The following is a 55,063-nucleotide window of genomic DNA, read 5'->3' as shown; positions in this document are numbered from 1 at the left end:
CGTAGCTGACGTAGTTCAAGCCGCTACCACCGTACTGCTCAGGAATGGTCGCCCCCAACAGGCCGACTTCGCCCATTTCGCGGAAGATTGCCGGGTCGGTTTTCTCATGGCGGAAAGCTTCTAGCACGCGGGGCGCCAGGCTCTGCTGAGCGAATTGGGCGGCGGTGTCGCGGATCATGCGCTCCTCTTCGGTGAGCTGTTGATCCAGCAGCAGGGGATCGATCCAGTTGAAGCTAGCTTTACCGCCCATGAGTGCGTCCTCGCAAATCGGTGAATTAACGTGGCATTGATCCTAGGCCCGGTTCGCCAGCGCGGCAAACGAGGATTTCGCATCCTGTTGTGCTAATTTCTCACTCCGAAACGTCGCTGAATGCCTTTTATGCGGCGCATTAGTGAGGTTGCAGTACATGCGCAGGAAGATCCCCAGTACCACGGCCCTGATCAGCTTCGAAGCCGCCGCCCGGCACGAGAGCTTTACCAAGGCTGCCGAAGAACTTTCCCTCACCCAGGGCGCCATTTGCCGACAGATCGCCAGCCTTGAGGAGTTCCTCAGTGTGGAACTGTTCCGACGCTCGCGACGCGGAGTGAAGCTGACGGAAGCAGGCCTTTCCTACAGTCGTCGGGTGGCCACGCAACTCGACGCCGTCGAGCGCGACACGCTTTCGGTGATGGGCCAGCAGGGCACAAATGTGATCGAACTGGCGGTGGTGCCCACCTTCGGCACGCAATGGCTGCTGCCACGGCTCAAGGACTTCCAGCTCAAACACCCGGAAGTAACGGTCAACCTGACCAACCGCACCCGCCCGTTCCTGTTTGCCGACACTGAGTTCGATGCGGCGATCTACTTTGGCGACGCCGATTGGTCGGGTACCGAATCCCACAGACTGATGGGCGAAAATCCGATGCCGGTATGCAGCCTCGCTCTCCTCGGCAGCAAGAAACATCTGACACCCAACGAGATTGCCGAGCTGCCTCTGTTGCAGCAAACCACCCGTCCCTACGCCTGGCGGCAGTGGTTCAACTCCCTGAACCTGAACATCCCACGCGACATGACAGGCCCGCGCTACGAGCTATTCTCCATGCTGGCCCAAGCGGCCATGCACGACATGGGCATCGCGCTGATTCCACCGTTCCTGATTCAGCGCGAACTGGCCGAGAAACGCTTGGTGATCGCCAACCCGAGTGCGCTCTCCAGCATCAAGGCGTATTACCTGATGATTCCGGAGCGAAAGGTCGAATCGGCATCACTCAAGGCTTTTCGCGATTGGCTGGTCAACCAGGCAAACAGCTACAACCTAGAAGGATAAGGCCTTACAGCGATTACTAACCCGGTAGTCAGGAAAATCAAAGCCCTACAGATATAAGTATTTGTCGCAAAATCGCAGACTGTGTCCGAAAGTCGTACAGACGTCCCACAAGCGCCTGCGGACGTGGCTTTGAGCCTCTATTCACGACTCATTACGGCCTATTCACGCCGCCGATGAGAAATTTTTTCAAATTCAGCCAGAATCCTTACAAGGCACGGCCTGCAAGGGATTCAGCTGGCCATCTGCGACATTCGGTCACGGGATGACTTGTAGTTAATTTTCCGTCACCCGTCATAATCCCTTGAAGGGCATAAAGTTCGCCTGCAAAATGCCGCGCCCCGCCCTGATTTGGCGGGATCGTGCTGATCGGCCGCCCCAGTCGCACCATCCGCAGTGCCTGGGTTTACTCAATAAGATCACGCAGGAGATTTGACGTGCACATTGGTGTTCCTCTCGAAACCCAGACCGGTGAAACACGGGTTGCTGCAACCCCGGAAACCATTAAAAAGCTGATCAGCCAAGGTCATAAGGTCACTGTGCAAACCGGCGCCGGCGTCAAAGCCAGCGTTGTCGACAGTGCCTATGAAGCGGCGGGCGCAACCATTGGCAGTGCCAACGATGCGTTCGCTGCCGAGCTGATTCTCAAAGTGGTCGCCCCCAGCGACGCCGAACTGGCGCTGATCAAGCGCGGCACGGTGCTGGTGGGCATGCTCAACCCCTTCAATAACGACACCATCGCCAAAATGGCCGAGTGCGGGATTACTGCGTTCGCCCTGGAGGCGGCGCCGCGTACCTCTCGGGCGCAGAGTCTCGATGTGCTGTCGTCGCAGGCGAACATTGCCGGCTACAAGGCTGTGTTGTTGGCCGCGCACTACTATCCGCGCTTCATGCCGATGCTGATGACCGCTGCGGGCACCGTGAAAGCGGCGCGCGTGCTGATTCTCGGCGCCGGCGTGGCCGGGTTGCAGGCGATTGCCACGGCGAAACGTCTGGGTGCGGTGATCGAAGCGTCTGACGTGCGTCCGGCAGTGAAGGAACAGATCGAATCCCTCGGTGCGAAGTTCGTCGATGTGCCTTACGAGACTGACGAAGAACGTGAATGCGCGGTCGGTGTCGGCGGTTACGCCCGCCCGATGCCGGCGAGCTGGATGCAACGTCAGGCCCAGGCTGTGCACGAACGCGCCAAGCAGGCCGACATCGTCATCACCACCGCACTGATCCCGGGCCGCAAGGCACCCGTATTGCTGAGCGCGGAAACCGTGGCGCAGATGAAGCCAGGCTCGGTGGTCATCGACCTCGCAGCAGCTCAGGGCGGCAACTGCCCGCTGACCGTGGCTGATCAGGTCGTGGTGGAGAACGGCGTGACCATCGTCGGCCCGACCAACCTGGCGGGTGAAGTCGCTGCAGACGCCTCGGCGCTGTACGCACGCAATCTGCTGGACTTCCTCAAGCTGGTGTTCACCAAAGAAGGCCAGTTCGACGTCAACCTCGAAGACGACATCGTCGCCGCGTGCCTGATGTGCCGCGACGGCCAAGTCATCCGCAAAAACGCCTAAGCAGGGATTCAGACGATGGAAGAGCTTATCTCCCCCGGTATCTACAACCTGATCATCTTCGTGCTGGCGATTTATGTCGGTTACCACGTGGTCTGGAACGTTACACCTGCGCTGCACACGCCGTTGATGGCAGTGACCAACGCCATTTCGGCGATCGTGATCGTCGGCGCCATGCTGGCCGCCGCGCTCACCGTCACGCCGCTGGGCAAGACCATGGGCACCCTCGCCGTAGCGCTGGCTGCGGTCAATGTGTTCGGTGGCTTCCTGGTCACCCGCCGCATGCTTGAGATGTTCAAGAAGAAAGCCCCGAAAGCAAAAGAAGAGGCGCCGAAGTAATGAGCATGAATCTCGTCACGACGCTCTACCTGATCGCGTCGATCTGTTTCATCCAGGCCCTCAAAGGCCTGTCGCACCCGACCACCTCGCGGCGCGGCAATCTGTTCGGCATGCTCGGCATGGCGCTGGCCATCCTCACCACCATCGGCCTCATCTATAAGCTCGGTGCTGAGCTGGCAACTGCCGGCATCGGTTACGTGATCGTCGGCCTGCTGATCGGCGGTACTGCCGGTTCGATCATGGCCAAGCGCGTTGAAATGACCAAGATGCCGGAACTGGTCGCGTTCATGCACAGCATGATCGGTCTGGCGGCGGTGTTCATCGCCATTGCCGCCGTCGTCGAGCCGCAATCGCTGGGCATCGTCAAGCAACTGGGCGACTCGATCCCGGCGGGCAACCGTCTGGAGCTGTTCCTCGGTGCGGCGATTGGGGCAATCACCTTCTCCGGCTCGGTGATCGCCTTCGGCAAGCTCTCGGGCAAGTACAAGTTCCGCCTGTTCCAAGGTGCGCCGGTACAGTTCGCCGGTCAGCACAAGCTGAACGCGGTACTCGGTCTGACGACACTGGTGCTCGGCGTGACCTTCATGCTCACCGGCAACCTCGCAGCGTTCGCACTGATGCTGGCCCTGGCGTTCGTGATGGGCGTGCTGATCATCATCCCCATCGGCGGCGCCGACATGCCGGTGGTGGTGTCGATGCTCAACAGCTATTCGGGTTGGGCGGCGGCGGGTATCGGCTTTTCGCTGAACAACTCGATGCTGATCATTGCCGGTTCGCTGGTGGGTTCGAGCGGCGCGATCCTCTCGTACATCATGTGCAAGGCGATGAACCGTTCTTTCTTTAATGTACTGCTCGGCGGTTTCGGCAACACGGCCGACGCTGGCCCGGCCGGTGCGAAAGAAGCCCGTCCGGTGAAGTCCGGTTCGGCCGACGACGCAACGTTCCTACTGACCAACGCCGACACCGTGATCATCGTCCCGGGTTACGGTCTGGCGGTGGCCCGCGCACAGCACGCGCTGAAAGAACTGACCGAGAAGCTGACCCACCGTGGCGTCACCGTGAAGTACGCGATCCACCCGGTGGCCGGTCGCATGCCAGGTCACATGAACGTACTGCTCGCCGAGGCCGAAGTGCCTTACGACCAAGTGTTCGAGATGGAAGACATCAACTCCGAGTTCGGCCAGGCCGACGTGGTGCTGGTGCTCGGCGCCAACGACGTGGTCAACCCGGCCGCCAAGAACGATCCGAAATCGCCGATTGCCGGCATGCCGATTCTCGAAGCGTTCAAGGCCAAGACCATCATCGTCAACAAGCGCTCGATGGCCAGCGGCTATGCCGGCCTGGACAACGAACTGTTCTACCTGGACAAGACCATGATGGTGTTCGGCGACGCGAAAAAAGTCATCGAAGACATGGTCAAAGCGGTCGAGTAATCCTCCGTGACGGCACCCAACGCCCCGACTTGTCGGGGCGTTTTTGTTTGCGCAAAACGTCGGACAATTTGCCACGTTGTTGCAGATCCAGTAACGGTGTTTTACTTCAAACCCGCTAAATAGACGCCTCGTTTGCGACCTTGGTAGCGGGACAGGCGCCCGTGAAATTCACTAGACTGCGCATCCTGCTACTCGCTTCCCGAGAAAATAATCCATGTACCGTGACCGTATTCGCCTGCCTTCGTTGTTGGATAAAGTGATGAGCGCCGCCGACGCCGCCGCGCTGATTGAAGACGGCATGACCGTCGGCATGAGCGGCTTCACCCGCGCTGGCGAAGCCAAAGCCGTCCCTCACGCACTGGCCGAGCGAGCCAAGGTCACGCCGCTGAAGATCAGCCTGATGACCGGCGCCAGCCTGGGCAACGACCTCGACAAGCAACTGACCGAGGCTGGCGTGCTGTCGCGCCGCATGCCGTTCCAGGTCGACAGTACCTTGCGCAAGGCGATCAACGCCGGTGAAGTGATGTTCATCGACCAGCACCTGTCGGAAACCGTCGAGCAACTGCGCAACCAGCAACTGAAGCTGCCGGACATCGCAGTGATCGAAGCCGTGGCTATCACCGAGCAAGGCCACATCGTGCCGACCACCTCGGTGGGCAACTCGGCGAGCTTCGCGATTTTCGCCAAGCAGGTGATTGTCGAGATCAACCTGGCGCACAACGCCAACCTCGAAGGCCTGCATGACATCTATATCCCCACCTATCGCCCGACGCGCACGCCGATCCCGCTGGTGAAAGTCGACGATCGCATCGGCAGCACCGCGATCCCGATCCCGCCGGAGAAAATTGTCGCCATCGTCATCACCCAGCAGGCGGACTCGCCGTCCACGGTGTCGACACCGGATGTCGACACCAACGCCATCGCCGAGCACCTGATCACCTTCTTCAAGCAGGAAGTCGACGCCGGGCGCATGACCAACAAGCTCGGCCCGTTGCAGGCCGGGATCGGCAACATCGCCAACGCGGTGATGTGCGGCCTGATCGACTCGCCGTTCGAAGACCTGACCATGTACTCCGAAGTGCTGCAGGACTCGACCTTCGACCTGATCGACGCCGGCAAGCTGAGCTTCGCCTCGGGCAGCTCGATCACTTTGTCGGAACGGCGCAACAGCGACGTGTTCGGCAACCTGGAGAAGTACAAGGACAAACTGGTGCTGCGTCCGCAGGAGATCTCCAACCATCCGGAAGTCGTACGTCGCCTGGGCATTATCGGCATCAATACCGCGCTGGAATTCGACATCTACGGCAACGTCAACTCCACCCACGTCTGCGGCACGCGGATGATGAACGGTATCGGCGGTTCGGGGGACTTTGCGCGCAACGCGCACCTGGCGGTGTTCGTGACCAAATCGATCGCCAAGGGCGGCGCGATTTCCAGCGTGGTGCCGATGGTCAGCCACGTTGACCACACGGAGCATGACGTCGACATTCTGGTGACCGAAGTCGGTCTGGCAGACCTGCGCGGCCTGGCCCCACGCGAACGCGCTCGGGTGATCATCGACAACTGTGTGCACCCGGACTATCGCCAGGCGCTGAACGACTACTTCACCGCAGCCTGCGCCATCGGTGGCCACAGCCCGCACATTCTGCGTGACGCCTTGAGCTGGCACATGAACCTGGAAGAAACCGGGCACATGCTGGCGGTGTAATTCACACAGTCAAACCGCCGATGCAAACACAGTTTGTGTCGGCGGTTTTTTCATCAGCCTCTTCTGGAAAAAACTGTACTACTGTACCGGTGTTTTCCTACAGCTTTTTCCTACCGCCTCCCCCGATTCGAGCAAAAATGCACCAGTTAAGTGCAGACAGGTACAGTTTGCTCAATTTTGACCCGTACACCCCCTATAAACAGTTAACTGGTCACTCACAATACAGTTGAACTGTATCTAGAGAGACTAGTCAAACGAGAGGATCATGGGCACCAGTCAAACCACTACCTGATCCCGCCACAAGCGGAAGGATGTCAACCATGGAACGTACACTCAGTTCCGAACTGTTCTTCGAAGACAAAGCTGCAAAAACCCAGGCTTCCCTGCCTCTGCGCGTTATCGCCAACCTGATGTTGTGGCAGCGCCGCATCTCCAGCCGCCACCAACTGGCTCGTCTGGATTCGCGTCTGCTGGCTGACGCCGGTATCAGCGAAGCACAACGCTACGAAGAGCTGAGCAAGCCGTTCTGGCGCTAAGTAGCGTCGCTGGCTCTGGTCGTTAGACCCACCGCCAGCAACCCGAATCGAACACACAAGACCCGTCGCGGGAAACCGCGACGGGTCTTGTCGTTTCAGGGTTCGAAAACGCCCGTACAGCTTGGTTTTGGAAGTACAAGTACAGTTTCCAACAATCAACATCTGAACCAGTACAATTTTCCATTGGTGTATCTGCCTGCCAAACTGCATCGGGCGCAGCATGTCCTTAACCCATCTCGGCTTAAGGGAAACGCCATGAAAAACTTACAGGATGTTTCGGAAATTTCGGCTCAACCTCTCCGTAACCCGCACCCGCTGCGGCGCCTGTTTCGAAGCCTGTGGCAAGGGCTGGAGCGCGCCAGGACGCGGCGCTTGCTGGCTCAACTGGATAACCGAGATCTGGCGGATCTGGGCTTAAGCCACGCCGATCGACTGAATGAACTGGAGAAACCCTTCTGGCGCTAGCATTTTGCCCACTGTGCGAACCCGGCGCGCAGGCCTAATATCGCCGCCAGAACGTGGCGAATCTTCTGTAACCCGCGTCTGACTCATCAGACACAAGCCACCTCTCTATACGGTTTACTTTCAGGAGATCCACCATGTCCCGTCTTCGCCTGCTCAGCGCTGCCGCCTTGCTGGCCGTGGCTGCCAATGCCAGCGCATCCAGCTTCATCGTGACCACCGACGCAGTGGTTGGCGCATTGAAGTCCTCTTCCGACGCCACCTCCGATGCCACCTCGTCCCTGCGCGACAACAAGGTTGTAATCGCCGCTCGGGACGACGCTGCCAGCTTCGTCGCCAGCGAAGGCCAGATCCGCGGCGTGAAACTGGAAAGCGCTCTGGACCTTATTCGCCATCAGGCACCGCAATTGAACGCGACTGATGCTCAGCTGGCGCAAGCCATCCTGGCAATCTGATCCTGCATTGCTTGAAGGGACACGCCAGTCGTGTCCCGATGTTTCGCCGCTGGCTCTGGCCCGGGCGTTTGCGCTAGCCTTGGGGCTCGTTAACAGTTATCGAGCCCCATGCGTCTACTCAAACTGCTTTTCCCTTCTGTCCTGATCAGCGCCTGCTGGGCGACGTCGGTCGATGCCTTTGATGTCTCCACGCAAAACACCGTGGTCAGCCTTTGGGCGACCGGCATGGTGTCTTCCGCGCCGTTCGACCGTAAACTGATCATCGCTGCTCACGATGATGCGGCTGCGTTTGTTGCCAGTGACGGTGAATTGCGAGGCGCGCAGCTCGAATCCGCACTGCATTACCTACGCAAGAGCCGACCAAAACTTCATGCTGGCGACCTTGAACTGGCGCAGGCAATTCTCGTCCAATAGCTATCCTGATCCCTCGTTAACATTGCCCCTCCGGAGTCGTTCCATGCGTAGCCCGCTGATTGCTGCCGCCCTTGGCCTGTTGTTGTTGGCCGATGTGGCCCAGGCGCACACCCTGGTAGCCACCAGTAACATCATCGTTCGCGCCTCCCAGCGCACCGTTGATTTCACCTCAGACACCACCACCTCGATTCGCGACTCGAAAATCATCCGTGAAGCCCACGACGATGCCGCCAGCTTCGTCGCCAGCAATGGCGACATTCGTGGCGCCAACCTCGAAGCGGCCTTCAATACCTTGCGCAGCCGCGTGCCGGAAGCCCGCGACGCCAGCGACCAGGTATTGGCCGAAGCCATTCTCGCCCTGTGAAGTCACTCAGCGCCTGGCTGCTGGCCAGCGCGTTGTTGCTCTTGGGCAACAGCGCCCACGCCAGCCTGCAATTGCGGCTCAAGACCGACGGCCTGAGCCCAGCCGAACAACAGGCCAGCCAGGCGCTGCTCGATGAAGCGATGCAGAAATTGCCGCCGCGCTTCATCGAGCAACTGGACCGGCGCATTGATGTCGGCTGGACCGACGAAATGCCCGACAACGCCTATGGCGAAGCGGCGCTGGTCTCCGAACTCGATCTGAACCGCAAACTGCTCGCCGGCCTCACCGACGGTAGCGCGGCCAAAGAGAAAACCAACCGCCCCCACGGCACCGTACGCCAGGAACTGCTGGCAACCGTGCTGCACGAACTCACCCACATTTATGACCGCGCACGCCTGTGGCCCGCCGCCGAACGCACGCTGATCCAGCGCTGCACTCGGCGCAGCAACAGCGCGGGCCTGATCGGCATTCCCGATGAATGTCGCGGCCAGAACGGTCGCCGCTTCACCCTCAGCGATGACCCACGCCTGCTCGACCTCGCCGGCTGGCAGCAATACGTCGGGCGCCGCGGCGAGCGCGAACAGCACAACCGGCAGATCGCCCGCAGCCCGGACCTTTACGAGATCTCCAGCCCCAAGGAGTTCGTCGCGGTCAACATGGAGTATTTCCTCCTCGACCCGAGCTACGCCTGTCGACGTCCGGCGCTCTATCGCTACTACCAGGAACGCTTTGGCTGGACCCCGCCCGCCAAGGACACCTGCAGCAAGACCTTTGCGTTTCTCAACGCCGGTAACGACTTTGCCAAACAGCCGCTGGGCCAGGTCGATCCGGAACGGGTTTACGCCGTCGATTACCTGCTGGCGGAGGCCAACCAGAACTGGGTCAGCCGCTGGGGCCACAGCATGTTGCGCCTGGTGATCTGTGCACCCGGCCGACCACGGGGTCCGGATTGCCGGCTCGATCTGGATCAACATCTGGTGCTGTCCTACCGTGCTTTCGTCGGTGATGTGCAGCTGTCGAGCTGGGATGGACTGGTCGGCAAGTACCCGTCGCGGCTGTTCGTTCTGCCACTGGCGCAAGTGATCGACGAGTACACCAAGACCGAAATGCGCAGCCTCGCTTCGGTGCCGCTGAACCTGTCGCGTACCGAGATTGAAGAGGTGGTCGAACACGCCGCCGAGATGCATTGGAGCTACGACGGCAACTACTTCTTCCTGTCCAACAACTGCGCCGTGGAAAGCCTGAAACTGCTGCGCAGCGGCAGCAACAACAAGCAACTCGTCGGTCTGGACAGCATCATGCCCAACGGTTTGCTCGAAGTGCTCAAAGGCCGTGGCCTGGCCGACACCAGCGTGCTGGACGATCCGAAAGAGGCCTTGCGGCTGGGCTACCGATTCGACTCGTTCCGTGATCGCTATCAGGCGATGTTCGATGTGTTGAAGAAGCAGTTGCCGATCAAACAGACCAGTGTCGAAGAGTGGCTCTCACTTTCCGCCGAAGAACGTCGTCAGTGGTTCGAGCGTGCAGACCTGCGCACCAGTGCCGCGTTGTTGCTGCTGGAACAGGCGAGTTACCGCCGCCAGTTATTGCTGGCCCAGGATGAGGTCAAGCAGCGCTACCTTGGCGCTCGGGAGCTGGAAAACGGTGGCATGGACAAAGCCAACGCGACCTTGCAGGAGATTCTTGCCAACAGCGGCTTCCTCAGCCGTCCGGCGGAGTTGCTCGACTCCCATGGCTACGGCCTGCCGCAGCCAAGCGAATTCGGTCGACTGGAAGCTGAAAGCAGCCAGCGCCAGAAACAACTGCTGGCGCTGAGCGGCGACCTGGACAAAGAAGTACGGGCACTGCTGGAGCCCAAGCGCGCTGCGGAAATTGCGGCCTGCGAGGCCAACGTGAAGCAGGTTGGCGAGCATTTGCGCAAATTGCACAAGGCATCCGGCGGACTTGAGCTGCCCTGAAAAAAAGATCGCAGCCATAGGGCTGCGATCTTTTTAGGGTCTGTCGATCAGTTCAAAACACCGTCCAGAATTTCGTAGACGATCCCGGTACCTACCGCGATCAGCACAATGTCACCGCCGGCACGGCGCCATTCATACCCCGGGTACACCGGCAAGCGACTCAAAGCCCGACCGTCCAGCCGTTCCCCATAGTAGCCATGAGGAAGCGGCCGGCCTCGTTCCAGGCGAATGCCTGGAGGTGGTGGGGCACCGCGAACGAAGTAGCCGTGATTATCACGAATGGTCTGACGGATCGGGCCGAAGTCGTGCGGTGGACCACCTCGGTGGTCGTTCTGTGGGCCGCGATTATCGTAATGGCCCTGTGGCGGGCCGCCGTGGCCATAATCGTCACGCTGATCGGCGCTGGCGAGCAGCGGTGTCGCGCTGATCATCAGCACGCCCAGACTGGCAATCAGACGTTTCGGCATTTTCATGGGGGTTTTTCCTCACTGCACTAACAGCAAAAAGGGATTCAGAACGTGGTTCTGAATCCCTCGGTCTTGCTCATTAGGTTGCGCAGCGAGACGCTAATTCCTCTGTATCAGGAACTTTACTTTCAGCTGACGCGGGCCTGACGCACGCCTTCGGACAGCGCCTTGCACAGACCCAGCACACCATCGACAGCCTGGGCCGACGTGGTCGCATTGGCGATATGATCGATCAGTGCCGAACCCACCACCACACCGTCGGCCAAACGAGCGATGGACGCCGCCTGCTCCGGAGTACGGATACCGAAACCGATGCTGATCGGCAGGTCAGTGTGTCGACGCAGACGAGTCACCGCTTCCTCGACGTGTTCCAGGGTTGCCGCACCGGCACCGGTCACGCCGGCCACCGACACGTAGTAAACGAAGCCCGAGCTGCCATTGAGCACCTTCGGCAGACGCGCATCGTCGGTGGTCGGGGTGGTCAGGCGGATGAAGTCCAGGCCCGCAGCTTGCGCCGGATCGCACAGTTCATTGTTGTGCTCCGGCGGCATGTCGACCACGATCAGACCGTCGACGCCAGCGTCTTTGGCGTCAGCGATGAAACGTTCAACGCCATACATGTGGATCGGGTTGAAGTAGCCCATCAGCACCAGCGGCGTGTCGCTGTTGCCGTCGCGGAATTCGCGAACCATTTGCAGGGTTTTCGCCAGATTCTGCTTGGCACCCAACGCACGGATGTTGGCCAGTTGAATCGCCGGTCCGTCGGCCATCGGGTCAGTGAACGGCATGCCCAGCTCGATCACGTCGGCGCCAGCACCCGGCAAACCTTTGAGAATCGCCAGCGAGGTGTCGTAGTCCGGATCACCGGCGGTGACGAAGGTCACCAGCGCGGCGCGATTCTGTTCTTTTAGATCGGCAAAACGGGTTTGCAGGCGGCTCATCAGTGTTTCTCCTGCTTCGACTGTTCCATGTGATGCATGACGGTCTGCATGTCTTTGTCGCCACGGCCGGACAGGTTGACCACCATCAGGTGATCCTTCGGCAGTTTTGGCGCGCGTTTGAATACTTCAGCCAACGCATGAGCGCTTTCCAGCGCCGGGATGATGCCTTCGAGGCGGCAGCACTGGTGGAACGCGGCGAGGGCTTCGTCGTCGGTCACCGAGGTGTACTGGACGCGGCCGATATCATGCAACCAGGCGTGCTCGGGGCCGATGCCCGGGTAGTCGAGGCCGGCGGAAATCGAGTGGGCGTCGATGATCTGGCCATCGTCGTCTTGCAGCAGGAACGTGCGGTTGCCGTGCAGCACACCCGGTACGCCGCCGTTGAGGCTGGCCGCGTGCTTGCCGGTTTCGATGCCGTAACCGGCCGCTTCGACGCCGATGATTTCGACGCTCTGATCATCGAGGAACGGGTGGAACAGGCCCATGGCGTTGGAACCGCCGCCGATGCACGCCACCAGGCTGTCCGGCAGACGACCTTCCTGAGCTTGCAGCTGCTCGCGGGTTTCCTTGCCGATCACCGCCTGGAAGTCGCGCACCATCGCTGGATACGGGTGCGGGCCGGCCACGGTGCCGATCAGGTAGAAGGTGCTGTCGACGTTGGTCACCCAGTCACGCAGCGCTTCGTTCATCGCGTCTTTCAGGGTGCCGGTGCCGGCCACTACCGGGATCACTTCGGCGCCCAGCAGCTTCATGCGGAACACGTTGGCCTGCTGACGCTCGATGTCAGTGGTGCCCATGTAGATCACGCAGTCCAGACCGAAACGTGCGGCCACGGTGGCCGTCGCCACGCCGTGCATGCCAGCGCCGGTCTCGGCGATGATGCGTTTCTTGCCCATGCGCCGCGCCAGCAGGATCTGGCCGATGCAGTTGTTGATCTTGTGCGCGCCGGTGTGGTTCAGCTCTTCGCGCTTGAGGTAGATCTTCGCGCCGCCGCAGAACTCGGTCAGACGCTCGGCGAAGTACAGCGGGCTCGGACGTCCGACGTAGTCACGCTGGAAATAGGCCAGTTCTTCTTTGAACGCCGGATCGTCCTTGGCCGTTTCGTATTCACGGGCCAGATCGAGGATCAACGGCATCAGGGTTTCCGCCACGTAGCGGCCGCCAAACGCGCCGAACAGGCCGTTATCGTCCGGGCCGCTACGCAGGTTGGAGGTGTTCGAAGTCTGGGTCATGATGTGCTCCAGGTGAATTCGGGTTAGAAGACAATGGCGTCCACTCTACCCCTGACCTTCCAGGCTGAAAACCGATAAGATCGCCGCAACCTGTCAGGAAAACTCACAGATACCATGAGCCACGACCTTCCCCCGCTGAACGCCTTGCGCGCGTTCGAAGCCACCGCCCGACTGAACAGCGTCAGTCAGGCGGCCGAACAGCTGCACGTCACCCACGGCGCGGTTAGCCGTCAGCTCAAGGTGCTCGAAGAGCATCTGGGCGTGAGCCTGTTCGTCAAGGATGGTCGCGGCTTGAAACTCACAGATGCCGGAGTGCGTCTGCGGGACGCCAGCGGTGAGGCCTTTGATCGCTTGCGCAGCGTCTGCGCCGAGCTGACGCAGAGCACCGCTGATGCGCCGTTCGTACTCGGCTGCTCCGGCAGTCTGTTGGCGCGCTGGTTTATTCCACGCCTGGGACGACTCAACGCGGACTTGCCGGACTTGCGTCTGCATCTGTCGGCCGGTGAAGGCGATCTCGACCCGCGGCGCCCCGGACTCGATGCCTTGCTGCTGTTCGCCGAGCCGCCATGGCCGGCCGACATGCAGGTGTACGAGCTGGCGGCGGAACGCATCGGGCCGGTGATGAGCCCGCTGTTCAGCGGTTATCAGCGCCTGCAAACCGCGCCGGCATCAGCCTTGCTCAGCGAACCGCTGCTGCACACCACGTCCCGCCCGCAAGCCTGGCCGAGCTGGGCACAGCAAAATCACCTCGACGCCAAGGCGTTGAAGTGGGGGCAAGGTTTTGAGCATTTGTATTATCTGCTGGAAGCCGCAGTGGCCGGACTCGGCGTGGCAATCGCGCCAGAGCCGCTGGTGGCCGAGGACTTGAAGGCCGGTCGCCTGGTTGCGCCGTGGGGCTTTTGCGAAACCCCGGCGCAACTGGCGTTGTGGCTACCCAAGCGCGCCGCAGACGGGCGCGCCCGGCAACTGGCGCAGTGGCTCAAGAATGAGCTGCGCCAGTCAGATCACTCGCCGCGCTTGAACAGCAAGTAGGCGGCCAGCAGACCGATTGCACCGACCGCCACACCGGCGGTGGTCCAAGGATGTTCCTGAGCGTAATCGCGGGTAGCGATGCCGGTCTCGCGAGTTTTTACTTTGACTTCTTCATAGGCATCGCTGAGCAGGCTGCGCGAATGTTTCAGCGCGCTTTCAGCGTTGCTCTTGAGCGCCTTGAGGGTCTTGCGCGACTCGTCCGAAGCGTCGTCTTTCAAGCTTTCCAACGATTTGAGCAGACTCTCGATCTCGGCTTCCATGCTTTGCAACGAGGCTTTACGTAAAGAGGTGTTGGCCATGGTGGCTCTCCTGCATTGGTGATGAGTGGCGTGTGTTGTTTGGGACTTCAACGGTTTGAGAAAGTGCAGAAAATCTGAACTTCACTTGCATCGAACCGCCGAAATCATCAGTGCAGATTCACTGCTAGTCTCAAATCCACACATCCAGGAGATCGCCATGAGTGACCATCACACGTACAAGAAAGTCGAGCTGGTCGGCTCGTCCACCAGCAGCATCGAAGACGCCATCAACAACGCGCTGGCCGAAGCCAACAAGAGCATCAAGCATCTGGAATGGTTTGAAGTGGTCGATACCCGTGGCCACATCAAGGACGGCAAGGCGGCGCATTTCCAGGTAACACTCAAAGTCGGCTTCCGCATTGCCAGCAGCTGAGTTTGGGCTACGCTTCTGAACTTGCGCGCTGGCCGAGTGCCATAGGAATGGCAAAGCGCTACAAGGTGAGCGCATCGGCACCGCCGGTGCCCGCCTCTTTTAATCCGACCAGGGAGTGCGACCGATGAAGAAGTTCATATTGGCAGTAGGTTTGTTGAGCCTTGCGGGTGGCGCGTTTGCTGCTGGCAAGTCGTGTGATCAGTTGGAGAAGGAAATCAAGGACAAGCTGGAAGCCAAAGGCGTACATGGTTACGCGCTGCAGATTGTCGACAAGGGAAGTAATAAGGGCGCTGACGGCAAAACCGTAGGAAGCTGCGACGGTGGCAAAAAAGAAATCGTCTACAAACGCCATTGATCTCACTGAAAATGCAAAAGCCGACGCAAATGCGTCGGCTTTTTTGTGTACAACACATTCCCAATGTGGGAGCGGGCTTGCTCGCCAGAGCGTTATGTCAGCCGACATCCAAGGTGTCTGACACTCCGTCTTCGCGAGCAAGCCCGCTCCCACAAGGGCGGTATTCCAGAGTCAACCCTTCATGACTTGAGCCAGCAGTTCGTAGGAGTGCAGGCGATCGGCATGCTCATACAGGTCGCAGGTGAAGATCAGCTCATCAGCCTGCGTCTGCTCGACCAGCACCTCCAGCTTCGCGCGGATTTTCTGCGGGCTGCCGACCATCGCCAGACCAAGGAAATCGCCCACCGCTTCACGCTCATGGGGCAGCCACAGGCCATCCATGCTCTTCACCGGCGGGCGCTGCACCAGACTTTGCCCACGCATCAACGCGAGAATGCGCTGGTACACCGAGGTCGCCAGATAGTCGGCCTGCTCATCGGTATCGGCCGCCACCAGCGGCACACCGAGCATCACATAAGGCTTGTCGAGTACCGCTGACGGCTTGAAGTGGTTGCGATAGACGCGAATCGCCTCGTGCATGAAACGCGGGGCGAAGTGCGAGGCGAAGGCGTAAGGCAAACCGCGCTCACCGGCCAGTTGCGCGCTGAACAGGCTGGAACCGAGCAACCAGATCGGCACGTTGGTGCCAGTGCCGGGCATGGCGATCACCCGTTGATCCGGGGTGCGCGGGCCGAGGAAGCGCGCCAGCTCGGCGACGTCTTCCGGGAAATCATCGGCACTGCCGGAGCGTTCGCGGCGCAGGGCGCGGGCGGTCATCTGGTCGGAGCCGGGCGCGCGGCCCAGACCCAGATCGATGCGTCCCGGATACAGGCTTTCGAGGGTGCCGAACTGCTCGGCGATCACTAGCGGCGCATGGTTGGGCAGCATCACCCCGCCGGAGCCGACACGAATTGTCGAGGTGCCGCCGGCCAGATACCCCAGCAGCACCGAGGTGGCGGAGCTGGCGATGCCATCCATGTTGTGGTGTTCGGCGACCCAGAAGCGCGTATAGCCGAATTTCTCGACATGCTGCGCCAGATCCAGCGAATTGCGCAGCGATTGCGCCGGGCTGCCGTTCTCGCGCACGGGCACCAGATCGAGGGTGGAAAACTTTACATCGGACAGTTGCTTCATAAACCTGCGTCTCCGAGTGGTCTGCAGGTTTTTTCTTGCGAACGAAAACCTGCCGAATTCATAAGCGTGTTCTGTGCAATGAGGGCATATACCCGAGTTTCAATAGCTGAGGGAAAAATCCTACTAAAAAAGTCAACGATTCACTCGGGCTGAACTTTGTCCCGGCGTCTATCCTCAGAAGCCTTGCAAAGCAAAAACCACGACGGCGCGGCGTTCCGCGCCAGATCTTGAGGAGGCAGACATGGCTATCGTGAAGAAAGCATCCGCGCATTGGGCAGGCGATCTGAAAACCGGCATCGGCTCGATCTCTACCGAGACTGGCGTGCTCAGAGAAGCGCCGTACGGCTTCAAGGCCCGCTTCGAAGGCGGCAAGGGCACCAACCCGGAAGAACTGATCGGCGCGGCGCATGCCGGCTGTTTTTCCATGGCGTTCTCGATGATTCTCGGTGATGCGGGCCTGAAGGCCGAGAGCATCGACACCCAGGCTGAAGTCACCTTGGATCAGGTCGAAGGTGGCTTTGCCATCACCGCGATCAAGTTGATCCTCAAGGCGAAAATCCCGGGCGCTACTCAGGCACAGTTTGAAGAGCTGAGCAACAAGGCCAAGGAAGGATGCCCGGTGTCCAAGGTGTTGAATGCGAAGATTACCCTTGAGGCTTCGCTGGTCAGCTGAGTCAGCGCTGACTGACCTATTCGCGAGCAAGCCCGCTCCCACCTTTGAAATGCATTCCAATGTGGGAGCGGGCTTGCTCGCGAAGGAGATCTGAATAGCACCACAGTCTCTGAAGATGTGAGCGAAGTCAGAACCCGCGCTGCAAAAATATGGTCGAATAAGTGACAGCAGGTTCAGCGCACGCCCGTGCGCGCTGCCCCAGGGAGCTTCAAAATGAAACGTATTGGCTTGGCGATCCTCTGCAGTGCACTGGCCACCTCGGTTCTCGCCGCACCCAAAGACTGCGAAGAACTCAAGAAAGAAATCGAAATCAAGATCCAGGCGAATGCCGTGCCCTCCTACACACTGGAAATCGTCAGCAAGGAAGAGGCCGACAAACACGACGCGGCGATGGTCGTCGGTGCCTGCGAGTACGGCACCAAAGCGGTCATCTATCAGAAAAACAGCATCTGATGCGTCTCAGCTGAGGCAGTCGGTGTCGCGATCCTCAGCGACGATTTCGTGCCTGGCGTTGTATAACCGGGCGCTTGGTGTGAAGCCGAGTGAACGGCCCTCCAGCATGTAACGCTGCCCGGCCTCGAAATGGTCGTAGCGGATGTACAGATAGCACAGTCGCTCGACAGGGCCGGTCATCAGACTGCCGCCGCCGCCAAACACTTCGAAGTCGTAACGCACCCGCAGCTCATGGCTGCCGGGGGTGACCTGGAAGAAACGCCCGTCGCTCAGGCGTTGATTATCCAGGCGCTCGGCCATGAGCAATTTGCCGCCCGGGGTCGGCGTCGAGAAATCGACCCAGGCCATTTGTGGATCGACCGGTGGCAATGGGGTCTGGCAGCCGGCGATGACGCCAAACGCGAGCAACAGCATCAACTTGCGCATGATGGATGTCTCAGGATTCAGACCTTAAGCATAGCCCCGATCAAGTGCGCTGACAGCCTGCCGGTGTGCCCTGGCCGACCACATTGTGTTGCTCGTCATAGAGCTTGGCCCATGGCCGGAAACCGATGCTGCCAGCTTGCAGCTGATAACGCTGACCGGCGTTGAAGTCCTTGAATTTCACATTCAACTGGCAGTCGCGCCACAGCGGTTCGGCATCGGGGCCGATGTTGGTGGCTTCGACCGGGAATTGATAGCGCACCTGCAATTGGTGGCTGCCGGGCTCAACCTCAAAATAACGTTTGTCGACGGTCACCTTGTCATCGACTTTCAGCGCTTGCAGCGCGGTGTCCTGTTGCCGGGCATCGAGATCGATCCAGGCTTGCGAGGGGTCAGGATCGGGCATTCCGAATCCGGCACAACCGGCCAGCGTCAGCAGGCCTCCTGTCAGCATCAACATGCGCATAGCGAAGCTCCAAATGGCGGGATAGTCTTGCGGGCAGACTTTCCAAAGGATTTTTATTTTGAGCAGGCCGCTTCCAAGCCATGGGTTACTTGATCGCGTTTTTCGGATTTTGTTTCCGGGTGTGATGCTTTTGTTGCTCAACGGTTGTTCCAGCGTCAGCTATTACAGCCAGTTGGCTGGCGGCCAGTTGCAGTTGCTGCGGGCGCGTGAGCCGGTGGCGGAGGTGATTGCCGACCCGAGCCGCGACGCAACATTGCGCGCGCACCTGGTCCAGTCGCAAAAGGCCCGAGTCTTCGCCAGCGAGCACTTGCACCTGCCGGACAACCAGAGCTATCGGCTGTACGCTGACATCGGCCGGCCCTATGTGGTGTGGAACGTGTTCGCCACTCCGGAGTTTTCCCTGACGCCCCAGAGCCATTGCTTCCCGATTGCCGGGTGCGTGGCCTACCGCGGCTATTACAGTCAGAGCGCGGCCCGTGGCGAGGCGGCGATCCAGCGCCTGCAGGGCATGGACGTGTCGATTGGCGGCGTCGAGGCCTACTCGACGCTCGGCTGGTTCAATGACCCGATTCTCAATTCGATGATGGGCTGGGGCGACGAACGCGTGGCCACGCTGATCTTTCACGAACTGGCGCACCAGCGCTTCTACGTGAAAGACGACACCGAGTTCAACGAGTCTTACGCCACCTTCGTCGAACAGGAAGGCACCCGCCAGTGGCGCGCGTTTCGCGGCTTGCCGCCGGAGAACAGCTCGTTGATCACCCAGCGCGACCAGTTCACCGTACTGGTGCTCGAGACCCGTTCACGTCTGGAGAAGCTCTATACGCAGCCGCTGCCAGCCGAACAGATGCGAGCCCGCAAAGCGGCGGAGTTCGAGCGGTTTCGCCAGAATTACCGGGTGATGCGCGACAGCCAGTGGGGCGGCGACAAGCGTTATGACACTTGGGTCAATGCGCCGTTGAATAATGCGCGGTTGTTGCCGTTCGGGCTGTATGACCAGTGGGTGCCGGCGTTTGCGGCGTTGTTCAGGCAGGTCGGGGGGGATTGGCTGCGGTTTTATGCTGAGGTCGAGAGGTTGGGTGAGCTGCCGGTGGCTGAGCGTAAGGCGGCACTTAGAGCGCTGGCCGAATCCTGATTGCGCATTGGCTGAACCGGCCCCTTCGCGAGCAAGCCCGCTCCCACAGTTGAAATGCATTCACTTTGTGGGAGCGGGCTTGCTCGCGAAGACTGACTGATCAGCGCCGCAAAAACGCCTGGTGCAACTCCGCCAGCGTTTCAAAATGATAAGCCGGCGCCTCTGCACTCAACTCTTCAAAACTGCCAAACCCATACCCCACCGCCGCCGCATCCACGCCGTTGCTGCGCGCACCGATCAGGTCATGCTTGCGGTCGCCGATCATCAGCGTATTGGCCGGATCCAGCCCTTCTTCGGCGATCAGGTGCGCAATCAGCTCGACCTTGTTGGTTCGCGTGCCATCCAGCTCACTGCCGTAGATCACCTTGAAGTGTTTAGCGAAGTCGAAGTGCCGGGCGATTTCCCGGGCGAACTCCCAAGGTTTGGAGGTCGCGATATACAGCTGTCGCCCTTGCCCGCTGAGAGTTTCCAGCAGCGGCGTGACGCCATCGAACACACGGTTTTCGTACAGGCCGGTGACCTTGAAGCGCTCGCGGTAGAAATTCACCGCTTGCCAGGCCTTGGCCTCGTCGAAGCCATAGAACTGCATGAACGCCTGCAACAGCGGCGGGCCGATGAAGTGTTCGAGTTTGGTCAGGTCCGGCTCGTCGATGCCGAGTTTGCTTAAGGCAAACTGGATGGAACGGGTGATGCCTTCACGCGGGTCGGTCAGGGTGCCATCGAGGTCGAACAGTACGGTCTGGTAATGCATGAGAAATCCTGAGCAGGTGTAAGTCGTTTCAGAGCTGGTCGTAGCCTTCGGCCAGATGCAGGTCCTTGAGCTTCACGTAGTTCGCCGCGCTGTAGGTGAAGAAGGCTTGTTCCTTGTCGGTCAGCGGGCGGATCTGCTTCACCGGGCTGCCCACGTACAGAAAGCCACTTTGCAGGCGCTTGCCCGGCGGCACCAGGCTGCCGGCGCCGATGATCACATCATCCTCGACCACCGCGCCGTCCATGACGATGCTGCCCATGCCGATCAACACGCGACTGCCGACGCTGCAGCCATGCAGCATGACCTTGTGGGCGATGGTCACGTCATCGCCGATCAGCAGCGGGAAACCATCCGGGTTGAACGGGCCGGCGTGGGTGATGTGCAGCACGCAGCCGTCCTGCACGCTGGTGCGCGCACCGATGCGGATGCGGTGCATGTCGCCACGGATCACGGTCAGCGGCCAGACGGAGCTGTCTTCGCCGATTTCGACGTCGCCGATCACCACCGCCGAGGCGTCGACAAACGCGCCTTTGCCGAGTTGCGGGGTGTGATTCTGGTACTTGCGAACGGGCACGATAAGTTCTCTCTCTGTCGCCGATAGCTGCGGTGAGTGTCGATTGTAATTAAGATGGGCGCATGTTTCTTCCAGCCAAGGTGCCAACCGTGAGCGTGAACAACCCTCTTCTGCAGTCCTACGACCTGCCGCCGTTCTCCACGATCCGTGCCGAACACGTGCTGCCAGCCATCGAAACGATCCTGGCCGACAACCGCGCCGCCATCGCCGAAATCCTCAAGACCCAGGGCCAGAATCCGACGTGGGCCGGCCTGGTGCTGGCAATGGACGAACTCAACGATCGCCTCGGCGCTGCCTGGAGTCCGGTCAGCCATCTCAACGCCGTGTGCAACAGCGCTGAACTGCGCGAAGCCTACGAGTCGTGCCTGCCAGCCCTGAGCGCCTACTCCACTGAGATGGGCCAGAACCGCGAACTGTTCCAGGCTTATGAAGCGTTGGCCAACAGCCCGGAAGCCGCCGGTTTCGATGTGGCGCAAAAAACCATTCTGGAACACGCCCTGCGCGATTTCCGTCTGTCGGGTATCGACCTGCCGGAAGCCGAACAGAAGCGTTACGCCGAAGTGCAGAGCAAACTGTCCGAGCTGGGCAGCCGCTTCTCCAACCAGTTGCTCGACGCCACGCAAGCCTGGACCAAGCACGTCACCGACGAAGCCGCCCTCGCCGGCCTGACCGATTCGGCCAAGGCGCAAATGGCCGCCGCCGCGCAGGCCAAAGGCCTTGATGGCTGGCTGATCACCCTGGAATTTCCGAGCTACTACGCGGTGATGACCTACGCGCAAGACCGCGCGCTGCGTGAAGAAGTCTACGCCGCCTACTGCACCCGTGCGTCGGATCAAGGCCCGAACGCCGGTCAGAACGACAACGGCCCGGTGATGGAAGAGATCCTCGACCTGCGTCAGGAGCTGGCCAAGCTGTTGGGCTTCGCCAGTTTCTCCGAGCTGAGCCTGGCGACCAAAATGGCCGAGTCCAGCGATCAGGTGCTGAGCTTCCTGCGCGACCTGGCCAAACGCAGCAAGCCGTTCGCCGCGCAGGATCTGCAGCAGCTGCGCGCCTACGCCGCCGAGCAGGGCTGCGCTGATCTGCAAAGCTGGGACAGCGGTTTCTACGGGGAAAAACTCCGCGAGCAACGCTACAGCGTCGCTCAGGAAACCCTGCGCGCCTACTTCCCGATCGATAAAGTCCTCGGTGGTCTGTTCGCCATCGTCCAGCGCCTGTATGGCATCGAAATCGCTGAACTGAAAGGCTTCGATACCTGGCACCCGGACGTGCGCCTGTTCGAAATCAAGGAAAATGGCCAGCACGTCGGCCGCTTCTTCTTTGACCTGTATGCCCGCGCCAACAAGCGCGGCGGTGCGTGGATGGACGGCGCCCGCGACCGTCGCCGCACCGTCGACGGCGTGCTGCAAAGCCCGGTGGCCAACCTGGTGTGCAACTTCACCCCGGCCGACAGCGGCAAGCCTGCACTGCTGACCCATGATGAAGTGACCACCCTGTTCCATGAATTCGGCCATGGCCTGCATCACCTGCTGACCCGTGTCGATCACGCCGGTGTCTCCGGGATCAACGGCGTGGCGTGGGATGCGGTCGAGCTGCCAAGCCAGTTCATGGAAAACTGGTGCTGGGAGCCGGAAGGCCTGGCGCTGATCTCCGGTCACTACGAAACCGGCGAACCACTGCCGCAGGACCTGCTGGAAAAAATGCTCGCAGCGAAGAACTTCCAGTCCGGGCTGATGATGGTGCGTCAGCTGGAATTCTCGCTGTTCGACTTCGAACTGCACGCCACCCACGGTGACGGTCGCAGCGTGGCCCAGGTGCTGGAGGGCGTGCGCGATGAGGTGTCGGTGATGCGTCCACCGGCGTACAACCGCTTCCCCAACAGCTTCGCGCACATCTTCGCCGGCGGTTACGCGGCGGGTTACTACAGCTACAAGTGGGCGGAAGTGCTGTCAGCCGATGCCTTCTCCAAGTTCGAAGAAGACGGCGTGCTCAACGCCGAGACCGGTCGCGCCTTCCGCGAAGCGATTCTGGCGCGCGGCGGTTCGCAGGCGCCGATGGTGCTGTTCGTCGACTTCCGTGGCCGTGAGCCATCGATTGACGCACTCTTGCGCCATAGCGGCCTGAGTGAGGACGCAGCAGCATGAGTGAGGCACCTGTGATTACCAAGAAGCGCTTTATCGCCGGGGCTGTCTGCCCGGCGTGCAGCGAGCCGGACAAACTGATGATGTGGAACGAGGACAGCGTGCCGCACCGCGAGTGCGTGGCCTGCGGTTACTCGGATACGCTGAACGAGCAGGGGTTGTCGGTTCCCAAGGAACTGGGCACGCGGGTCAATACCAGCGCGCTCAAGCCGGCGGCGGACAAGACGGTCCAGGCCGTGCAGTTTTTCCCGAATCCGAAACTGAAGAAAAAGTCCGAAGACTGAGCCGGCGATTGACCCTCCACGGTGCAATGCCGTGGAGGGTGCGGCTTACTTGAGGTTGACCGACTGGAACCAGCTCTTCATCGAGCAGGTGGCAAAGGCACTGGTGCTGCAATCGCCGTTGGCCAGCGCGGTGCGCAGTTTGTCGACATCAGCCTGCATCACGTAGCGCACGCTATCTTTGAAGTGACCGCTTTCGCCAAAACCACCTTCGGTCATTTCACGCAACGCGTCTTCCTTGCTCCAGCCCTGCACCACAATCCGGTACATCGCCGCCATCAGGCCGGTGCGGTCGGAACCATGCTTGCAATGCATCAGCACCGGGCCGTTGGTTTCGGCAGCCTGAATCGCGCGCAGGGTCTTGAGCACATCGCTGTCATCAACGTGGTTGGTGCGATATGGCAACTGCACCTGATTGATACCCGGCTCGGACAACCAATTGCTGTCAGCTTCCGGCAGGAAGTTGATCACCGTCACCACTTTCAGATTTTTCAACAACGGCACCACGCCGCCATCCGGCAAGGCACTGCGGTAGAGCGTGGGCGACATCTGGAACAGGTTGTATTGCACTTCCACCGGCTGCGCCCACTCCGGCGGGCGCGACGGCGCAGAGGCGTCAGCCTGGGCCGGCATCAAATGCAGCAGGGCAACAAGCGACAAACACAAAGCAGGAAAAAGGCGCACTCGAGACATGCTGGGCTGACCGTATCGGGATTCATCAATGAAAGGTCCCGTAGTTTCCAGGGATGAGGGTCAAAGCCCTGTGAGGCACTTGTCAAAGAATCGTGAATCCGCACGATTTCATTGAGCACTTCAGTAAAAAACTGTGGGTTTTTCCGCTGAATCGGTTCATCCCGATGTGTAGCCTGCTACCATTTGTCACACGATGTTGCAGGCGTCCCCCTTTTCCCGGTCAACCACCGGGCCACGCCGCGACGAAAAAATGCTCAAGCCGTTCGCAGAAACGGACAACCATCAATGCCTGATGAGGTGCACCCCCATGTCTGATGCAGATCGAGACAACCCCCGGCGTGAGTTCCTGCGCAAATCCCTGACCCTGATTCCCGTGGTCACCCTCGCCGGTACCGGTCTGGGCAGCAGCGTGTTGCAAGCTGCGCCTGAGGCTACCCCGGCGGCGCCAGCAGCCACACCGGCCAAGGCGGACGCCAGTGCTTATCAGCCGAGCTATTTCACCGCCGAGGAATGGGCCTTCATCAACGCCGCCGTGGCGCAATTGATCCCCAACGACGAGCAAGGCCCGGGCGCCCTGGAAGCCGGCGTGCCGGAATACATCGACCGCCAGATGAACACCCCGTACGCCGCCGGTGCCCTGTGGTACATGCAAGGCCCGTTCAACGCCGACGCCGCGCCGGAGATGGGCTGGCAGAGCAAACTGGTGCCAAAAGAGATCTATCGCCTGGGCATCGCCGCGACGGATCAGTGGGCAAAATCGCTCAACGGTAAAACATTTGCCGAGCAAGACAGCGCTACCCGAGACGATCTGCTCAAGCAACTTGAAGCCGGAAAACCGCAGTTCGATGCGGTTCCCGCGAAGATTTTCTTCAGCCTGCTGCTGCAAAACACCAAGGAAGGGTTCTTCTGCGACCCGATCCACGGTGGCAATAAAGGCATGGTCGGCTGGACCATGATCGGCTTCCCCGGCGCCCGCGCCGATTTCATGGATTGGGTGGAACGCAACGAGCAATACCCCTTCCCGGCAGTTTCGATTCGCGGCGAGAGGGCTTGAGCATGGCAACGGTAATGAAGAAGGTCGACGCAGTGATCGTCGGTTTCGGCTGGACTGGCGCGATCATGGCCAAGGAGCTGACCGAAGCCGGGCTCAACGTGCTGGCGCTGGAGCGCGGGCCGATGCAGGACACCTATCCCGACGGCAACTATCCGCAGGTGATCGACGAACTCACCTACAGCGTGCGCAAAAAACTCTTTCAGGACATCTCGAAAGAAACCGTCACCATCCGCCACAGCGTCAACGACATTGCCCTGCCGAACCGCCAGTTGGGTGCGTTCCTGCCGGGCAATGGTGTCGGCGGCGCCGGTCTGCACTGGTCGGGCGTGCACTTTCGCGTCGATCCGATCGAACTGCGCATGCGCAGCCATTACGAAGAACGCTACGGCAAGAGTTTCATCCCCAAGGACATGACCATCCAGGACTTCGGCGTCAGCTATGAAGAGCTGGAGCCGTTCTTCGATTTCGCCGAAAAAGTCTTCGGCACCTCCGGCCAGGCCTGGACCGTGAAGGGCCAACTGGTCGGTCAGGGCAAGGGCGGTAACCCGTACGCACCGGATCGCTCCAATCCGTTCCCGCTGGAAGCGCAGAAGAACACCGTTTCCGCACAACTGTTCGGCAAAGCGGCGACAGAGGTCGGTTACAAACCCTACAACCTGCCTTCGGCGAATACTTCAGGCCCTTACACCAATCCCTACGGCGCGCAGATGGGCCCGTGCAACTTCTGCGGATTCTGCAGCGGTTACGTTTGCTACATGTATTCCAAGGCTTCGCCGAACGTGAACATTCTGCCGGCGCTGCGTCCGCTGCCGAATTTCGAGCTGCGCGCCAACGCCCATGTGCTGCGGGTCAACCTCGACAGCACCAAGTCCAAAGCCACCGGCGTGACTTACATCGACGGCCAGGGCCGCGAGATCGAGCAACCGGCGGATCTGGTGATCCTCGGCGCCTTCCAGCTGCACAACGTGCGCCTGATGCTGCTCTCGGGCATCGGCAAACCGTACGACCCGATCAGCGGCGAAGGCGTGGTCGGGCGTAACTTCGCCTACCAGAACATGGCGACCATCAAGGCGTTCTTCGACAAGGACACCCACACCAACAACTTCATCGGCGCCGGCGGCAACGGCGTGGCGCTGGACGATTTCAACGCCGACAACTTCGACCACGGTCCGCACGGCTTCGTCGGCGGTTCACCGATGTGGGTCAACCAAGCGGGCAGCCGTCCGATTGCCGGCACCTCGAACCCGCCCGGCACCCCGGCCTGGGGCAGCCAGTGGAAGCGCGCGACCGCCGATTACTACACCCACCAGGTGTCGATGGACGCCCACGGCGCGCATCAGTCCTACCGTGGCAACTACCTCGATCTGGACCCGGTGTACCGCGACGCCTACGGTTTGCCGCTGCTGCGCATGACCTTCGACTGGCAGGAAAACGACATCAAGATGAACCGCTTCATGGTCGAGAAAATGGGCAAGGTCGCCCAAGCCATGGGCCCGAAAGCCATCGCGGTGATCGGCAAGCAGGTCGGTGATCACTTCAACACCGCGGCCTACCAGACCACCCACCTCAACGGTGGCGCGATCATGGGCACCGATCCGAAGAAGAGTGCTCTGAACCGTTACTTGCAGAGCTGGGACGTGCACAACGTGTTCGTGCCGGGAGCTTCGGCATTCCCGCAGGGCCTGGGTTACAACCCGACCGGGCTGGTGGCGGCGTTGACCTACTGGTCGGCCAAGGCGATTCGCGAGCAATACCTGAAAAACCCCGGCCCGCTGGTTCAGGCTTAAGGAGCGATGACCATGAAAAATCTCGTTATTGCTACCCTGGCCCTGCTCGGCAGTGCTGCCGTGCACGCCGCCGATGTCGATCAAGCGTTGATCAAACAAGGCGAATACCTCGCCCGCGCGGGTGACTGCGTGGCCTGCCACACCGCCAAGGGCGGCAAATCGTTCGCCGGCGGCCTGCCGATGGAAACGCCGATCGGCACGATCTATTCGACCAACATCACCCCGGACAAAACCGGTGTCGGTGATTACAGCTTCGAGGATTTCGACAAAGCGGTGCGCCACGGCGTCGCCAAAAACGGCAGCACGTTGTACCCGGCAATGCCCTATCCGTCCTACGCCCGGGTCAGCGAAACCGACATGCAAGCGCTTTACGCTTACTTCATGCACGGCGTCGAACCGGTGGCCCAGGAGAACAAGGCCAGCGACATTCCATGGCCGCTGAGCATGCGCTGGCCGCTGATGGGCTGGCGCTGGCTGTTCGCGCCGAAGGTCGAGGACTACAAGGCCACCTCGGATGATCCGGTGATCGACCGCGGCGCCTATCTGGTCGAAGGCCTCGGCCATTGCGGCGCCTGCCACACGCCACGGGCCCTGACCATGCAGGAAAAATCCCTGAGCGCCACCGACGGCAAGAACTTCCTCGCCGGCAGTGCGCCGCTGGAAGGCTGGATCGCCAAGAGTTTGCGCGGTGATCACAAGGATGGCCTGGGCAGCTGGAGCGAAGCGCAACTGGTGCAATTCCTCAAAACCGGGCGCAGCGACCGCAGTGCAGTGTTCGGCGGCATGAGCGATGTGGTCACCCACAGCATGCAGTACATGACCGATGCCGACCTGATCGCAATTGCTCGTTACCTCAAGTCGCTGCCGGCAGTTGATCCAAACGATCAGCCGCACCAGTACGACGAGAAAGCGGCCAAAGCCCTGTGGAACGGCGACGACAGCCAGCGCGGCGCGGCGGTGTACATCGACAACTGCGCGGCCTGCCACCGTACCGACGGCCATGGTTACACCCGAGTGTTCCCGGCGCTGGCGGGCAATCCGGTGCTGCAATCGGAAGACCCGACCTCGCTGATCCACATCGTGCTCAAGGGCGGCACCCTGCCGGCCACACACACCGCGCCATCGACCTTCACCATGCCGGCGTACGCCTGGCGGTTGTCGGATCAGGAAGTGGCGGATGTGGTGAGTTTCATTCGTGGCAGCTGGGGCAACAAAGGGGCACCGGTCAAGGCCAGTGATGTGGCCGCGCTGCGCAAGGATGACATGCAGACCACGTCCGGTGATGACCTCGGTCAGGTGACGCAACACAACAACTGAGCAATCGCCCGACGGCACTAGTCAGATGTGCTACGCCCCGATACTGTGTGCATATACAGTATCGGGGCGTTTTCATGTCTACTCCATTGCCACCTCGCGGTCGCGGCACCGCGACCAACCCGCACAACCGCTTTGCGCCGAATCGCTCGGTGGTCGAGGACGACGGCTGGTACCAGGAAGTGCCCGAGACGCAGAACACCGAGGTGATGATCGAGACCGCGAAAACCATCATCACCCGCAACACCTCGCCTGACCTGCCGTTCGACCGCTCGATCAATCCCTACCGCGGCTGCGAGCACGGTTGCATCTATTGCTATGCGCGACCGAGCCACGCCTATTGGGACATGTCGCCGGGGCTGGATTTCGAAACCCGGCTGATCGCCAAGACCAACGCCGCCCAGGTGCTGGAGGAACAGCTTGGGAAAAAGGGCTATCAATGCGCGCCGATCAATCTGGGTTCCAACACCGATCCGTATCAGCCCATCGAACGCGAGCACAAGATCACCCGGCAGACCCTCGAAGTGCTGCTGCGCTACCGGCATCCGGTGACCATTGTCACCAAGGGTTCGCTGATCCTGCGCGACCTCGACCTGCTCACCGAACTGGCGCAGCAACGGCTGGTGGCGGTGATGATCAGCCTGACCACGCTGGACGACGAACTCAAACGCATCCTCGAACCCCGTGCCGCCGCGCCCAAAGCCCGATTACGAGCGATCCGGGTGATGCGCGAAGCAGGCATTCCCGTGGGGGTGCTGTGTTCGCCAATGATTCCGATGATCAACGACAGCGAAATCGAAAGCCTGCTGACCGAAGCCCACGCCGCTGGCGCGCAAAGCGCCGCCTACATGATGTTGCGCCTGCCGCTGGAGGTGGCGCCGTTGTTCGAGGAATGGCTGCAGGCGCACTATCCGCAGCGCGCCGCCCATGTGCTGAGCCTGATCCGCCAGAGCCGTGGCGGCGAGCTCTACGACAGCCGTTTCGGCGCGAGGATGCGCGGCGAGGGGCCGTTTGCCGACCTGCTTGCGCAGCGTTTTGCCAAAGCCATTAAACGTCTCGGTTTGAACCACCGTGAAGGCTACAACCTCGATTGCGCGGCCTTCTGTCCGCCGGGTCGCCAGATGTCATTGATTTAGCGACAATTAGCCTACGGTTGATGGGTTGGAATCCTTCCGTCGAAACACGCCAGTCACGTTTTTTGTGATCTGGAACACACGTTCTAGAGCGCTTGATTCAGTTTGAGTTAAGTTTCGGCGGCTACCTTGTTCATCGAGTGACTGACGGGTCGGGATGGCCCGGATGTTTTAAACAGCCACTGGCTTCATACCGGAATACACGGGAACGACTCCCCGAATCCGCCAAAGAGGATGAATCATGAGTGACAAGGATAAACAGCCGTTGGCTGCGTCGGCGCAAGCCGTCCCTGGGGCGGCATCCGCCGATGCAGCGCTGCGAACGATCGTTGACGGCTTTTTGCATTTTCATCATGAGGTCTTCCCCCAACAGGAAGAACTCTTCAAGAAACTCGCCACGGCGCAATCGCCACGGGCAATGTTCATCACCTGTGCCGACTCGCGCATCGTGCCCGAGCTGATCACCCAGAGCTCCCCCGGGGATCTGTTCGTGACCCGTAACGTCGGCAACGTCGTGCCGCCTTACGGCCAGATGAACGGTGGCGTTTCCACCGCCATCGAATACGCGGTGCTGGCACTGGGCGTGCAGCACATCATCATCTGCGGCCATTCCGATTGCGGCGCCATGCGTGCGGTACTCAACCCGGACAGCCTGGAAAAAATGCCGACGGTCAAAGCCTGGTTGCGCCACGCCGAAGTGGCAAAAACCATGGTGCACGAAAACTGTAATTGCGCCGACGAAAAAGAAAGCATGCCGATCCTCACCGAGGAGAACGTCATCGCCCAACTGCAGCACTTGCGTACCCATCCTTCGGTAGCCTCGCGCATGGCGAACGGTCAACTGTTCATCCATGGCTGGGTCTACAACATCGAAACCAGCGAAATCAAAGCTTACGACGCGGATCAGGGACGCTTCCTGCCGCTCGACGGCAGCCATCCGATTCCGGTGGCGACGCCCAAAGCGCGCTTCTAAATCTTCCTAAAAATCTGTGTGGTTTGACGCCGGCCGCTGTTTCAGCGGTTCGGCGAAGCCATGCCTGAAGAAAACTTCGGGAGAGTCACCATGCGTGCTGCTCAATTGAAAGCGGTTCTGCCACGGGAGCTGCTGGCTTCGGTGGTGGTGTTTCTGGTCGCGCTGCCGCTGTGCATGGGCATTGCGATTGCGTCAGGGTTGCCGCCAGCCAAAGGCCTGATCACCGGGATCATCGGTGGCCTGGTGGTCGGTTGGCTGGCGGGTTCGCCGTTACAGGTCAGCGGGCCGGCGGCGGGTCTGGCGGTGCTGGTATTCGAGCTGGTGCGTCAGCACGGCATCGAGATGCTCGGGCCGATTCTGTTGCTCGCCGGTTTCCTGCAACTGGTGGCCGGGCGCCTGAAGCTCGGTTGCTGGTTTCGGGTGACGGCGCCAGCGGTGGTCTACGGCATGCTGGCGGGGATCGGCGTGTTGATCGTGCTCTCGCAAGTGCACGTGATGCTCGATGCCAAGCCACAACCGTCCGGGCTGGATAACCTCACGGCCTTCCCCGGCGCGGTAGCGCAGGCCTTGCCGTCGTTCGGCTGGCAGGCCGGGTTGCTCGGGTTGGCGACCATTGCGGTGATGTGGCTGTGGGAGAAGTTTCGCCCGCATTCGCTGCGCTTCATTCCCGGTGCGCTGCTCGGTGTCGGTCTGGCCACGGGTGCCAGCCTGCTGCTGGCGCTGCAGGTCAAACGCGTCGAGGTGCCGGAGAATCTGGCCGAAGCCATCGACTGGCTGAAACCGGCGGACCTGCTCAGCCTTGCCGACCCGACGCTGCTGATCGCTGCGTTTGCCGTGGCGTTTATCGCCAGCGCCGAAACGCTGTTGTCCGCCGCCGCGGTGGATCGCATGCACAACGGCGTGCGCTCGGATTTCGACCGTGAACTGTCAGCGCAAGGTGTCGGCAACATGCTCTGCGGTCTGGTCGGTGCGCTGCCGATGACCGGGGTGATCGTGCGCAGTTCGGCCAACGTGCAGGCCGGCGCGACCACCCGTTACTCGACGATCTTCCATGGTCTGTGGCTGCTGGCATTCGTGCTGTTGCTGTCGAGCGTGCTGCAGAGCATTCCGGTGGCGAGCCTGGCGGGGGTGCTTGTGTATACCGGTTTCAAACTGGTGGACTTGAAAGCGTTTCGCGGCCTGGGCCGTTACGGGCGGATGCCGATGTTCACCTACGCCGCCACGGCGCTGGCGATCATCTTCACCGACCTGCTGACCGGTGTGTTGATCGGTTTCGGTTTGACCATGTTGAAACTGGCCTTCAAGGCTTCACGCCTGAAAATCAGCCTGATCGACCTGCCGCAGGACGGCGAGATGGAGTTGCGTCTGGTGGGCGCAGCGACATTCCTCAAGGTGCCGGCACTGACCCAAGTGCTGGGCAGCATTCCAGCGGGCACAACGGTGCATGTGCCGCTCAATAACCTGAGCTACATCGACCATTCGTGTCTGGAGTTACTGGAAGAGTGGGGCCGGGCGAATGCGGCGAAGGGGTCGAAGCTGTTGATCGAGTCGCGCGGGTTGAAGCGACGGCTTGAAGGTAGGGTTCGGACTAATACCGGGATCGGTGCGGCTGGTTAAATCCCCCGCTTGCAAAGAACCCCTGTGGGAGGGGGCTTGCTCCCGAAGGCGATGGATCAGTCGATATTGATATTGACTGACCCACCGCCTTCGGGAGCAAGCCCCCTCCCACAATTGGGATTTGTACCGGGCTTTGAATCAGGCAGCTGGCTGATCCAGCTCCAGGCCCACACCCAGGCGACGGCCCATGCACGGCCAGCGCTTCCACGCGGCACCGGTATCCGGGCTGATCAGTTTGTCGCGGTAGGCATCTACCGATTCCAGCGCAAAACTATCGTCGTCGAGCATCTTGTCGATGGCGTGATGCACCACTTCGTCCAGTTGATTGGCAAATTCCTCACCGAGCAATTGGTGAGCAATCAGATTGGCGACCGTCATGTCCAAGGGGATCAGTGGCTGGCCGAGGTGCTTGATGTACAGGTCGTTGACCTCTTCGACAAAGCGGTGCGCCAGATAGGCTTCGTCCAGCAGGCTGTCCAGGCCGACCGGCGGCTGGAGGAAGTACTGCTCGGCGATTTTCAGCACCGGTTTGATCTGCGACTCGATTCCCGCTTCCCTGGCAACTTCATTGGCTGCGTCCAGCATGTCTGGTACTTCGTCGATATAGGCGGTGACAAAGCTCGTCAACGCTTCTTCGCGGTTAGCGTCCGGCAACTGGATGGCCGAATGCAGATGAGGCAACTTGGCTTCCAGCTGACGCTTGAGGCGTCCGGTTTCATTTTCGGTTTGTCGGGCTTTTTGGATCTGCTCGCGCAATGCGGCGGTGTTCATGAAAACTCCAGGAAACAAGGCAATGAAATAGGGAAGACATAACTTAGCTGGCTTACGAAAAATGCTAAGACGCATTTGTCATAATTATTTCATCCTTGATACACCTGCGTTATATCGGTTTGCCACCACTCGTCTGCATCCTTCTCCATTCGTGCCCTTGAGCGCAAGTCCCGGCTGTTTCAGATCATTTACGCGATCGCGTTGCAATTCTCCGCCGCTGTCTATACTCGCCATTGAATGGAGTTAGCTGATGACGCCCGACTGCACCCGCAGCAAGGCCCGGCGATTCAAGTTCGTAGTCTGATGCAGCCGCTCCCTTGCCGCAGGCCGAAGCCGGCGGGATAACAAGAACGATAAGGGGAACCCGCAATGATGCGACATCCACACGTCTGGATGGGCCTCCTGTTGTGGTCGATTTTCAGCCCGGCCAATGCGGCCTGGACTGTGAATATGGCGCCTGGAGCGACTGAAATCAGTCACGCAGTATTCGACCTGCACATGACCATTTTCTGGATCTGTGTGGTGATCGGGATCATCGTCTTCGGCGCCATGTTCTGGTCGATGATCGTGCATCGCCGCTCTACCGGGCAGGTCGCCGCAAAATTCCACGAAAGTACCACCGTCGAGATTCTCTGGACCGTCGTGCCGTTCCTGATCCTGGTGGCGATGGCCGTGCCGGCGACCGCCACCCTGATCCGCATGTACGACACCAGTGAACCGGATATCGATATCCAGATCACCGGTTACCAGTGGAAGTGGCACTACAAATACCTCGGTCAGGATGTCGAGTTCTTCAGCAACCTGGCCACCCCCGCCGAACAGATCCACAACAAGGAAGCCAAGGGCGAGCACTACCTGCTCGAAGTCGACAAGCCGCTGGTGCTGCCGGTCGGCGCCAAGGTGCGCTTCCTCGTGACTTCCGCCGACGTGATCCACTCGTGGTGGGTGCCGGCCTTTGCGGTCAAGCGCGATGCGATCCCCGGGTTCGTCAACGAAGCCTGGACCCGCATCGACAAGCCCGGCATCTACCGCGGGCAGTGCGCCGAATTGTGCGGCAAGGATCACGGCTTCATGCCGATCGTGGTCGACGTCAAAGAGAAGCCCGATTACGACAAATGGCTGGCCGACCGCAAAGCCGAAGCCGCTCAGCTCAAAGAGCTGACCAGCAAGGAATGGACCCTCGACGAACTCAAGGAACGCGGCGACAAGATCTATCACACCACCTGCGTAGCCTGTCACCAGGCCGAGGGCCAGGGTCTGCCGCCGATGTTCCCGGCGCTCAAGGGCTCGCCGATTGCCACCGGGCCGAAAGCCGACCACCTGCACCGCGTGTACTTTGGCAAGCCCGGCACCGCCATGGCCGCGTTCGGCAAGCAATTGTCGGAAGTCGATATCGCAGCGGTCGTGACCTACGAACGTAACGCCTGGGGCAACAACAAGGGCGACATGGTCACGCCAAAAGAAGTGCTGGAGCTCAAACAGGCGGAAAGCAAATGAGCCGGTCTATCGCGTACTTCGTGAACCGGCCGGGGCAACGCGCCCCGGCCAGCCCCGTCCACTCACGTAAAGGAGACCGGCCATGAGCGCTGTAATCGATGACCACGGTCATGCCGACCACGCCCACGGCCCCGCCAAAGGCCTGATGCGCTGGGTGCTGACCACCAACCACAAGGACATCGGCACGCTGTACCTGTGGTTTGCGTTCTGCATGTTCCTGCTCGGCGGCTCGTTCGCCATGGTGATCCGCGCCGAGCTGTTCCAGCCCGGGCTGCAGATCGTCGAACCGGCGTTCTTCAACCAGATGACCACCATGCACGGCCTGGTGATGGTGTTCGGGGCGGTGATGCCGGCATTCGTCGGCCTCGCCAACTGGATGATCCCGTTGATGATCGGCGCGCCGGACATGGCCCTGCCACGGATGAACAACTTCAGCTTCTGGCTGCTGCCGGCGGCGTTTCTGCTGCTGGTCTCGACCCTGTTCATGCCCGGTGGCGGGCCGAACTTCGGCTGGACGTTCTACGCGCCGCTGTCCACCACCTACGCGCCGGAAAGCGTCACCTACTTCATCTTCGCCATCCACCTGATGGGGATCAGTTCGATCATGGGCGCGATCAACGTGATCGCCACCATCCTCAACCTGCGCGCCCCCGGCATGACCCTGATGAAAATGCCGCTGTTCGTCTGGACCTGGCTGATCACCGCGTTCCTGCTGATCGCGGTGATGCCGGTGCTGGCCGGTTGCGTGACGATGATGCTGATGGACATCCACTTCGGCACCAGTTTCTTCAGCGCCGCCGGTGGCGGTGACCCGGTGCTGTTCCAGCACGTGTTCTGGTTCTTCGGCCATCCCGAGGTGTACATCATGATCCTGCCGGCCTTCGGCGCCGTCAGCCAGATCATCCCGACCTTCTCGCGCAAGCCGCTGTTCGGCTACACCTCGATGGTCTATGCGACGGCGAGCATCGCGTTCCTGTCATTCATCGTCTGGGCGCACCACATGTTCGTGGTCGGCATCCCGCTGGTGGGCGAGTTGTTCTTCATGTACGCGACCATGCTCATCGCCGTGCCGACCGGGGTGAAAGTGTTCAACTGGGCCAGCACCATGTGGCAAGGCTCGCTGACCTTCGAGACACCGATGCTGTTCGCCGTGGCATTCGTGATCCTGTTCTCGATCGGCGGTTTCTCCGGGCTGATGCTGGCCATTGCTCCGGCGGACTTCCAGTATCAGGACACCTACTTCGTGGTCGCGCACTTCCACTATGTGCTGGTGCCGGGGGCGATCTTCGGGATCTTTGCCTCAGCCTATTACTGGCTGCCGAAATGGACCGGGCACATGTACGACGAAACCCTCGGAAAGCTGCACTTCTGGCTGTCGTTCGTCGGCATGAACCTGACTTTCTTCCCGATGCACTTCGTCGGGCTGGCGGGAATGCCGCGACGGATTCCGGACTACAACCTGCAGTTCGCCGACTTCAACATGGTCTCGTCGATCGGCGCATTCATGTTCGGAACCACGCAGATCTTCTTCCTGTTCATCGTGATCAAGACCATCCGTGGCGGCGAACCGGCACCTGCCAAACCGTGGGATGGCGCCGAAGGCCTGGAGTGGAGCGTGCCGTCACCGGCGCCGTATCACACCTTCACCACGCCACCGGAAGTGAAATGAAACGCCTTGCCTTTGTGGGAGGGGGCTTGCTCCCGAATGCGTCAGATCATTCCACTCATGTGTTGAATGATGAACTGCATTCGCGAGCAAGCCCGCTCCCACAGGGGATCTCGGCTGAGGCTGAAAATCATGGCTGACTCGATCTCGCTGAAAAAACTGGTCACCCGCCTGCTCGGCGTGGTGGTGGCAATGTTTGTCTTCGGTTTTGCCCTGGTGCCGATCTACGACGTGATGTGCAAGGCCTTCGGCATCAACGGCAAGACCGCCGGGCAGTACGAGGGTGAGCAGGTGGTGGATAACTCGCGGCAGGTGCGCGTGCAGTTTCTGTCGATGAACAACGCCGACATGCCGTGGGAGTTCTACCCCAAGGGTGAGGAACTGGTGACCCATCCCGGCGGCGTAAACGAGATGATCTTCGTCGCCCGCAACCCCACCGACAAACCGATGAGCGCCCAGGCCGTGCCGAGTATCGCACCCAGCGAAGCGGCGGCGTATTTCCACAAGACCGAATGCTTTTGCTTTACCCAGCAGGTGCTGCAGCCCGGTCAGCAGATCGAGATGCCGATGCGTTTCATCATTGACCGCGACATGCCCAAGGACGTGAAGCACCTGACGCTGTCCTACACGCTGTTCGATATCACCGCCCGTCATCCACCGGTGGCTGCAAACACTGGCGGTTAAGCGTGCCCGATAAGGAGAACAATAAATGGCAACTCATGAGCACTATTACGTTCCGGCACAGAGCAAATGGCCGATCGTCGCCACCATCGGCATGGTTACCACCGTGTACGGCCTGGCGACCTGGTTCAACGATCTGAAGGCAGCGCGCCCGGAATCCCACGGCCCATACATCTTTTTCGTCGGCGGGCTGCTGCTGGCGTACATGCTGTTCGGCTGGTTCGGGGCGGTGATCAAGGAAAGTCGCGCCGGGCTGTACAGCCCGCAGCTCGACCGCTCGTTCCGCTGGGGCATGAGTTGGTTCATCTTCTCCGAGGTGATGTTCTTCGTCGCCTTCTTCGGCGCACTGTTCTATGTGCGGCACATTTCCGGCCCGGCGCTGGGTGGCGAAGGCCCGAAAGGCATCGCGCACATGCTCTGGCCGAACTTCCAGTTCACCTGGCCGCTGCTGCACACCCCGGACCCGAAACTGTTCCCGCCGCCCAAGGAAGTCATCAGCCCGTGGGGCCTGCCGCTGATCAACACGATTCTGCTGGTCAGCTCCAGCGTGACCATCACCATCGCCCACCACGCCTTGAAAAAAGGCCATCGCGGTGCGCTGAAAATCTGGCTGGCGATCACCGTGCTGCTGGGCTGCGGCTTCCTCGCATTGCAGGCCGAGGAGTACATGCACGCCTATCACGAACTGGGTTTGACGCTGGGTTCGGGCATTTACGGCGCGACGTTCTTCATGCTCACCGGTTTCCACGGCGCCCACGTGACCATCGGCACGATCATTCTGTTCGTGATGCTGATGCGCATCATGAAGGGCCATTTCGATGCCGAGCATCAGTTCGGCTTCGAGGCGGCGAGCTGGTACTGGCACTTCGTCGATGTGGTGTGGATCGGCTTGTTCGTCTTCGTTTACGTACTCTGAGCGCTGATCACCAAGGCGCGTGCGACACCAGTTGGCCGCTGTAGAAGCCCCAGGCGATCAGGCCGACGGTGGCCGCGGCCAATGCCACCCGAACACTCAAGGCGATCACCAGGCGATTGGAACTGCTGTCGTCCTTGACCAGGAAAAACAGGCCGCTGAACAGGCTGATCACCGTGGCAATCAGCAGCAGGACGATGGCTGCTTTGAGCATGGGAAGACTCCGGGGGACAGGCGATGCAGTTGAGTATAGCGATCGCGACGACTGACTTTGTGGCACGGCCATGAAGCGCTTCCGGCCGGGCGTGATACCGACCGTGGTGGTGGCGTTGCTGTTGCCGCTGCTGGTGTCGCTGGGTTTCTGGCAACTGGGCCGGGGGGCGGAGAAAACCGCCCTGCTCGCCACTTACGCCGAGCGCCGCGCGGCTGATCCGATGGCCAGCAGCGAATTGCTGCACAGCGCCGACCCGGCCTTTCGCCGCGTGCATCTGTACGGCCAGTTCGATGGCGCCCACAGCCTGCTGCTCGACAACCGCCAGCGCAACGGCAAGGTCGGTATCGAGCTGCTGCAACCGTTTCAGGATCGGGCCACCGGCCAGTGGCTGCTGGTCAATCGCGGCTGGCTGCCATGGCCGGATCGCCGGGTGACGCCGCAATTTGCTACCCCCACCGACGCGGTCAACCTGGATGCCTGGGTCTACGTTGCCCCCGGCGCGACCTTCCAGTTGCACGCCGACCCGGCCAGCAGCAACTGGCCGCAAACGATCACCGCCGTCGAGCCTGCGAAGCTGTGGAAAACCCTCGAACGCGACGGCTTCGCCTACGAACTTCGTGCCGAACCCGGCCCCGCCAGCTATGAGGCCGACTGGCCGGTCGTCGCCATGGGCCCGGAAAAACACCTTGGATACGCCGTGCAGTGGTTCGCCATGGCCACCGCCCTGCTCGGCCTCTACCTCTACCTTGGATTGCACAACGCAAAGGAGAAACACCATGGGAACGGCCATGAATCCACCCAGCATGTCTGAGGCGAAAACTCCGGCCACCCGCCGCCGCGGGCGGATCCAGCTGCTGCTGATTCTGCTCGGCGTGGTCGGCCCGATGGTGCTGGCGACCGGCATGTACAAACTGCAGTTCTGGGTACCGGAAGGTCGCAGCTACCACGGCGAACTGATCGGCAACGGCCAGACCCGCGCCGACCTCGGCGTACAAGCCGATGAACAGCGCTGGCAGATGCTGGTGACCGCGCCGAAGGATTGCGCGGTGGACTGTCAGCAACTGGTGTACCTCGCCCGGCAGATCCAGATCGGCCTCGGTCGCGATGCCGGACGCGCCAGCCACGCCCTCGCCGCTGCACAGCCGCTGAGCGCCGACTACGAAGCCAAGCTGAGCCGCGAATATCCGCAGCTGCAACGCTACCCGCTGGACAGCGCAGCGTTGAGCAAGGCCACCGGCGACAAGGCCACACCGCAACTGTGGATCATCGACCCCCACGGCAACCTGGTGCTGCGCTACGACCCGAGTGTGAAGGGCAAGGATCTGCTCAACGACCTGCGCCATCTGCTGAAACTGTCCAACATCGGATAAGGGCATCGTCATGGCCAAACCTGGATTTCGCCTCGCGTTGTTTGCCACCCTGCTGGCACTGATCGTCGTGCTGCTCGGCGCCTACACCCGCCTGACCCACGCAGGCTTGGGCTGTCCGGACTGGCCGGGCTGTTACGGTTTTATCAGCGTGCCGAAAAGCGAAGCCCAACTGGCGCATGCCGAGCTGCATTACCCCGACTCGCCGGTGGTGGCGCACAAGGGCTGGAACGAGATGATCCACCGCTACTTCGCCGGCACTCTCGGCCTGCTGATTTCGATTCTGGCCGGGCGCGCCTGGGTCAATCGTCGTCATCCGGGGCAGCCGCTGAAGCTGCCACTGTTTCTGCTGGCGGTGGTGTTCGCCCAAGCGGCGTTCGGCATGTGGACGGTGACGCTCAAGCTCTGGCCGCAAGTGGTCACCGGACATCTGCTCGGCGGCTTTGCGACATTGAGTCTGTTGTTCCTGCTGACCTTGCGCCTGTCCGGCGTGCTACCGGCGCTGACCGTGCCCAAGCGCTTGCAGTATTGGGCGACGGCGGGGCTGTTGCTGGTGATCGGCCAGATTGCCCTCGGCGGCTGGGTCAGCTCCAACTACGCGGCGGTGGCCTGCATCGACTTCCCGACCTGCCACGGCCAGTGGCTGCCGCCAGCGGACTTTGCCAACGGCTTTCACCTGACCCAGCACATCGGCCCCAATTATCTCGGCGGCCAACTCGATAGCGATGCGCGCACGGCGATTCACCTGACCCACCGCATCGGCGCGTTGCTGGTAACGATCGTCCTGCTCGGTCTGGCCTGGCAACTGAAAGCCGTCGGCATGACCCGACTCGCCGGGCTGGTGCTGGTCGCCCTCGGCGCACAGATCACCCTCGGTATCAGCAACGTATTGTTCCATCTGCCGCTGCCGGTGGCCGTGGCCCACAACGCCGGTGGCGCAGCGCTGCTGCTGACCATGGTGCTGGTCAATTATCACGCGCGCACCAGTCTGGTTCGGGTCAAACAGCCGGTGCTCGCCCGCTGGCGCCTCAGCCCGCGTAAACACGTGGCGGCGCCCATCACCATTAAAGGAGAAACGCCATGGCGCTTCTGATCAGCGAACGTCCCGCCCAGGCGCTGTGGCGTGACTATCTGGAGCTGACCAAGCCGAAAGTGGTGGTGCTGATGCTGATCACCTCGCTGGTCGGCATGTTCCTCGCGACCCGCGCCGGGGTGCCGTGGACGGTGCTGGTGTTCGGCAATCTGGGGATTGCGTTGTGTGCCGGCGGCGCGGCGGCGGTCAATCATGTGGTGGATCGGCGTATCGACGCGGTAATGGCGCGCACCCACAAACGGCCATTGGCCGAGGGCCGGGTTTCACCCGGAGCGGCGCTGACCTTTGCGCTGGTGCTGGCGCTGCTCGGGCAGGCGATGCTGCTGACCTTCACCAATGCGCTGACCGCGTGGCTGACCCTCGCATCGTTACTCGGCTACGCGGTGATCTACACCGGTTTCCTCAAACGCGCGACGCCACAGAACATCGTCATCGGCGGTCTTGCCGGCGCCGCTCCTCCGCTGCTCGGCTGGACCGCCGCCACCGGCCATGTCAGCGCCGAACCGTTGCTGCTGGTGCTGATCATCTTCGCCTGGACCCCGCCGCACTTCTGGGCGCTGGCGATTCATCGTAAAGAGGAATACGCCAAGGCCGACATCCCGATGCTGCCGGTGACCCACGGCGAGCACTACACCAAGGTGCATATTCTGCTGTACACCTTCGCGCTGCTCGCGGTGAGCCTGCTGCCGTACGTGATCCACATGAGCGGCGTGCTCTACCTGATCTGCGCCCTCGCGCTGGGCGCAAGGTTTCTGCAATGGGCCGTGGTGCTGTACCGTGGCACTCGGCCGCACGCGGCGATCAACACCTTCAAGTACTCTATTTATTACTTGTTCCTGTTGTTCATCGCCCTGCTCGTAGACCACTACTTACTGTTGAACCTATGACTCGAACCCAGAAAACCGTCTTCATCCTCGTCGCCGTGATCGCGCTGATCCTGGGACTGACCGTCAACAAAGTGCTGAGTGGCAAGGGCCAGGGCGACCCCACCGCGCTGATCGACGCCGGCATCATCCTGCTACCGCAGAGCCGCACGTTGCCGGGCGTGACCATGACCAATCAGGACGGCCAGCCGGTCGCCATCGACGAGTTGAAAGGCAAGTGGAGCCTGCTGTTTTTCGGCTACACCTTCTGCCCGGACATCTGCCCGACCACCCTCGCCCAACTGCGCCAGATCAAGAGCGAGTTGCCCAAGGATGCTGTGGATAAACTGCAGATCGTGCTGGTCAGCGTCGACCCGAACCGCGACACCCCGCAGCAGTTGAAGCAGTACCTGGGTTACTTCGATCCACAGTTCGTGGGCCTGACGCCGAAGTCGATCGAAGAACTGCAGAAAGTCGCGAATGCGGTGAGTATTCCGTTCATTCCGGCGGACACCAGCAAGCCGAATTACACCGTGGATCACAGCGGCAACCTGGCGGTGATCGGGCCGGACGGCACGCAGCGCGGCTTTATTCGGGCGCCGCTGAACAACGCCAAACTGGTGGCGCAACTGCCAGTAATGCTCAACCGTAAATAGCCAAGATCAAAAGCCACCCCTCACCCTAACCCTCTCCCGGAGGGAGAGGGGACTGACCGAGGGATGCTGACGAAATACGCCGACCTGTAAGTCCTTTGCCGAATCCATAATCGACCCAATCTTTCAGGTCGATGTACAACGCAAGACACCTCGGTCGGCTCCCTCTCCCTCCGGGAGAGGGCTGGGGTGAGGGGCGAATACACAGCAGGTCCAAAACCGAACACTCGGCCACAAAAAAAGGGGACGCCATTGGCGTCCCCTTTTCATTGCAACTATCTGTATCAGAACGCCGGCAACACCGCGCCTTTGTACTTCTCGGTGATGAATTTCTTCACTTCCGGGCTGTGCAGCGCAGCAGCCAGTTTCTGCATCGCGGCGCTGTCCTTGTTGTCGGCACGGGACACCAGGATGTTGACGTACGGCGAGTCGTTGCCTTCGATCACCAGCGCGTCCATGGACGGATCGAGCTTGGCTTCCAGCGCGTAGTTGGTGTTGATCAGCGCCAGATCGACCTGGGTCAGCACGCGCGGGATGGTCGCGGCTTCCAGCTCACGGATTTTCAGGTCTTTCGGGTTCTGCGCGATGTCTTTCGGGGTCGACAGAATGTTGGTCGGATCCTTCAGGGTGATCAGGCCGGCCTTGGCCAGCAGCAACAGCGCACGGCCGCCGTTGGTGGCGTCGTTCGGGATCACCACGTTGGCGCCGCTTGGCAGGTCTTTCAGATCCTTGATCTTGCTCGAGTAGGCGCCCAGCGGCTCCAGGTGCACGCCGGTCACAGCCACCAGGTTGGTGCCCTTGGCCTTGTTGAACTCATCGAGGTACGGCTGGTGCTGGAAGAAGTTGGCGTCCAGGCGCTTCTCGGCAACCTGTACGTTCGGCTGGATGTAGTCGGTGAAGACCTTGACCTTCAGATCCACGCCTTCTTTGGCCAGGGCCGGCTTCACGAATTCGAGGATTTCCGCGTGCGGCACCGGAGTGGCGGCAACGGTCAGGGTTTCAGCGTGGGCCGAAAAAGCGGCTACGGCAGCGAAAGCAGCGATCAGTTTTTTCATTCAGCTAACTCCTTATAAGGCGCCCGTGTGGCGCCTGCCAGCGAATGGCCGGCTCATCTCTTGATTACAAAAACCGGTTATTTGCGCGAGAAATGCACGACCAGTCGGTCGCCGACCATTTGCAGCACTTGTACCAGAATCAACAGCAACACCACGGTAACGATCATCACGTCAGTCTGGAAACGCTGGTAACCGAAACGGATCGCCAGGTCACCCAGACCACCGGCGCCGACCACACCGGCCATCGCCGTGTAGGACACCAGAGTAATCGCGGTCACCGTAATCGCCGCGAAGATGCCTGGACGGGCTTCCGGCAGCAAGGCGTTCATGATGATTTGACGGGTAGTCGCGCCCATCGACTGGGTGGCTTCGATGATGCCGCGATCGACTTCACGCAGCGCGGTTTCCACCAGACGCGCGAAGAACGGCGTCGCACCCACCACCAGCGGTGGAATCGCACCGGCCACGCCCAGCGAAGTGCCGGTGATCAGCACGGTGAACGGGATCATCACGATCAGCAGAATGATGAACGGCAGCGAGCGCAGAATGTTCACCGCCAGCGACATGAAGGCGTAGAGGCCACGACTTTCCAGCAACTGACGTGGGCTGCAGAGGAACAGCAACACGCCCAACGGCAAGCCGAGCAACACGGTGAACAGCAGCGATCCGCCAAGCATCAGCATGGTGTCGCCGGTGGCCAGCCAGATTTCGTACCAGTCGATATTGGTGAAGAAACTCATCAGGGCTTCCATTAACGCAGCACCTCCATGTGAACGTCAGCGGCGGTGAAGCGGGCGAAAGCCGCTTCCATGTCGCCACCGGTGACGGCGAGGGTCAATTGCCCGTAAGGAATGTCTTTGATGCGGTCGATGCGACCGGCGAGGATGCTGTAGTCGACCCCGGTTTCCCGGGCAACGGTACCGAGCAACGGCGCGTAGGTTGCTTCGCCCTGGAAGGTCAGACGCACGATGCGACCCGGCACGTGAGCGAAGTCATCGCGCTGTTCACTTTCGTCGATCTGCTCGCTTTCCTGGACGAAACGCTTGGTGGTCGGGTGCTGCGGATGCAGGAACACATCGGCCACCGAGCCTTGCTCGACGATCACCCCGGCGTCCATCACTGCCACCTGATCGCAGACGCGACGGATCACGTCCATCTCGTGGGTGATCAGGACGATGGTCAGCTTCAGTTCGCGGTTGATCTCGGCCAGCAGTTGCAGGACCGACGCGGTGGTCTGCGGATCGAGGGCACTGGTGGCCTCGTCGCACAGCAGGATCTTCGGCTTGGTCGCCAGGGCGCGGGCGATGCCGACGCGCTGTTTCTGGCCGCCGGACAATTGTGCCGGGTACTTCTTGGCGTGATCGGACAGACCGACCCGTGCCAGCAACTCAGCGACACGCTGATTGATCTCGCTGCTCGACAGCTCGCCCGCCAGGGTCAGGGGCAGCGCGACGTTGTCGGCCACGGTCTTGGAGGCGAGCAGGTTGAAGTGCTGGAAGATCATCCCGACTTGCTGACGGAAGCGGCGCAGGCCGTTGGCGTCCAGCGCAGTGACTTCTTCGCCGTCGACGATGATCTTGCCGCCGCTGGAATCTTCCAGGCGATTGATCAGACGCAGCAGGGTACTTTTTCCCGCACCGGAATGGCCAATCAGGCCGAAGACCTGACCGTTTTCAATCGAAAGACTGGTCGGGTGCAGGGCGGGGATGTCCTTACCGGCGACGCGGTAAGTTTTGTGGACGTTTTGAAACTCGATCACGTAGCGAACCTTGTGGGGCGCGTTAGAAAAGGATCAGCGGTTAGCCGGGCGCGCATTTTAGCCTGTCCGTATAGAGGTTCTTAGCATTTATTTCGCAATTAACCTTCGATTTGGCAATAACAAGATCAAAGGTCATAAAAAAGGAACGCCCATTCCTGCTCATTGGTCACTAGTTAAGCGACTTGAAACCCTGGGTAACCGTGCCCGGAAACGCTCAAGAGTCCCCGTTGAAACGGGGTCAACCGAGGAGTTTACGTCTGATGAGCAGCAAGAAACCTACGACCGACAAAAGCCAACTGGCCGGAACCGATACCAAGGATCGCGCCAACACCAACGCCAAACTCGACAGTCTGGAGAAGTTTCGCTCCGACGCGACCGGCCAGGCCCTGTGCACCAATCAGGGAGTGAAGGTCGCCGATAACCAGAACACCCTCAAGGCCGGCCCGCGCGGGCCGTCGTTGCTGGAAGACTTCATCATGCGTGAAAAGATCACGCACTTTGACCACGAACGCATTCCGGAGCGCATCGTCCATGCGCGCGGGACTGGCGCGCATGGTTTCTTCCAGGCCTACGAGAACCATTCGACGCTGACCAAGGCCGGTTTCCTGCAAGACCCGGGGAAAAAGACCCCGGTGTTCGTGCGTTTTTCCACGGTGCAGGGGCCGCGCGGTTCCGGCGATACAGTGCGTGACGTACGCGGTTTCGCGGTGAAGTTCTTCACCGACGAGGGCAACTTCGATCTGGTCGGCAACAACATGCCGGTGTTTTTCATTCAGGACGCGATCAAGTTTCCCGACTTCGTCCACGCGGTAAAACCCGAACCGCACAATGAGATCCCGACCGGCGGCTCGGCCCACGATACGTTCTGGGACTTCGTTTCGCTGGTGCCGGAATCGGCGCACATGGTGATCTGGGCGATGTCCGACCGGGCGATCCCGAAAAGCCTGCGCAGCATGCAGGGCTTTGGCGTGCACACCTTCCGCCTGGTCAACGCCGAGGGCAAATCGCGCTTCGTCAAATTCCACTGGCGCCCGACCGCCGGCACCTGCTCGCTGGTGTGGGACGAGGCGCAGAAGCTCGCCGGTAAAGACACCGACTACCATCGTCGCGATCTCTGGGAAGCCATTGAAATGGGCGACTACCCGGAGTGGGAACTGGGCGTTCAGATCATCGAGGAAGAAAACGAGCACGACTTCGATTTCGACATCCTCGACCCGACCAAGCTGATCCCCGAAGAAATTGTGCCGATCACCCCGCTGGGCAAGATGACCCTGAACCGTAACCCGGACAATTTCTTTGCCGAGACCGAACAGGTTGCGTTCTGCCCGGGCCACATCGTGCCGGGGATCGATTTCTCCAACGATCCGCTGCTGCAAGGCCGGCTGTTTTCCTACACCGACACGCAAATCAGCCGACTCGGTGGGCCGAACTTTCATGAGCTGCCGATCAACCGCCCGGTCGCACCCTTCCACAACGGCCAGCGCGATGCCCAACACCGCACGGTGATCGACAAGGGGCGCGCGTCCTACGAGCCGAACTCGATCGACGGTGGCTGGCCTAAAGAGACCCCGCCAGCCGCGCAGGACGGTGGTTTCGAGACTTATCCGGAACGCATTGACGCCGCCAAGATCCGCCAGCGCAGCGAATCGTTCAGCGATCACTTCTCGCAGGCGCGACTGTTCTTCAACAGCATGAGTGACCATGAGAAGGAACACATCATTGCCGCCTACAGCTTCGAGCTGGGCAAGGTTGAGCGCGAGTTCATCCGTGCGCGGCAGGTGAATGAGATTCTCGCCAATATCGACCTGGAACTGGCCAAACGTGTCGCGGCCAACCTCGGGCTGCCGGCGCCAAGCAAAGGTACGGTCGAGGTGCGCAAGACTTCGTTCGATCATTCGCCAGCGCTGAGTCAGGCCAATCTGCTGCCAGAGAACATCAAAACCCGAAAAGTGGCGATTCTTGCGGCGAACGGTGTCGATGGTGCGGCAATTGCTGCCATGAAGAAGGCATTGGCAGCGGAAGGTGCCCACGCCAAGCTGCTCGGCCCGACTTCGGCACCGGTGAAGACGGCCGACGGCAAAGCCCTGCCGGTGGACGCTTCCATGGAAGGCATGCCTTCGGTGATCTTCGATGCGGTGTTCGTGCCCGGTGGCGCGGCGTCGATCAAGGCGTTGAGCGCTGACGGTGTGGCGTTGCACTACCTGCTGGAGGCGTACAAGCACCTGAAGGCGATTGCGCTGCACGGCGAGGCCAAGCAGTTGCAGGATCTGCTGAAGCTTGAGGCGGATGCGGGGTTGCTGCAGGGCAAGGATGTGCCGGGGTTGACCAAGCCGTTCTTCGCGGCGATCGGGCAGCATCGGGTTTGGGATCGCGAGCCTAAGGCCAAAGCCATTCCAGCTTAAGGAAACTGGCTGCCTGAGAGGACGCCTTCGCGAGCAAGCCCGCTCCCACAGGGTTCACGCTGGACCTGTGGGAGCGGGCTTGCTCGCGAAGCTTTTCAGGGTTTAGCTGGAATCAGAACCATCTGCGCCGGCACCGTGCGCAGAATCTGCTTCTCAATGCGCAACTCGAAGTCCGGATTCAGTTTCTTCACCCGCTTGCTCAGCAGAGTCGCCAGCCAAGGGTAATCCTGAGTGCGCGGTGCCTGAATGCTCACGGCACATTCGTAATTCACCACATCGGCGGCGATCGCGTCGAGTTGCCGGCGAAGTTTGCGGCTATCGTTGATGTTCAGCGCCACCGTGGTGCTTTCGGCAGTCGGATCGATGACCTTGGCTTTCGGTTTGGCTTCGGCTGCCAGCAGCGCCGCTTCGGCTTTCTCCAGCTCGGCTTTACGGGCTTCGGTGATCGCGCCGTTGACGCCACCGGTCAGCGCCGGGGCCTTGGGCATCAGGGCGCGGGCACGGCTCAGTGCGGTCGCTGCCGCGTTCACATCACCTTTCTGCAACACGATCTGACTGCGGCGCAGGTAGGCTTCGGCCAACTGGCGCTGGTATTGCTCGAGCGACTGATCGTTGGGGTTCTGTGCCTGCAAGGCGGCCAATTGGTCTTCGGCGGTGGCCAGTTCGCTGCTGGCCAGGCTTTGCTCCAGCTGTGCGATGGCCGTGGCCCGCGCGTCGGGGGCTTCGGCCACCGGCGGCGTGCTTTGGCAGGCGCCCAGCAGCACGGAAAATGCGACAAGGAGCAGATAACGGGAGGCGAACGGCTTCATTCCTGCGACTCTCTATTTGCGCAAAAAGCGAGCAAGTCTACACCCCTCGACGGGGCAGAACAAAACTCAGCAGAAACAGTGCGGCTGCCGTCACAACGATTGACGGCCCCGCCGGGGTGTCCTTGAACCATGACAGCGCCAGCCCGCCACACACGGCGAGCATGCCCAGCAGGCTCGCGCCCAGCGCCATCTGCTCCGGCGAACGGGCGTGACGTTGTGCCGCAGCCGCCGGGATGATCAACAGCGAAGTAATCAGCAACACACCGACGATTTTCATCGCCACCGCGATCACCACCGCGATCAACAGCATCAGCGCCATGCGCAGACCCGCCACCGGCAGGCCTTCGACCCTGGCCAATTCCTCATGCACGGTAATCGCCAGCAGCGGCCGCCACAGCGTCACCAGCAACACCAGCACTGCCGCGCTGCCACCGAGGATCCACGCCAGATCGGTCGGACTGATCGCCAGCAAGTCGCCGAACAGATAGGCCATCAGGTCGATCCGCACTTCATGCATGAAGCTTAGTACCACCAAGCCAAGAGAGAGCGTACTCGGCGCGAGAATCCCCAACAGCGTGTCCGACGCCAGCGGCTGACGCTGCTGCAACGTCACCAGCAGCACCGCCAGCAGCAGGCAGCCGACGGTCACCGCCACCGTCGGACTGACATCCAGCAGAAAGCCCAGGGCCACGCCAAGCAGCGCGGCGTGGGACAGGGTGTCGCCGAAATAGGCCATGCGCCGCCAGACCACGAACGAACCCAACGGCCCGGCAACCAGCGCCAGCGCCAGACCTGCAAGCAGGGCATACAACAGAAAATCAGCCATGCTTGCAGTGGTCTCCGTGAACGTGGGTGTGGCCCGCAGCGGGCGCCTTGACCACCGAACCGTGCAGGTCGTGGGCGTGGTCGTGATGGTGGTGATAGATCGCCAGGCTCGGTGCGTTCTTGCCGAACAGCTCGACGAACGCCGGATCGCCGCTGACCTGCTCGGGGTGCCCGGAACAGCAGACGTGTCGGTTGAGGCAGACCACCTGATCGGTGGTGCTCATCACCAGATGCAAATCGTGCGAGACCATCAGCACCCCGCAACCATGCCGGTCGCGCAGGCGAGTGATCAGGCTGTACAGCTCGGCCTGGCCGGCGACATCCACGCCCTGCACCGGCTCGTCGAGCACCAACAACTCCGGCTCGCGCAACAGCGCCCGGGCCAGCAGCACGCGCTGCATTTCGCCGCCGGAAACGGTCTGCACCGGGCTGTCGATAACGTGCTCGGCGCCGACTTCCCTCAGCGCAGCCAGCGCACGCGGGCGATCAACACCCGGCACCAGACGCAGGAAACGCAGCACCGACAGCGGCAAGGTCGGGTCGACGTGAAGTTTTTGCGGCATGTAGCCGACGCGCAGTTTCGGCTTGCGCCAGACACTGCCGCTGTCAGGCTTCAGCAGGCCAAGCACGGCGCGCACCAGTGTGGTCTTGCCGGCGCCGTTGGGGCCGATCAGGGTGACGATCTGCCCCGGTTCGACGCTCAGCTCGATGTTGTCCAGCACGGTCTGCCCGGCAAACGTGACGGCGACGTGCTCCAGACGGATCAACGGGTTGCTCATCAGGCCCCCTGGCAACCGGAGCACAGGCCGACCACTTCGACGGTCTGTGCTTCGACGATGAAACCGACATCCTTGGCGCTATTGATGATCGCGTCGCTGATAGCTTTCTGTTCCAGCTCAATGGCGGCGTGGCAGTCGCGGCAGATCAGGAACTGGCCCTGATGTGCATGTTCCGGATGCACGCAACCGACAAAGGCGTTGAGCGAAGAAATGCGGTGCACCAAGCCATTTTCCAAGAGGAAATCCAGCGCACGGTACACGGTCGGCGGCGCCGCGCGGCGGCCGTCCTGCTCGCTGAGCACCGCCAGAATGTCGTAGGCGCCCAGCGGCTTGTGGCTCTGCCACACCAGCTCCAGCACCCGCCGGCGCAACGCAGTCAGGCGCAGGCCTTTCTGGGCGCACAAGGTATCGGCCTCGGTCAGTGCGCTGTGCACGCAATGAGAGTGGTCGTGAGGACGGCTGGCAATCGGTGTAATAGGCATGGGCGGCGACGAGTTTTGATAGAGACGTTATTATGTTACCCGTTCTCGCCTCCTTGAGTGGTCATCGTGTCCCGACTTTTTTCTGTTTTTGTGGCGTTTATCGCCAGTTTTCTGCTGATCGGTTCGGCTCAGGCCGAGGTCAAGGTCCTCACCAGCATCAAACCGCTGCAGCTGATTGCCGCGGCCGTGCAGGACGGCGTGGCGATTCCCGAAGTGCTGCTGCCGCCGGGCGCTTCGCCGCATAACTACGCGCTGCGCCCGTCCGACGTGCGCAAGGTGCAATCGGTGGATCTGCTGTACTGGATCGGCCCGGACATGGAAGGTTTCCTGCCACGGGTGCTCAACGGTCGTACGCTGCCAAGCGTGGCCGTGCAGGATCTGCCGGGCATGAAGCTGCGCCGCTTCGCCGAAGACAGCCACTCCCACGCCGAAGACGCCGACGAGCATGATCACGATCATCGCCCAGGCACACTGGACGCGCATTTGTGGCTATCGCCGGTCAACGCGCGGGTCATTGCCGAGAAAATGGCTGCCGACCTCAGCGCAGCCGATCCGGCCAACGCCGAACGCTATCAGAGCAACGCCAAGGCTTTCGATGAGCGCCTCGACGCACTGGATGCACGCTTGAAGAAGCGCATGGCCGATGTCGAGGGCAAACCGTACTTCGTGTTCCACGAAGCGTTCGATTACTTCGAAGACGCTTACGGCCTGAAGCACACTGGCGTGTTCAGCGTGGCCGCCGAAGTCCAGCCGGGCGCGCAGCATGTCGCCGCGATGCGCAAGCGCCTGCAGGAAGTGGGCAAGACCTGTGTGTTCAGTGAACCGCCGCTGCGTCCGCGCCTGGCGGAAACCCTGGTGGCAGGCCTGCCGGTGAAGCTGGCGGAGCTGGATGCACTGGGCGGCTATACGCCGGCGACAGCTCAGGGGTACGAGCAGGTGCTGGAGAAGCTGGGCAACGATTTGGCCGGGTGCCTGGAATCGTTGTAATCCCCAACTTCTGCTCGCGAAAGCGGTGGGGCATTCAACATAGATGCTGAATTTGCCGGCCCATTCGCGAGCAAGCCCGCTCCCACATGGACATTTGTCGTTCGCAAATCCAATGTGGGAGCGGGCTTGCTCGCGAAGCTTTTAAAGGGCGAAAGGTAGCGGTGTATGCACCTGCTGCCGCTGCGCCAAACGCTGCTCGAACTCCTGCGGATCGTGAATCAGCACGTCCTGCCCGGCAAACTGCTCGGCGGCGATCAACCGCGACAACCAGAACCGCACACACGCCACGCGCAGCATGGTCGGCCATAGCTCCGCTTCAGCGGCCGTGAACGGACGCAGCGCCGCATAGGCACCGAGGAATGCGCGGGCACGCGGCCCGTCAATCAGGCCTTCCTCGTCCGAACACCAGTCATTCAAGGCAATCGCCACGTCGTAGAGCATCGGCCCCGAGCAGGCGTTGTAGAAGTCGATCAACCCGGTCAGGCGCGTGCCTTCGAACATCGCGTTGTCGCGGAACAGGTCGGCGTGGATGTTGGCCCGTGGCAGCGCGAGAATTTTGTCTTTCTGCAGGGTGATTTCTTCCAGTGCCTTGTGCAGCAACGCACGCGGCTCGTCACTCAGGTGCGAAAGAAACTCGGTGCCCTCCTCCAGCATCCAGTCCAGGCCACGGTCGGTCTTGCGTTTGATCATGCGCTCGCCCTGGGTCGCCAGGTGCAGATGCGCCTGCAACTCGCCGACCTGCGCGCAATGCTGGGCGTTGGCGACCTTGATGTGCTTGCCGGACAGGCGCGGCTGCAGCAGCGCCGGTTTGCCCTTGAGCTCACGCAGCGCCACGCCGTCAGTGGTGCGCAGCGCGTAGGGCACCGGCAGATCAGCCTCGTGCAGGACGTCGAGCAGGTCGATGAAGAACGGCATTTCCTGCACCGGGCCGCGTTCGACCAGGGTCAGGACGAATTCACCCTGCTCCAGGCTGATAAAGAAATTGGTGTTTTCGCTGCCGGCGGCGATCCCCTGGAAATCAAGCAGACGGCCGAGCCCGTAAGGGGCGAGAAAGGTTTCCAGCTCGGGCCGAGCCAGGGGGGTGAACACAGACATGGTTAAAAACTGCTCAGTTCGGGCGCCGCGATCAAGCGGCGCCGATTAAAAGTCGGGAATCTTACTTCCAGGTAAAGATTTCCCACGACGGAATCAGCATATCCGGCTGGTCGGAACGGATGTAGTTCGCGTCCGAACCATCGGCGCGCACCAGGAAATACGGTTTACCGCCCTTCGGCGTGACCTTGATCGCATACACGAAGCCACTGCGGCTGTATTCCTGAATGACCTTGTCGCCTTCGGTGTGCGTGTTAATGGTAACTTCCGGCTCCTTTGACGGCGCATCATCCGCCGCGATCGCGGCCAGCGGTGAGACAGCAATCAAACTGACCAGCAGCAAGCGATTTAACGTACGCATGATAACCTTGTCCCTTTGTCGTCAACGGTCCCGCTATTCTAGCGCCGGGCCCGCCGAAAAGGTTGATTCTGCTCATGAGCCAAGCCCCCCTCGTCCTGGTGGACGGTTCGTCTTACCTGTACCGCGCGTTCCATGCACTGCCACCACTGACCACCTCCAAAGGCCTGCCGACCGGCGCGGTCAAAGGTGTACTGAACATGCTCAAGAGTCTGCGCAAGCAGTACCCGGACAGCCCGTTCGCCGTGGTCTTCGACGCCAAGGGCGGGACGTTTCGCGATGAGATGTACGCCGAATACAAGGCCAACCGCCCGAGCATGCCCGACGACATGCGCGTGCAGATCGAGCCGCTGCACCAGAGCGTGATCGCCCTCGGCTTCCCGCTGCTGTGCGTGGAAGGCGTCGAGGCTGACGACGTGATCGGCACCCTGGCCCGCAGCAGCGCGGCGGCGGATCGTCCGGTGATCATCTCCACCGGCGACAAGGACATGGCGCAACTGGTCGACGGTCACATTACCTTGGTCAACACCATGTCCGGTAGCTCGATGGACGTGGAGGGCGTGAAGGAGAAATTCGGCGTCGCTCCCGAGCAGATCATCGATTATCTGGCGCTGATGGGCGATTCTTCCGACAACATCCCGGGCGTACCGGGCATCGGCCCGAAGACCGCTTCCGGCCTGCTGGTCGGGGTCAACGGTGGCCTCACCGAGCTTTACGCGAATCTCGACATTGTGCCGACCCTGCCGATCCGTGGGGCCAAGACCCTGCCGGCCAAGCTCGAAGAGCACAAGGAGATGGCCTTCCTCTCCTACCAACTGGCGACCATCAAGGTCGATGTGCCGCTGGACATCGGCCTCGACGACCTGCAAATGGGCGCGGAAGACCCGGCCAAGCTCTACGAGCTCTACACCCTGCTGGAATTCAAGAGCTGGCTGAATGATCTGGATCGCGACGCCAAGCGCCAGGAACTGAACGCGGCCGCCGAGCCTGCGCCGGCTGGCGATCTGTTCAGCGCGCCGGCAATCGAAGCGCCAGCCGCCCCTGCCGAAGCCGCCTACGGAACCATTCTCGATCAGGCGCGTTTCGACGTCTGGCTGGAGAAACTGAACAACGCCAAGCTGTTCGCCTTCGACACCGAAACCACCGGCATCGACGCGCAACAGGCGCAACTGGTCGGCCTGTCGTTCGCGGTGCAGGCCAACGAAGCGGCGTACATTCCGCTGACCCACTCCTACATCGGCGTGCCGGAGCAGCTGGATCGCGACACTGTGCTGCGCGCGCTGAAGCCGATTCTGGAAGACCCGAACAAACTCAAGGTCGGTCAGCACGCCAAGTTCGACATGAACATCCTGGCCAACTGCGCCATCGGCGGCGATCAGAGCCAAGGCATCAACGTGCGCGGGATCGCCTTCGATACCATGCTTGAGTCCTACGTGCTCAACTCCACCGCGACCCGCCACGACATGGACAGCCTCGCGCAGAAGTACCTGGATCACACCACCGTGAGCTTCCAGGACATCGCCGGCAAAGGCGCCAAGCAGCTGACCTTCGACCAGATCGCCCTGGAACAGGCCGGCCCGTACGCCGCCGAAGACGCCGACATCACCTTGCGCCTGCACCAGACCCTGTTTGAAAAACTCAGCGCAATCCCGAGTCTGGCCAGTGTGCTGACCGACATCGAAATCCCGCTGGTGCCGGTGCTGGCGCGCATCGAGCGGCAGGGCGCGTTCGTCGATGCCGAACTGCTCGGCATCCAGAGCATCGAGCTGGGCAACAAGATGGTCGCGCTGGAGCGCGAAGCATTCGAGATCGCCGGGGAAGAATTCAACCTCGGCTCGCCGAAGCAGTTGGGCGTGATCCTCTACGAAAAGCTCGGCCTGCCGGTGCTGAAGAAAACCGCCAAGGGCCAGCCATCGACCGCTGAGGAAGTGCTGGCCAAGCTCGCCGAGGACGATCACCGTCTGCCGAAAGTGCTGATGGAACACCGTTCCATGAGCAAACTGAAAAGCACCTACACCGATCGCCTGCCGGAGCAGATCAACCCGCGCACCGGGCGTATCCACACCTCGTACCACCAGGCTGTGGCTTCTACCGGGCGCCTCTCCTCCAGCGATCCGAACCTGCAGAACATTCCGGTGCGTACCGCTGAAGGCCGGCGTATCCGTCAGGCATTCGTTGCGCCAAAGGGCTACAAACTGCTGGCGGCGGACTATTCGCAGATCGAACTGCGGATCATGGCCCACCTGTCCAAAGACGAAGGCCTGATGAACGCCTTCCGCAACAACCTGGACGTGCACACCGCGACCGCCGCTGAAGTGTTCAAGGTTGAGCTGAACGAAGTGACCTCCGACCAGCGCCGTGGCGCCAAGGCGATCAACTTCGGCCTGATCTACGGCATGGGCGCGCAGAAGCTCGGCAAGGACATCGGCGTCGACACCAAGACCGCCAAGGCCTACATCGACACCTACTTCGCCCGCTACCCGGGTGTGCGCGAATACATGGAGCGCACCCGCAAGCAGGCCGCTGATCAGGGCTATGTCGAGACCTTCTTCGGTCGTCGCCTGTACCTGCCGGAGATCAACTCGAACAAGCCACAGGAACGCGCTGCCGCCGAGCGCACGGCGATCAACGCGCCGATGCAGGGCACCGCCGCCGACATCATCAAGAAAGCCATGGTGGCGGTGGATAACTGGCTGACGGCTTCGGGGCTGGACGCCAAAGTCATCCTGCAGGTGCACGATGAACTGGTGCTGGAGGTTCGCGAGGATCTGGTCGATCAGGTCAGCCAGGAAATCCGCCTGCACATGAGCGAAGCGGCGAAGCTGGACGTGCCGTTGCTGGTGGAAGTCGGCGTCGGCAACAACTGGGATGAAGCGCACTAAGGCATCTGGCCCGGGGGGGGGGGGGGGGGGGCCCCCCCCCCCCCCCCCC

General features: G+C 61.0%; 59 protein-coding genes (1 of these 59 cut by a window edge). 37 read left to right on the top strand and 22 right to left on the bottom strand.

Translation table 11 applies throughout. The features are described from left to right. Nucleotides 1-250 carry the beginning of an acyl-CoA dehydrogenase gene (locus NTD85_RS25705; RefSeq protein ID WP_003220420.1) on the bottom strand. The gene continues 932 nt to the left of window position 1, outside the view, so only the first 250 of its 1,182 coding nucleotides appear in the window; the start codon lies at nt 248-250; its stop codon lies beyond the left edge, outside the window. Between the two features lie 157 nt (nt 251-407). On the opposite strand from NTD85_RS25705, the gene NTD85_RS25700 reads away from it, so the two are divergent. From NTD85_RS25700 to NTD85_RS25650, 11 genes are all read left to right on the top strand, one after another. Next, complete coding sequence (locus NTD85_RS25700) at nt 408-1,307, top strand: LysR family transcriptional regulator (protein ID WP_262143522.1); 900 nt, start codon at nt 408-410, stop codon at nt 1,305-1,307. Nucleotides 1,308-1,741: 434 nt separating this feature from the next. Next, nucleotides 1,742-2,863, top strand: coding sequence for a Re/Si-specific NAD(P)(+) transhydrogenase subunit alpha (locus tag NTD85_RS25695; protein WP_003220418.1), 1,122 nt, complete (start codon nt 1,742-1,744; stop codon nt 2,861-2,863). Between the two features lie 15 nt (nt 2,864-2,878). Continuing rightward, entirely contained in the window at nt 2,879-3,199 is a 321-nt protein-coding gene (locus tag NTD85_RS25690; RefSeq protein WP_003220416.1) for an NAD(P) transhydrogenase subunit alpha, read from the top strand. Then, the gene (locus tag NTD85_RS25685; protein WP_262143521.1) at nt 3,199-4,632 is read left to right on the top strand and encodes an NAD(P)(+) transhydrogenase (Re/Si-specific) subunit beta; all 1,434 of its coding nucleotides are present in this window, start codon (nt 3,199-3,201) and stop codon (nt 4,630-4,632) included. The genes NTD85_RS25690 and NTD85_RS25685 overlap by 1 nt, the downstream gene beginning before the upstream one ends. Before the next feature lie 214 nt (nt 4,633-4,846). Then, on the top strand, nt 4,847-6,340 hold the full coding sequence (locus NTD85_RS25680) for an acetyl-CoA hydrolase/transferase family protein (RefSeq protein ID WP_262143520.1): 1,494 nt from the start codon (nt 4,847-4,849) through the stop codon (nt 6,338-6,340). A 320-nt stretch (nt 6,341-6,660) separates the two neighbouring features. Next, nucleotides 6,661-6,876 carry a DUF1127 domain-containing protein gene (locus tag NTD85_RS25675; protein ID WP_003220409.1) on the top strand — a complete coding sequence of 72 codons (216 nt, stop codon included), beginning with the start codon at nt 6,661-6,663 and terminating at the stop codon, nt 6,874-6,876. A 255-nt stretch (nt 6,877-7,131) separates the two neighbouring features. Further along, entirely contained in the window at nt 7,132-7,341 is a 210-nt protein-coding gene (locus NTD85_RS25670; protein WP_262143519.1) for a DUF1127 domain-containing protein, read from the top strand. Nucleotides 7,342-7,475: 134 nt separating this feature from the next. Next, nucleotides 7,476-7,793 (top strand): DUF2388 domain-containing protein, encoded by a 318-nt coding sequence (locus NTD85_RS25665; RefSeq protein WP_003220405.1) that lies wholly within the window; start codon nt 7,476-7,478, stop codon nt 7,791-7,793. Nucleotides 7,794-7,901: 108 nt separating this feature from the next. Next, nucleotides 7,902-8,207, top strand: a complete 306-nt coding sequence (locus tag NTD85_RS25660; RefSeq protein ID WP_003220403.1) for a DUF2388 domain-containing protein — start codon at nt 7,902-7,904, stop codon at nt 8,205-8,207. Nucleotides 8,208-8,250: 43 nt separating this feature from the next. After that, nucleotides 8,251-8,571, top strand: a complete 321-nt coding sequence (locus tag NTD85_RS25655) for a DUF2388 domain-containing protein (RefSeq protein WP_003220401.1) — start codon at nt 8,251-8,253, stop codon at nt 8,569-8,571. Continuing rightward, nucleotides 8,568-10,529 (top strand): DUF4105 domain-containing protein, encoded by a 1,962-nt coding sequence (locus NTD85_RS25650; protein WP_201136117.1) that lies wholly within the window; start codon nt 8,568-8,570, stop codon nt 10,527-10,529. Before NTD85_RS25655 ends, NTD85_RS25650 begins: the two co-directional genes overlap by 4 nt. A gap of 47 nt (nt 10,530-10,576) precedes the next feature. On the opposite strand, the gene NTD85_RS25645 is transcribed toward NTD85_RS25650, so the two are convergent. The 3 genes from NTD85_RS25645 to trpB form a co-directional block, all read right to left on the bottom strand. Continuing rightward, nucleotides 10,577-11,002 (bottom strand): anti-virulence regulator CigR family protein, encoded by a 426-nt coding sequence (locus tag NTD85_RS25645; RefSeq protein ID WP_103483939.1) that lies wholly within the window; start codon nt 11,000-11,002, stop codon nt 10,577-10,579. 122 nt (nt 11,003-11,124) lie between these two features. Then, entirely contained in the window at nt 11,125-11,937 is an 813-nt protein-coding gene (gene trpA / locus NTD85_RS25640) for a tryptophan synthase subunit alpha (RefSeq protein ID WP_262143518.1), read from the bottom strand. After that, the gene (gene trpB / locus NTD85_RS25635; protein ID WP_003220393.1) at nt 11,937-13,169 is read right to left on the bottom strand and encodes a tryptophan synthase subunit beta; all 1,233 of its coding nucleotides are present in this window, start codon (nt 13,167-13,169) and stop codon (nt 11,937-11,939) included. The genes trpA and trpB overlap by 1 nt, the downstream gene beginning before the upstream one ends. 114 nt (nt 13,170-13,283) lie before the next feature. On the opposite strand from trpB, the gene NTD85_RS25630 reads away from it, so the two are divergent. Next, a complete protein-coding gene (locus tag NTD85_RS25630) occupies nt 13,284-14,201 on the top strand; it encodes a LysR family transcriptional regulator (protein ID WP_262143517.1) in 918 nt (305 codons plus the stop codon). Here the strand turns inward: NTD85_RS25630 and NTD85_RS25625 are convergent. Then, nucleotides 14,174-14,500, bottom strand: a complete 327-nt coding sequence (locus NTD85_RS25625; protein WP_003220391.1) for a YqjD family protein — start codon at nt 14,498-14,500, stop codon at nt 14,174-14,176. The genes NTD85_RS25630 and NTD85_RS25625 overlap by 28 nt on opposite strands. A 157-nt stretch (nt 14,501-14,657) precedes the next feature. On the opposite strand from NTD85_RS25625, the gene NTD85_RS25620 reads away from it, so the two are divergent. Continuing rightward, complete coding sequence (locus tag NTD85_RS25620; protein WP_003220389.1) at nt 14,658-14,873, top strand: dodecin; 216 nt, start codon at nt 14,658-14,660, stop codon at nt 14,871-14,873. Nucleotides 14,874-14,997: 124 nt separating this feature from the next. Continuing rightward, nucleotides 14,998-15,228 carry a DUF1161 domain-containing protein gene (locus tag NTD85_RS25615; protein WP_003220387.1) on the top strand — a complete coding sequence of 77 codons (231 nt, stop codon included), beginning with the start codon at nt 14,998-15,000 and terminating at the stop codon, nt 15,226-15,228. Nucleotides 15,229-15,399: 171 nt separating this feature from the next. On the opposite strand, the gene NTD85_RS25610 is transcribed toward NTD85_RS25615, so the two are convergent. Then, nucleotides 15,400-16,401, bottom strand: coding sequence for an LLM class flavin-dependent oxidoreductase (locus NTD85_RS25610; protein WP_103483943.1), 1,002 nt, complete (start codon nt 16,399-16,401; stop codon nt 15,400-15,402). 241 nt (nt 16,402-16,642) lie between these two features. Between NTD85_RS25610 and NTD85_RS25605 the strand changes: the two genes are divergently transcribed. Both NTD85_RS25605 and NTD85_RS25600 read left to right on the top strand, forming a co-directional pair. Next, on the top strand, nt 16,643-17,074 hold the full coding sequence (locus NTD85_RS25605) for an OsmC family protein (RefSeq protein WP_007962818.1): 432 nt from the start codon (nt 16,643-16,645) through the stop codon (nt 17,072-17,074). Between the two features lie 213 nt (nt 17,075-17,287). Next, on the top strand, nt 17,288-17,527 hold the full coding sequence (locus NTD85_RS25600; RefSeq protein ID WP_262143516.1) for a DUF1161 domain-containing protein: 240 nt from the start codon (nt 17,288-17,290) through the stop codon (nt 17,525-17,527). Nucleotides 17,528-17,533: 6 nt separating this feature from the next. On the opposite strand, the gene NTD85_RS25595 is transcribed toward NTD85_RS25600, so the two are convergent. Beyond that, the gene (locus NTD85_RS25595) at nt 17,534-17,953 is read right to left on the bottom strand and encodes a hypothetical protein (RefSeq protein WP_262143514.1); all 420 of its coding nucleotides are present in this window, start codon (nt 17,951-17,953) and stop codon (nt 17,534-17,536) included. 40 nt (nt 17,954-17,993) lie between these two features. Next, nucleotides 17,994-18,416, bottom strand: a complete 423-nt coding sequence (locus NTD85_RS25590) for a hypothetical protein (protein WP_003220379.1) — start codon at nt 18,414-18,416, stop codon at nt 17,994-17,996. Between the two features lie 58 nt (nt 18,417-18,474). Here NTD85_RS25590 and NTD85_RS25585 point away from each other — a divergent pair, with 58 nt between their 5' ends. Then, the gene (locus NTD85_RS25585; protein ID WP_262143513.1) at nt 18,475-19,551 is read left to right on the top strand and encodes an aminopeptidase; all 1,077 of its coding nucleotides are present in this window, start codon (nt 18,475-18,477) and stop codon (nt 19,549-19,551) included. A 100-nt stretch (nt 19,552-19,651) separates the two neighbouring features. Here the strand turns inward: NTD85_RS25585 and NTD85_RS25580 are convergent, their stop codons facing one another. Further along, nucleotides 19,652-20,302: an HAD family hydrolase gene (locus tag NTD85_RS25580; protein WP_103519927.1), complete on the bottom strand. Its 651-nt coding sequence runs from the start codon at nt 20,300-20,302 to the stop codon at nt 19,652-19,654. A 28-nt stretch (nt 20,303-20,330) separates the two neighbouring features. Continuing rightward, nucleotides 20,331-20,876, bottom strand: a complete 546-nt coding sequence (locus NTD85_RS25575) for a gamma carbonic anhydrase family protein (protein WP_103519928.1) — start codon at nt 20,874-20,876, stop codon at nt 20,331-20,333. Nucleotides 20,877-20,938: 62 nt separating this feature from the next. On the opposite strand from NTD85_RS25575, the gene prlC reads away from it, so the two are divergent. Both prlC and NTD85_RS25565 read left to right on the top strand, forming a co-directional pair. Then, a complete protein-coding gene (prlC, locus tag NTD85_RS25570) occupies nt 20,939-23,017 on the top strand; it encodes an oligopeptidase A (RefSeq protein ID WP_262143512.1) in 2,079 nt (692 codons plus the stop codon). Further along, nucleotides 23,014-23,298, top strand: coding sequence for a YheV family putative zinc ribbon protein (locus NTD85_RS25565; RefSeq protein ID WP_003220371.1), 285 nt, complete (start codon nt 23,014-23,016; stop codon nt 23,296-23,298). The genes prlC and NTD85_RS25565 overlap by 4 nt, the downstream gene beginning before the upstream one ends. Nucleotides 23,299-23,343: 45 nt before the next feature. Here NTD85_RS25565 and NTD85_RS25560 read toward each other — a convergent pair whose 3' ends face one another. Further along, entirely contained in the window at nt 23,344-23,988 is a 645-nt protein-coding gene (locus NTD85_RS25560; RefSeq protein ID WP_045122239.1) for a dual specificity protein phosphatase family protein, read from the bottom strand. A 307-nt stretch (nt 23,989-24,295) separates the two neighbouring features. Here NTD85_RS25560 and NTD85_RS25555 point away from each other — a divergent pair, with 307 nt between their 5' ends. The 6 genes from NTD85_RS25555 (at nt 24,296) to NTD85_RS25530 (ending at nt 31,866) form a co-directional block, all read left to right on the top strand. Further along, a complete protein-coding gene (locus NTD85_RS25555; RefSeq protein WP_103519929.1) occupies nt 24,296-25,042 on the top strand; it encodes a gluconate 2-dehydrogenase subunit 3 family protein in 747 nt (248 codons plus the stop codon). 2 nt (nt 25,043-25,044) lie between these two features. Further along, complete coding sequence (locus NTD85_RS25550; protein ID WP_003220366.1) at nt 25,045-26,829, top strand: GMC family oxidoreductase; 1,785 nt, start codon at nt 25,045-25,047, stop codon at nt 26,827-26,829. Nucleotides 26,830-26,841: 12 nt separating this feature from the next. Continuing rightward, nucleotides 26,842-28,146, top strand: a complete 1,305-nt coding sequence (locus tag NTD85_RS25545) for a c-type cytochrome (protein ID WP_262143511.1) — start codon at nt 26,842-26,844, stop codon at nt 28,144-28,146. A 74-nt stretch (nt 28,147-28,220) separates the two neighbouring features. After that, nucleotides 28,221-29,279 (top strand): PA0069 family radical SAM protein, encoded by a 1,059-nt coding sequence (locus tag NTD85_RS25540; RefSeq protein ID WP_262143510.1) that lies wholly within the window; start codon nt 28,221-28,223, stop codon nt 29,277-29,279. A 238-nt stretch (nt 29,280-29,517) separates the two neighbouring features. After that, a complete protein-coding gene (locus tag NTD85_RS25535) occupies nt 29,518-30,249 on the top strand; it encodes a carbonic anhydrase (protein WP_103519934.1) in 732 nt (243 codons plus the stop codon). Nucleotides 30,250-30,339: 90 nt separating this feature from the next. Continuing rightward, nucleotides 30,340-31,866, top strand: a complete 1,527-nt coding sequence (locus NTD85_RS25530; protein ID WP_003220357.1) for a SulP family inorganic anion transporter — start codon at nt 30,340-30,342, stop codon at nt 31,864-31,866. Nucleotides 31,867-32,004: 138 nt separating this feature from the next. On the opposite strand, the gene NTD85_RS25525 is transcribed toward NTD85_RS25530, so the two are convergent. Then, nucleotides 32,005-32,637: a hypothetical protein gene (locus NTD85_RS25525; RefSeq protein WP_262143509.1), complete on the bottom strand. Its 633-nt coding sequence runs from the start codon at nt 32,635-32,637 to the stop codon at nt 32,005-32,007. Between the two features lie 369 nt (nt 32,638-33,006). Here NTD85_RS25525 and coxB point away from each other — a divergent pair, with 369 nt between their 5' ends. From coxB to NTD85_RS25505, 4 genes are all read left to right on the top strand, one after another. Then, nucleotides 33,007-34,134 carry a cytochrome c oxidase subunit II gene (gene coxB, locus NTD85_RS25520; protein ID WP_003220352.1) on the top strand — a complete coding sequence of 376 codons (1,128 nt, stop codon included), beginning with the start codon at nt 33,007-33,009 and terminating at the stop codon, nt 34,132-34,134. A gap of 82 nt (nt 34,135-34,216) precedes the next feature. Further along, on the top strand, nt 34,217-35,803 hold the full coding sequence (ctaD, locus tag NTD85_RS25515; protein ID WP_103483955.1) for a cytochrome c oxidase subunit I: 1,587 nt from the start codon (nt 34,217-34,219) through the stop codon (nt 35,801-35,803). 129 nt (nt 35,804-35,932) lie between these two features. After that, nucleotides 35,933-36,484, top strand: coding sequence for a cytochrome c oxidase assembly protein (locus tag NTD85_RS25510; RefSeq protein ID WP_003220348.1), 552 nt, complete (start codon nt 35,933-35,935; stop codon nt 36,482-36,484). A 25-nt stretch (nt 36,485-36,509) separates the two neighbouring features. Continuing rightward, complete coding sequence (locus NTD85_RS25505) at nt 36,510-37,397, top strand: cytochrome c oxidase subunit 3 (protein WP_103483956.1); 888 nt, start codon at nt 36,510-36,512, stop codon at nt 37,395-37,397. Nucleotides 37,398-37,404: 7 nt separating this feature from the next. On the opposite strand, the gene NTD85_RS25500 is transcribed toward NTD85_RS25505, so the two are convergent. After that, nucleotides 37,405-37,608: a twin transmembrane helix small protein gene (locus NTD85_RS25500; protein WP_003220344.1), complete on the bottom strand. Its 204-nt coding sequence runs from the start codon at nt 37,606-37,608 to the stop codon at nt 37,405-37,407. Between the two features lie 70 nt (nt 37,609-37,678). Between NTD85_RS25500 and NTD85_RS25495 the strand changes: the two genes are divergently transcribed. From NTD85_RS25495 to NTD85_RS25475, 5 genes are read left to right on the top strand one after another with little or no spacing between them, the layout of a single operon-like run. Then, nucleotides 37,679-38,419: an SURF1 family protein gene (locus NTD85_RS25495; RefSeq protein WP_262143507.1), complete on the top strand. Its 741-nt coding sequence runs from the start codon at nt 37,679-37,681 to the stop codon at nt 38,417-38,419. Continuing rightward, nucleotides 38,385-38,978, top strand: a complete 594-nt coding sequence (locus NTD85_RS25490) for a hypothetical protein (protein WP_262143506.1) — start codon at nt 38,385-38,387, stop codon at nt 38,976-38,978. The genes NTD85_RS25495 and NTD85_RS25490 overlap by 35 nt, the downstream gene beginning before the upstream one ends. A 10-nt stretch (nt 38,979-38,988) precedes the next feature. After that, nucleotides 38,989-40,068, top strand: coding sequence for a COX15/CtaA family protein (locus tag NTD85_RS25485; RefSeq protein ID WP_103483958.1), 1,080 nt, complete (start codon nt 38,989-38,991; stop codon nt 40,066-40,068). Beyond that, the gene (gene cyoE / locus NTD85_RS25480; protein WP_262143505.1) at nt 40,056-40,955 is read left to right on the top strand and encodes a heme o synthase; all 900 of its coding nucleotides are present in this window, start codon (nt 40,056-40,058) and stop codon (nt 40,953-40,955) included. Before NTD85_RS25485 ends, cyoE begins: the two co-directional genes overlap by 13 nt. After that, complete coding sequence (locus NTD85_RS25475; protein WP_226500689.1) at nt 40,952-41,587, top strand: SCO family protein; 636 nt, start codon at nt 40,952-40,954, stop codon at nt 41,585-41,587. The genes cyoE and NTD85_RS25475 overlap by 4 nt, the downstream gene beginning before the upstream one ends. A 281-nt stretch (nt 41,588-41,868) precedes the next feature. Here NTD85_RS25475 and NTD85_RS25470 read toward each other — a convergent pair whose 3' ends face one another. From NTD85_RS25470 to NTD85_RS25460, 3 genes are all read right to left on the bottom strand, one after another. After that, complete coding sequence (locus tag NTD85_RS25470) at nt 41,869-42,639, bottom strand: MetQ/NlpA family ABC transporter substrate-binding protein (protein WP_262143504.1); 771 nt, start codon at nt 42,637-42,639, stop codon at nt 41,869-41,871. Nucleotides 42,640-42,716: 77 nt separating this feature from the next. Then, entirely contained in the window at nt 42,717-43,391 is a 675-nt protein-coding gene (locus NTD85_RS25465) for a methionine ABC transporter permease (RefSeq protein ID WP_003220331.1), read from the bottom strand. Further along, nucleotides 43,391-44,398 (bottom strand): methionine ABC transporter ATP-binding protein, encoded by a 1,008-nt coding sequence (locus NTD85_RS25460; RefSeq protein ID WP_027610230.1) that lies wholly within the window; start codon nt 44,396-44,398, stop codon nt 43,391-43,393. Before NTD85_RS25460 ends, NTD85_RS25465 begins: the two co-directional genes overlap by 1 nt. A 260-nt stretch (nt 44,399-44,658) precedes the next feature. Here NTD85_RS25460 and katE point away from each other — a divergent pair, with 260 nt between their 5' ends. Continuing rightward, a complete protein-coding gene (katE, locus tag NTD85_RS25455; RefSeq protein WP_262143503.1) occupies nt 44,659-46,800 on the top strand; it encodes a catalase HPII in 2,142 nt (713 codons plus the stop codon). Between the two features lie 95 nt (nt 46,801-46,895). Here katE and NTD85_RS25450 read toward each other — a convergent pair whose 3' ends face one another. The 4 genes from NTD85_RS25450 to NTD85_RS25435 are packed head-to-tail and all read right to left on the bottom strand — an operon-like array spanning nt 46,896 to nt 49,695. Continuing rightward, the gene (locus NTD85_RS25450; RefSeq protein ID WP_003220324.1) at nt 46,896-47,609 is read right to left on the bottom strand and encodes a PA5502 family lipoprotein; all 714 of its coding nucleotides are present in this window, start codon (nt 47,607-47,609) and stop codon (nt 46,896-46,898) included. 37 nt (nt 47,610-47,646) lie between these two features. Beyond that, the gene (gene znuB / locus NTD85_RS25445) at nt 47,647-48,435 is read right to left on the bottom strand and encodes a zinc ABC transporter permease subunit ZnuB (RefSeq protein ID WP_003220321.1); all 789 of its coding nucleotides are present in this window, start codon (nt 48,433-48,435) and stop codon (nt 47,647-47,649) included. Beyond that, nucleotides 48,428-49,213: a zinc ABC transporter ATP-binding protein ZnuC gene (gene znuC, locus NTD85_RS25440; protein ID WP_103519941.1), complete on the bottom strand. Its 786-nt coding sequence runs from the start codon at nt 49,211-49,213 to the stop codon at nt 48,428-48,430. Before znuC ends, znuB begins: the two co-directional genes overlap by 8 nt. Beyond that, a complete protein-coding gene (locus NTD85_RS25435; protein ID WP_003220319.1) occupies nt 49,213-49,695 on the bottom strand; it encodes a Fur family transcriptional regulator in 483 nt (160 codons plus the stop codon). Before NTD85_RS25435 ends, znuC begins: the two co-directional genes overlap by 1 nt. Before the next feature lie 66 nt (nt 49,696-49,761). Here NTD85_RS25435 and NTD85_RS25430 point away from each other — a divergent pair, with 66 nt between their 5' ends. Then, entirely contained in the window at nt 49,762-50,682 is a 921-nt protein-coding gene (locus NTD85_RS25430; RefSeq protein ID WP_103484039.1) for a zinc ABC transporter substrate-binding protein ZnuA, read from the top strand. Between the two features lie 141 nt (nt 50,683-50,823). Here NTD85_RS25430 and NTD85_RS25425 read toward each other — a convergent pair whose 3' ends face one another. Beyond that, nucleotides 50,824-51,777 carry a homoserine kinase gene (locus NTD85_RS25425; RefSeq protein WP_262143502.1) on the bottom strand — a complete coding sequence of 318 codons (954 nt, stop codon included), beginning with the start codon at nt 51,775-51,777 and terminating at the stop codon, nt 50,824-50,826. A 61-nt stretch (nt 51,778-51,838) separates the two neighbouring features. Further along, entirely contained in the window at nt 51,839-52,135 is a 297-nt protein-coding gene (locus NTD85_RS25420) for a DUF2782 domain-containing protein (protein ID WP_003220313.1), read from the bottom strand. A 74-nt stretch (nt 52,136-52,209) separates the two neighbouring features. On the opposite strand from NTD85_RS25420, the gene polA reads away from it, so the two are divergent. Next, the gene (gene polA, locus NTD85_RS25415; RefSeq protein WP_262143501.1) at nt 52,210-55,014 is read left to right on the top strand and encodes a DNA polymerase I; all 2,805 of its coding nucleotides are present in this window, start codon (nt 52,210-52,212) and stop codon (nt 55,012-55,014) included. Nucleotides 55,015-55,063 lie beyond the last annotated feature (49 nt).

It is taken from the genome of Pseudomonas sp. 13B_3.2_Bac1 (assembly GCF_025466205.1).
GTDB classification, from domain to species: Bacteria; Pseudomonadota; Gammaproteobacteria; order Pseudomonadales; family Pseudomonadaceae; genus Aquipseudomonas; species Aquipseudomonas fluorescens_H.
This window is presented reverse-complemented; position numbering and strand designations above follow the sequence as displayed.

What these genes read in the sequence shown, in the direction of transcription:
- NTD85_RS25490 (WP_262143506.1), top strand. Translation starts at nt 38,385, where the DNA reads ATGGGAACGGCCATGAATCCACCCAGCATGTCTGAGGCGAAAACTCCG.
- NTD85_RS25680 (WP_262143520.1), top strand. Translation starts at nt 4,847, where the DNA reads ATGTACCGTGACCGTATTCGCCTGCCTTCGTTGTTGGATAAAGTGATG.
- NTD85_RS25435 (WP_003220319.1), bottom strand. Translation starts at nt 49,695, where the DNA reads ATGCCTATTACACCGATTGCCAGCCGTCCTCACGACCACTCTCATTGC.
- NTD85_RS25605 (WP_007962818.1), top strand. Translation starts at nt 16,643, where the DNA reads ATGGCTATCGTGAAGAAAGCATCCGCGCATTGGGCAGGCGATCTGAAA.
- NTD85_RS25465 (WP_003220331.1), bottom strand. Translation starts at nt 43,391, where the DNA reads ATGGAAGCCCTGATGAGTTTCTTCACCAATATCGACTGGTACGAAATC.
- cyoE (WP_262143505.1), top strand. Translation starts at nt 40,056, where the DNA reads ATGGCGCTTCTGATCAGCGAACGTCCCGCCCAGGCGCTGTGGCGTGAC.
- katE (WP_262143503.1), top strand. Translation starts at nt 44,659, where the DNA reads ATGAGCAGCAAGAAACCTACGACCGACAAAAGCCAACTGGCCGGAACC.
- NTD85_RS25590 (WP_003220379.1), bottom strand. Translation starts at nt 18,416, where the DNA reads ATGCGCATGTTGATGCTGACAGGAGGCCTGCTGACGCTGGCCGGTTGT.
- NTD85_RS25530 (WP_003220357.1), top strand. Translation starts at nt 30,340, where the DNA reads ATGCGTGCTGCTCAATTGAAAGCGGTTCTGCCACGGGAGCTGCTGGCT.
- NTD85_RS25580 (WP_103519927.1), bottom strand. Translation starts at nt 20,302, where the DNA reads ATGCATTACCAGACCGTACTGTTCGACCTCGATGGCACCCTGACCGAC.
- NTD85_RS25685 (WP_262143521.1), top strand. Translation starts at nt 3,199, where the DNA reads ATGAGCATGAATCTCGTCACGACGCTCTACCTGATCGCGTCGATCTGT.
- NTD85_RS25555 (WP_103519929.1), top strand. Translation starts at nt 24,296, where the DNA reads ATGTCTGATGCAGATCGAGACAACCCCCGGCGTGAGTTCCTGCGCAAA.
- ctaD (WP_103483955.1), top strand. Translation starts at nt 34,217, where the DNA reads ATGAGCGCTGTAATCGATGACCACGGTCATGCCGACCACGCCCACGGC.
- NTD85_RS25675 (WP_003220409.1), top strand. Translation starts at nt 6,661, where the DNA reads ATGGAACGTACACTCAGTTCCGAACTGTTCTTCGAAGACAAAGCTGCA.
- NTD85_RS25485 (WP_103483958.1), top strand. Translation starts at nt 38,989, where the DNA reads ATGGCCAAACCTGGATTTCGCCTCGCGTTGTTTGCCACCCTGCTGGCA.
- NTD85_RS25560 (WP_045122239.1), bottom strand. Translation starts at nt 23,988, where the DNA reads ATGTCTCGAGTGCGCCTTTTTCCTGCTTTGTGTTTGTCGCTTGTTGCC.
- NTD85_RS25470 (WP_262143504.1), bottom strand. Translation starts at nt 42,639, where the DNA reads ATGAAAAAACTGATCGCTGCTTTCGCTGCCGTAGCCGCTTTTTCGGCC.
- NTD85_RS25690 (WP_003220416.1), top strand. Translation starts at nt 2,879, where the DNA reads ATGGAAGAGCTTATCTCCCCCGGTATCTACAACCTGATCATCTTCGTG.
- NTD85_RS25510 (WP_003220348.1), top strand. Translation starts at nt 35,933, where the DNA reads ATGGCTGACTCGATCTCGCTGAAAAAACTGGTCACCCGCCTGCTCGGC.
- NTD85_RS25565 (WP_003220371.1), top strand. Translation starts at nt 23,014, where the DNA reads ATGAGTGAGGCACCTGTGATTACCAAGAAGCGCTTTATCGCCGGGGCT.
- NTD85_RS25630 (WP_262143517.1), top strand. Translation starts at nt 13,284, where the DNA reads ATGAGCCACGACCTTCCCCCGCTGAACGCCTTGCGCGCGTTCGAAGCC.
- NTD85_RS25545 (WP_262143511.1), top strand. Translation starts at nt 26,842, where the DNA reads ATGAAAAATCTCGTTATTGCTACCCTGGCCCTGCTCGGCAGTGCTGCC.
- NTD85_RS25610 (WP_103483943.1), bottom strand. Translation starts at nt 16,401, where the DNA reads ATGAAGCAACTGTCCGATGTAAAGTTTTCCACCCTCGATCTGGTGCCC.
- polA (WP_262143501.1), top strand. Translation starts at nt 52,210, where the DNA reads ATGAGCCAAGCCCCCCTCGTCCTGGTGGACGGTTCGTCTTACCTGTAC.
- NTD85_RS25425 (WP_262143502.1), bottom strand. Translation starts at nt 51,777, where the DNA reads ATGTCTGTGTTCACCCCCCTGGCTCGGCCCGAGCTGGAAACCTTTCTC.
- NTD85_RS25615 (WP_003220387.1), top strand. Translation starts at nt 14,998, where the DNA reads ATGAAGAAGTTCATATTGGCAGTAGGTTTGTTGAGCCTTGCGGGTGGC.
- NTD85_RS25505 (WP_103483956.1), top strand. Translation starts at nt 36,510, where the DNA reads ATGGCAACTCATGAGCACTATTACGTTCCGGCACAGAGCAAATGGCCG.
- NTD85_RS25620 (WP_003220389.1), top strand. Translation starts at nt 14,658, where the DNA reads ATGAGTGACCATCACACGTACAAGAAAGTCGAGCTGGTCGGCTCGTCC.
- NTD85_RS25645 (WP_103483939.1), bottom strand. Translation starts at nt 11,002, where the DNA reads ATGAAAATGCCGAAACGTCTGATTGCCAGTCTGGGCGTGCTGATGATC.
- NTD85_RS25700 (WP_262143522.1), top strand. Translation starts at nt 408, where the DNA reads ATGCGCAGGAAGATCCCCAGTACCACGGCCCTGATCAGCTTCGAAGCC.
- coxB (WP_003220352.1), top strand. Translation starts at nt 33,007, where the DNA reads ATGATGCGACATCCACACGTCTGGATGGGCCTCCTGTTGTGGTCGATT.
- NTD85_RS25670 (WP_262143519.1), top strand. Translation starts at nt 7,132, where the DNA reads ATGAAAAACTTACAGGATGTTTCGGAAATTTCGGCTCAACCTCTCCGT.
- NTD85_RS25540 (WP_262143510.1), top strand. Translation starts at nt 28,221, where the DNA reads ATGTCTACTCCATTGCCACCTCGCGGTCGCGGCACCGCGACCAACCCG.
- NTD85_RS25600 (WP_262143516.1), top strand. Translation starts at nt 17,288, where the DNA reads ATGAAACGTATTGGCTTGGCGATCCTCTGCAGTGCACTGGCCACCTCG.
- NTD85_RS25450 (WP_003220324.1), bottom strand. Translation starts at nt 47,609, where the DNA reads ATGAAGCCGTTCGCCTCCCGTTATCTGCTCCTTGTCGCATTTTCCGTG.
- NTD85_RS25525 (WP_262143509.1), bottom strand. Translation starts at nt 32,637, where the DNA reads ATGAACACCGCCGCATTGCGCGAGCAGATCCAAAAAGCCCGACAAACC.
- trpB (WP_003220393.1), bottom strand. Translation starts at nt 13,169, where the DNA reads ATGACCCAGACTTCGAACACCTCCAACCTGCGTAGCGGCCCGGACGAT.
- znuC (WP_103519941.1), bottom strand. Translation starts at nt 49,213, where the DNA reads ATGAGCAACCCGTTGATCCGTCTGGAGCACGTCGCCGTCACGTTTGCC.
- NTD85_RS25495 (WP_262143507.1), top strand. Translation starts at nt 37,679, where the DNA reads ATGAAGCGCTTCCGGCCGGGCGTGATACCGACCGTGGTGGTGGCGTTG.
- NTD85_RS25595 (WP_262143514.1), bottom strand. Translation starts at nt 17,953, where the DNA reads ATGCGCAAGTTGATGCTGTTGCTCGCGTTTGGCGTCATCGCCGGCTGC.
- NTD85_RS25625 (WP_003220391.1), bottom strand. Translation starts at nt 14,500, where the DNA reads ATGGCCAACACCTCTTTACGTAAAGCCTCGTTGCAAAGCATGGAAGCC.
- NTD85_RS25660 (WP_003220403.1), top strand. Translation starts at nt 7,902, where the DNA reads ATGCGTCTACTCAAACTGCTTTTCCCTTCTGTCCTGATCAGCGCCTGC.
- NTD85_RS25535 (WP_103519934.1), top strand. Translation starts at nt 29,518, where the DNA reads ATGAGTGACAAGGATAAACAGCCGTTGGCTGCGTCGGCGCAAGCCGTC.
- prlC (WP_262143512.1), top strand. Translation starts at nt 20,939, where the DNA reads ATGTTTCTTCCAGCCAAGGTGCCAACCGTGAGCGTGAACAACCCTCTT.
- trpA (WP_262143518.1), bottom strand. Translation starts at nt 11,937, where the DNA reads ATGAGCCGCCTGCAAACCCGTTTTGCCGATCTAAAAGAACAGAATCGC.
- NTD85_RS25665 (WP_003220405.1), top strand. Translation starts at nt 7,476, where the DNA reads ATGTCCCGTCTTCGCCTGCTCAGCGCTGCCGCCTTGCTGGCCGTGGCT.
- znuB (WP_003220321.1), bottom strand. Translation starts at nt 48,435, where the DNA reads ATGGCTGATTTTCTGTTGTATGCCCTGCTTGCAGGTCTGGCGCTGGCG.
- NTD85_RS25475 (WP_226500689.1), top strand. Translation starts at nt 40,952, where the DNA reads ATGACTCGAACCCAGAAAACCGTCTTCATCCTCGTCGCCGTGATCGCG.
- NTD85_RS25500 (WP_003220344.1), bottom strand. Translation starts at nt 37,608, where the DNA reads ATGCTCAAAGCAGCCATCGTCCTGCTGCTGATTGCCACGGTGATCAGC.
- NTD85_RS25420 (WP_003220313.1), bottom strand. Translation starts at nt 52,135, where the DNA reads ATGCGTACGTTAAATCGCTTGCTGCTGGTCAGTTTGATTGCTGTCTCA.
- NTD85_RS25655 (WP_003220401.1), top strand. Translation starts at nt 8,251, where the DNA reads ATGCGTAGCCCGCTGATTGCTGCCGCCCTTGGCCTGTTGTTGTTGGCC.
- NTD85_RS25550 (WP_003220366.1), top strand. Translation starts at nt 25,045, where the DNA reads ATGGCAACGGTAATGAAGAAGGTCGACGCAGTGATCGTCGGTTTCGGC.